The organism is uncultured Roseobacter sp. (assembly GCF_947501835.1).
Classification (GTDB): domain Bacteria; phylum Pseudomonadota; class Alphaproteobacteria; order Rhodobacterales; family Rhodobacteraceae; genus Roseobacter.
Genome location: NZ_CANMXR010000002.1, coordinates 540,001 through 596,496, shown reverse-complemented (window position 1 = coordinate 596,496; position 56,496 = coordinate 540,001). Strand labels below are relative to the sequence as shown.

Here is a 56,496-nt window from a genome sequence, read left to right as displayed (position 1 = left end):
TTGCAGCCTTAATCCACCTTCACCACAACTTTACCAAAGCTGCGACCCAATAGAACATCATTCAGCGCTTTGGGTGCTATGCGGCAGCGCAAAAGAGCAAGTTGAAATGGGTGAGAGCCCCAGCAACCATTTCGACTTACGAAGCAAGTTCGTGAAGATCGGCCCCGCCGATAGGGCGGCCGTCTTGCGTTTGCAAGTTGAGGACAGAGAGCCCTCCCGCAACCAACAAGAACGTACCACCGCCCTCTGGGAAGGTGTTCTTATTTTTACCTAGCTCTATCCAGCGGTGCATAGGCCTCACCACGCTTGGTGTTGAGGCTAACCTTGATCCATTCCGGAACATAGTAATCTTTAACCCCCAGAATTCGCGGCGACCGGTGTCCCAGAATGAAGCCACCTGTGCGTCGCCAGCTTCGCCCTCTTGGGTTTCAGACCACGCTCAAATCGGCTCCTTTGATGTCTGCGTCCGCGACCAACTGACCCACGAAACTCTGAGCCTGTCGCGCCCATGCGGTTTTTTCCAACGCGTCGGAAATCTTTTCGCGCACCGCACCAAAAGGCAAAACCTGACCTTCGGCCACCGCGTCCATGCGGATCACATGATACCCATGGCGGGTCAGAACGGGGGTTTCAGTGACCTCACCCTCGTCGAGGTTACGCAAGACGGCTTCGAACTCGGGAACGGTATCGCCCGGCCCCAGCTGACCCAAAGACCCACGGGAGGTTTTGGAGCTACAATCGCTCTCACGCGCGGCCAGCGCCGCAAAACCGTTACGCTCATCGCGGGCAAGGCTGGTCAGCTTGGTTGCGCGCGCCAGCGCCTGCTTGCGGGCCGTGTCACTGCGCGGATCGCAGGCGATCAGGATATGCGAAACCTCCCACAGGGGCGGGCTGCGGAAGCGTTCAGGCCCGCGCTCCCATTCAGCGCGAATTTCGGCCTCGCTGGGGTGCGGGGTATCAATGGCGGTCCTGAGAAGGCCCCGGATCAGGGCCTCCTCCTCCGTTTCGATCTGACCGGGGGCGACTTCCTCCGGATGCGCTTCGATCTTTTGTGCTCTTGCCTGCTGCAGCAAAAGCGTCCGGATCGCGACGGCCTTGGCGGCCTTGCGCCAGGCGATGCCGGGCTTGCCCCTGGGGCCAATGTGGTGTTGCGCCTCAGCGGCGACCAGCTTGTGGGGGATGATCTCGCCATTGACGATCACATCCGGAAAAAGCGGTGATGTCATGGCTCTCACTCCGCCGGTGTGTTGGTTGGAACATCGGCCTTGGCCGAAGAAAACGGCACCTGACGGCGCGAGCGCACGACCTGATACCCCGGCCGCCACAGATAGCGGATCGGGGCCGAGATCATGTGCACCAACCGCGTGAACGGAAAGAGCAGCGTGATCAGAAGCCCAAGGAAGATGTGCAGTTTGTAGAGCCAGTGCACGTCCACCACCATCGCCCAGGCGTTCAGGTTCCATGTCACCACGCTTTGTGACCAGGTCATGAAACGCACCATTTCGGCCCCATCCATATGCTGCAGCGTCTGGGTGATCGTGAGCAAACCGATCAAAAGCTGCAGCCAGATCAGGCTCAGAATACCGATGTCGGCAAAGCTCGATGTGGCCCGGATGCGCGGGTCGGTGAGCCGGCGGTGCAGCAGCATCGTCGCCCCGATGAGAGCGAAAATCCCCGCCGTACCGCCCACCAGAACCGCCAGCCATTGTTTCAGCGCATAGGGAATGCCTAGCGCATCCAGCACCCAAACCGGCGTGAACAGGCCCGCCAGATGCCCAAAGAACACGGTCAGAATACCGACATGAAAGAGCACCGATCCCATGATCAGCTGTTTGCGTCGCAAGAGCTGAGAGGAGCTGGATTTCCACGTGTAGGGGTCGCGTTCATAGCGCGCGATGGTGCCGACCACCAACACGGTGAGCGCGACATAGGGCATGATGCCAAAGATGATGAAGTCGAGGCTGAAGTCCGAAAACATGTCTCTTTCTCCTTATTCGGCCGCAGGATGCGGAGTTTGGGGGGTGGTGGCCTCGATGCGCGACAGCATATCGCGCACCTGCGGGCAGCCTGCGTTCGGGTCGGGGCCAAAGACGACCTCGCTCTCCTCCCAGACTGCATCCAGCGCATCCAGATCATTGGGGTCGGTCTCGGGCTCTTCCAGTAAATCCGCCACGGCCTCTGCATTTGCGGTTGCACCCGAAAGCTGCGAGAGCGCGGCGAAAACCGGCGCATAGTGGCTCTCCCGACGCTCAAGTCGCGCGGCCAATGCCTGAAAAATATGCGCTGCATCCGCGAGCGTCTCTCGTGCCTCCCCAGCTGGACGGGTGGACAGGAATTCCAACAGCACCGGCAAGTGATCCGGCAGTTCCGAAGTCATGGGCTCAAAACCCGCCTCCCGGTAGGTTTCCATCAGGCTGACCATCGCGCCACCGCGGTCCCGACTTTCACCGTGCACATGCTCAAAGAGGTTGAGCGAGATCGTACGGGAGCGGTCGAAAAGCATCACGAACCGTTCTTCCAGATCGTAGATGTCGCTTTGCGCGATCTCCTCGGTCAGCGGGCGCAGCGCCCGCCGCGTGACTGCGGTCAGCCTACGGTCGGCGGCAAGCACACCGCCGATCTCAGGCATTGCGGCCTGCAAGTCCCGCGTAGGGTAGCTCAGTATCAGCGAAAACGCTTTCAAACTGCGGTCCATTACATCGCCTCCGGCATTTTAAGGGGTTTCTTCTTGCCACCAAACAGTGAGCCTTTGCTGATGCCCGGTGAGCAGCCATTGGTATCGGTGAAGCCACAGCCGCCGCGCAGATCATACGCTTCTTCGAACTGTTCGCGGTGGGTAGTGGGGATCACAAACCGATCCTCGTAGTCGGCAAGCGCCATGATCTTGTACATGTCCTCGATCATGGCGCCGGACAGGCCGACCCGTTCTGCGATGCCCGCGTCAAGCACGCCCTCGACCGTTTTGGCGCGCATATAGGCGCGCATCGCCAGCATCCGCTCCAGCGCGGTGACCACCGGCGCTTCGTCACCGGCTGTCAGCATGTTGGCCAGATATTTCACCGGAATCCGCAGCGATTGCACATCCGGCATATCGCCATCCGTGCCGATCTTGCCTGCCTCGGCAGCGTTCTGGATCGGTGACAGGGGTGGAATGTACCAAACCATCGGCAACGTCCGGTATTCCGGATGCAGCGGGAAGGCGACCTTCCAGTCCATCGCCATTTTCCAAATCGGACTTTCCTGCGCGCCTTTGATCCAGTCTTCAGGGATGCCATCGGCACGGGCCGCCCTGATCACATCCGGATCGCTTGGGTCTAGGAACACGCCCAGTTGCGCATCATACAGATCGGTTGTTTCCGGCGCATTTGCCGCCGCTTCGATCTTATCCGCATCATAGAGCATCACGCCCAGATAGCGGATACGCCCCACGCAGGTTTCCGAACAGACTGTCGGGTTGCCGCTTTCAATCCGCGGATAGCACAACGTGCATTTCTCAGACTTACCGGATTCCCAATTGTAATAGACCTTCTTGTAGGGGCAGCCCGAAACACACATCCGCCAACCCCGGCATTTCTCCTGATCGATCAGGACAATGCCGTCTTCCTCGCGCTTGTAGATCGCGCCTGATGGACAGGAAGCCGCACAGGTCGGATTGAGACAATGCTCACAGAGCCGCGGCAGATACATCATGAAGGTATTTTCGTATTCCCCGTAAATCTCCTTCTGGATGCCTTCGAAGTTGTAATCCTCCGCGCGTTTCGAAAATTCACCGCCTAGGATTTCCTCCCAGTTCGGACCCTTCTCGATCTTCTCGATCCGCTCGCCGGTGATTTTCGAAAATGGCCGCGCCGTTGGGAAGGCCTTCATCTCTGGCGCGGATTTCAGGTGATCGTAGTCGAAATCAAACGGCTCATAATAGTCGTCAATCTCGGGCAGATCAGGGTTGCCAAAGATGTTGGACAATATCCGCCATTTCGCCCCCTGCTTGGGCTCCAGCCGCCCCGCCTTTGTCCGGATCCAGCCCCCGTTCCAACGGTCCTGATTTTCCCAATCCGTGGGGTAGCCAAGGCCCGGTTTGGTCTCGACGTTATTGAACCAGGCGTATTCAACACCGTCGCGGCTGGTCCAGACGTTTTTGCAGGTCACCGAGCAGGTGTGACAGCCGATGCATTTGTCCAGGTTCAGGACCATGCCGATTTGTGCGCGAACTCTCATTCTGCTGCCTCCATTTTGGCGGGCGTGTCGAGCCAATCGACCTTCCGCATTTTTCTGACAATCACGAATTCATCCCGGTTCGACCCGACGGTGCCGTAGTAGTTGAAGCCATAGGATTGCTGCGCATAGGCACCGATCATATGGGTTGGTTTCAACGTGGTCCGGGTGACCGAATTGTGGATACCGCCCCGGTTACCGGTCTTTTCCGACCCCGGCGTATTCACGATCTTTTCCTGCGCGTGATACATGAAGATTGTGCCGTCCTTCATGCGTTGCGACACCACCGCCCGGGCCGTGAGCGCCCCGTTGGCATTATAAGCTTCGACCCAGTCGTTATCGGCGATCCCGGCGCTTTTGGCGTCATTCTCGCTGATCCAGACCACAGGGCCGCCCCGGTTCAGCGTCAGCATCAACAGGTTGTCGGAATAGGTGGAGTGGATGCCCCATTTCTGGTGCGGGGTGATGAAGTTCAGCACCAGATGCGGCGCGTCCTTGTCGGTGTGCACGTCGTCGGTGATGGTCTTCAGATCGACAGGCGGGCGGTAAGACATCAGCCCCTCGCCAAAGGCCAGCATCCACAGGTGATCCTGATAGAGCTGCTGACGTCCGGTCAGCGTGCGCCAGGGGATCAGCTCATGCACGTTGGTATAGCCCGCATTATAGCAGACCTTTTCCGACTCCAGCCCCGACCAGGTGGGTGAGGAGATGATCTTGCGCGGTTGTGCGGCGATATCGCGGAAGCGGATTTTCTCGTCTTCCTTGGGCAGTGCCAGATGGGCATGGGGACGACCCGTCGCCTTGCCCAGCGCGTCCCAGGCTTTCACCGCCACTTCGCCATTGGTCTCGGGCGCCAGCATCAGAACGACTTCGCTGGCGTCGATATCTGTCACGATCTTGGCGCACCCTTTTGCGGGGCCGTCCGGCCATTCACCGTTCAGATCGCGCAGGTGCTGAACCTCGGTCTCGGTGTTCCAGGTGATGCCTTTCCCGCCATTCCCGATCTTGTCCATCAGCGGACCAAGTGCCACAAACCGATCATAGAGCGCGGGGTAATCCCGTTCGACGGGCACATAGTTCGGTGCCGTCTTGCCGGGGATCAGATCACACTCGCCTTTCTTCCAGTCCTTCACTTGATCCTGGGCAATTTCACCGGGTGTGTCGTGCAGGATCGGCAGCGCAACGATATCGGTTTCCTTGCCCAATATCTCTGGCGCAACCTCCTGGAATTTCTTAGCAATCGCCTTGAAAATCTCCCAATCCGACTTGCTTTCATAGGCCGGGTCAACCGCTGCCTGCAGCGGATGGATGAACGGGTGCATGTCAGAGGTATTGAGGTCGTTCTTCTCGTACCAGCTGGCGGTGGGCAGCACGATGTCGGAATAGACTGCGGTGGTGCTCATCCGGAAATCGATGGTCACCAGCAGATCGAGTTTGCCGCGTGGCGCCTCCGCATGCCACTTAGCCTCCTTGGGCAGTTGCCCACCTTCTTCCCCCAGATCTTTGCCCAGAACGCCATGGTCGGTGCCCAGCAGGTGCTTGAGGAAATACTCATGCCCCTTGCCCGACGATCCCAGCAGGTTCGAGCGCCAGACAAAGAGGTTGCGAGGCCAGTTTTCCGGGGCATCCGGGTCCTCGCAGGACATCTCCAAATCCCCCGATGTCAACTGTTCCGCTACATAGACCGAGATCTCCTGGCCCGCCGCCTTTGCCGCTTTCGCAACCTCCAGGGGGTTGGTTTTCAACTGTGGTGCCGACGGCAGCCAGCCCATGCGTTCGGCGCGGATGTTATAGTCGATCATCGTCGCGTCCCAATCGCCCTCGGGCGCCGTGGGCGAAATGATCTCCTCCGATGTCAGCTGCTCATAGCGCCACTGATCGGTATGCGCGTACCAGGCCGAGGTGGAATTCATATGCCGCGGCGGACGCCCCCAATCGAGCGAGAAGGCCAGCGGCAGCCAACCGGTTTGCGGGCGCAGCTTTTCCTGCCCCACGTAATGGGCCCAACCGCCGCCCGATTGCCCGACGCAGCCACACATCACCAGCATGTTGATGACGCCGCGGTAGTTCATGTCCATATGATACCAGTGGTTCATCGCGGCCCCGATGATGATCATCGATTTGCCCTTGGTCTTTTCCGCGTTCTGCGCAAATTCACGCGCGACGTGGATGATCTTGTCAGCGGACACGCCGGTGATCTTCTCCGCCCAGGCCGGGGTGCCCGGCACGTCATCGGCATAGTCAGCGGCCACCCAATCGCCGCCCAGCCCCCGATCCAGACCGTAGTTGGCGCAGAAGAGATCAAATACCGTGGCGACGATGATCTCCCCTTCACCGGTGTCGATCTTGCGCACCGGAACCTGACGGGTCAGGACGTTCGGATGATCCGCATCGGTGGCGAATTCCGCCGTGGCGTCACCGCCGAAATAGGGGAAATCAACGCCGCGCACATCGTCATGGTCCTCCTCCAGGATCAGCGACATTTTTAGCTCAGTCTCAGCCAATCCGGCGCGCTCTTCGAGGTTCCATTCGCCGTCTTCACCCCAGCGGTAACCAATGGAGCCATTGGGGGCGACATAGCTGCCGGATTTGCCGTCCAGCGCGACCGTTTTCCATTCCGGGTTGTTTTCCTCGCCCAGCTTGCCATCCAGGTCATCAGCCCGCAGAAAGCGGCCCGGGATCAGACGATCGTCTTTCTCTTCCAGCCTTACCAGCATGGGTAAGTCGCTGTATTTGCGGGTATATTCCTCGAAATACGCGGTCTGACGGTCCAGGTGGAATTCGCGCAGGATCACGTGGCCAAAGGCCATCGCCAAGGCCGCATCGGTGCCCTGTTTCACATTCAGCCAGACATCGCCAAATTTCGCGGCCTCGGAATAATCCGGGCAGATCACGGCGGATTTGGTGCCACGGTAGCGCGCTTCGGTGTAGAAATGCGCGTCCGGCGTCCGGGTCTGCGGCACGTTTGACCCCCAGACCAGCAGGTAGCCCGCATTATACCAATCCGCACTTTCGGGCACATCGGTTTGCTCACCCCAGGTCATCGGCGAGGCGGGCGGCAGGTCGCAATACCAATCGTAAAAGCTCATGCAGACACCGCCCAGCAGCGACAGGTATCGCGAGCCTGCGGCGTAGGAAATCATCGACATTGCCGGGATCGGTGAGAAGCCAAACACCCGGTCGGGACCGTGGGTTTTCACCGTATAGGCATTCGCGGCAGCGGTGATCTCGGTCGCTTCATCCCAACTGGCGCGTACGAAACCGCCCTTGCCACGGGTCTCGACATAAGACGCCCGCAGGATCGGGTCGTTCTGCAGTTTGGTCCAGGCCTCGATCGGGCTCATGGTCTCGCGCATCTTGCGCCAGACCTTCATCAACCGCCCGCGCACCAACGGGTTTTTCACCCGGTTCGCGGAATAGAGATACCAGCTGTAGCTGGCCCCCCGGGCACAGCCGCGCGGCTCATGATTAGGCAGACCGGGCCGCGTGCGCGGATAATCGGTTTGCTGGGTTTCCCAGGTCACGATCCCGGATTTCACGTAGATTTTCCACGAACAGGATCCGGTGCAATTCACCCCATGGGTCGAGCGGACAACTTTGTCATGCCGCCAACGGTTGCGATAGGTGTCCTCCCAATCGCGGTTTTCACAGGTAACCTGGCCGTGGCCATCGGAGAACTGTTCCAGTTCTTTTGACTGGAGGAAGTTCAGTCTGTCGAGCAGGTGGCTCATATCTTTAGCTCCCTAGAGTGTGAGGTGGCGCCTGCGCGGAGGGGATCTCCGCACAGGTGGAGATCGAGTTCAGGGGTTCTTGATGTAGGCGCCGGGGCGCAGGTAGAACCACCAGTTGATGACGATGCAGAGCACATAGAAGGCGGCAAATCCGTAGAGCGCATATTCCGGGGAGCCCGCCCGCATCTGCTCACCGAAGATCTGCGGAATGAGGAAGGCGCCGTAAGCCGCTACCGCACTTGTCCATCCCAAAACCGGCCCGGCCTGTTCTTTGTTGAAGGCCACGGCGATGGTGCGAAAGGTCGAACCGTTGCCGATGCCTGTCGCCGCGAAAAGCAGCAGGAAGATCAGCAGGAAGGGCAGGAAGTAAGTCTCTGGCGTGGCCGAGGCATAGGCCTGTTGCAGGATGTAGGCGAGCGCCAGCGCGCAGGCGACCATCACGATGGAGATGATCTGGGTCACTTTTGCGCCCCCGGCCCGGTCCGCCCAGACCCCGCCCAGAGGACGGATCAGCGCGCCGATGAAAGGCCCCATCCAGGCGAACATCAAGGCAGATGGCCCGTTCGGGTTGGCCACATCATGGGTCATGACACCGTCAACCACGATGTGCTGGAAGCCAAAAACCACCTTGATGGTCAGACCCATCGCCGCCGAATAGCCGATGAAAGAGCCAAACGTCATCACATAGATGATGGTCATCGCCCAGGTGTGTTTGTTGCCAAAGATCTTGTACTGGCGCGACAGGTTCTGACCGACCTGACCGGGGATCATCCGCAGTGCCGCGACGGTCAGCACAATGACGATGGGCAAGACAACCCATTTGGAGAGGCCAAAGCCCGAGCCCCCCACCGCGGCGGGCAGCATCAGCCAGAGGCCGAAGCCCGCGCAGGCGAGCCCGATGCCATACATGAAACCAATGATGCCAAAGGAACCGATGGGGCCGGGGATGTTCGGGCTGACATGTTCATCGCGGATGTTGTTCATGCCGAACCAGCCAAGGAACGCCAGTGGCACCAGTGCCAGCAGCCAGACAAAGCCCGCGTTCTGGATAAAGGTTTCGGTACCTGCGGGGATCTTGCCGATCAGGGTGCCGGAGGTATTCACAAGTTCCCGACCCTCGCCGCCAAAGAGACCAAAGGTCATGACCAGCGGGATCAGGATCTGCATGGTGGTCACGCCAAAGTTGCCAAGACCCGCGTTCATGCCCAGCGAGTAACCCTGCACCTTCTTGGGAAAGAAGAAGGAGATGTTGGACATGGAGGCGGCAAAGTTCCCGCCCCCGATCCCCGACAGCAGCGCCAGGATCTGATACTGCCAGAGCGGTGTATCCGGGTTCTGCAGCGCGATGCCGGTTCCCAATGCGGGGATCATCAGAAGCGCCGTGGTGAAGAAGATGGTATTACGCCCACCCGCGATGCGGATGAAGAAGGTCGCCGGGATGCGCAGGGTAGCTCCCGACAGGCCCGCAATGGCGGTCAGCGTGAAAAGCTGCGAGGTTTCAAAGGGGTAACCCAGATTGATCATCTGAACGGTGATGATCCCCCAGTAGAGCCAGACCGCAAAACCGCAGAGCAGCGATGGAATGGAAATCCAGAGGTTGCGGTTGGCAATCCCCTTGCCGGTGGCGGCCCAGAAGGCCTCGTCATCCGGTGTGTAGTTTCTGAGATCTTGTCCCACGGTAGTCTCCTTGGAGTGGTGTGTCGGTGTGGGGTCCCGATTGTGGCTCGGGTCCCCGACTTTTGATTATTCGGCTGGTGTGCGGCCTTTGGGCGGGCTGAGACGGTCCAGCGTGCTGCGCAGATCGTCCATGTCCTTGAACCTCGCGGTCACGGTCAGGCCCGCCCCGCGATCAGCCAGCCCCACCCGTTCGCTGCCCACAAAGAGGGTGGCGAGATCGGCTTCGGTTTCCTTGCGGATGCGGGCCTCGTTGGCGATGGCCTCGTCCACTGAGGAGATCACGTATTCGTCGCCAAATCCGCCTTCGGGCTCTTTCAGCAGGAAGTAGCAGACCACCCAGCTGATGAAGGCACCGGTCGCAATGATGAAGAAGAACTGCGACGGGGTGACATACATGAAGATGAAGAGGTAAAAGACAGCCCCAACGTTGCCGTAGGCCCCGGCCATCCCGGCAATCTGACCGGTCACCCGGCGTTTGATCGATGGGATGATCCCAAATGTCGCGCCCTCGGCGCCCTGCACGAAGAACGAGCAGCCGATGGTGATGGCAATGGCAACGATCAGCGGCCAGCTGCTGTCGAGCAGACCCATGAGAGCAAAGCCGATGGCGATCCCGATCATATAGGACAGCATCACAAAGCGGCGGTTGCCCATCCGGTCGGAGACAAGCCCGCCCATCGGTCGGGCGAACAGGTTCACAAAGGCGAAGGACGACGCGATGATGCCCGCGGTGACCGGTGTCAGCCCCCAGGTTTCCTGAAAGAACAGGGGCAGCATCGACACCACGGCCAGTTCCGCCCCGAAGTTGGCAAAATAGGTGGTGTTGAGGGCCGCGACTGAACTGAATGGATAGCGGTCATCCTCCGGCACGCCTTTGCGCAGGATCGGCAGGTTGACCCGCAGCACCTGCCAGACCTGATAGACCACCACCACGGCGACCGCGGCATAACAGAAGGTCGCAGTCATGGTATCGATGTAGCCGGTGTTCTGCACGCGCCAGACGAGGATCGACAGGATCCCGATCAGCGGCACAGTAAAGGCGATCAGCAGCCCAAGGTCGCGATAGGTGGAGACCTCCAGCGCGGCAGCTTTGCGAGGTTTTTTATGGGTGTCGCGGGTCGGTCCATCGGTGATGGCAAACCAGTAGAATACGCCATAGGCCGCCATGATGACGCCCGATGTGGCAATGGCATAACGCCAGCCATCATCACCGCCATAGACCGACAGGGCGACGGTGGGGATGGTCAAGGCCGCTGCTGCCGAGCCAAAGTTACCCCAGCCCGCATAGAACCCTTCGGCAAAACCGATGTCGCGCGGTCTGAACCAGAGCGCGGTCATGTGAATGCCCACCACGAAGGACGCCCCCACCGAGGACATGATCAACCGCGCAAAAAACAGCTGCTCACGCGTGTCACCCAGCGCAAATGCGAGGGTCGGCACAGCCATGGAGACCATCAGCACCGAAAACACCCGGCGCGGCCCCCATTTGTCCAGCGCCATGCCGACCACGATGCGCGCCGGGATCGTCAGCGCGACGTTAGCAATGGCAAAGAGCCGCAGATCGTCTTTGGTCAGCCAGTCTGCGGATTTGAGGATGGACGACGCCAGCGGCGCCATGTTGAACCATACGTAAAAGGTGATGAAAAAGGCGATCCAGGTGAGATGGAGCGCGCGGATTTCTCGGTTTTTGAACCGGAATACGTCTGAAACTTGCATATCGAACCTCGGTCAGGCTTGAAAACGGCAGGGCAGTGAGTGGTCACTCGGCCCCGGTTGGAATGATCAGCAGCGGGCATTGCGCCCGGCGGGCCAGAAAGGCCGAGACTGACCCGAAGGTCATGTGATCGAACTCTTCCACCAGCGCGTCGAGCCTGCGGGTGATGAAATTCCCGTCCGGCTTGTGGCTGTGGCGCGCCATGACCAGCAGGTCAGGCTTGCGCTCATCGGTGGCGCGCAGGATCATCTTGCGGGCGTCGCCTTCGGCCATCAGCACCTGCGTCGGAAAGCCCGCCGCTGACAGCTCCGCCGCCGCACTTTCGGCACCGGCTTTCTGGTCGGCGAACTGTTCTTTGAACATCTCGTCAGCACCTGCCGTGGTGCTGCCAACCTCCTCGATCACTGAAATCAGGGTGAGGTTGGGGTGGGCGGCGGCAAACATCTCCTTGATCACTTCAAGCGTGATCCTTGCATTCCGCGAATGGTCATATGCGATCATCACGTCCATATCAGTCCTCCTTGGTCCTTTGCCGCATCGCGTGCGGACGGTTGGCTTACAGAGGCCCGTTTTTGGGGTGCCGACGACTTGATTCAGATCAACTGAATCAAATTCTTGTTTGAAATAAATGTGTTACCCAAATTCTTCATGGGTGCCGGAAGCGAAGGTCAAATTCAGGCACCCAATCTTCAGGAGCTGCGTTTGACATTTATCAAATTTATCGACCACAATTGTTGCCTGATGCACGAGAGGGACTCCGATGCGCAAAAATGACCTGCCGGAGATTCGCTCACTCCCCCTGTTTGCGGAGATCAAGGACAATAGCTTCGAGGCGCTGATCCGGGGCGCTTATGTCCAGAATTTCCCGCCACGGGTCGAGTTGATCACCGAAGGTGATCATTCGGATTTTCTGCATGTCGTGATTGCCGGGAGCGTTGAGCTTTTTGGCACCTGGAACGGTCGCCAGACGACGATGGCGATTGTGCGTCCGATTTCGACCTTCATTCTGGCTGCAACGGTCAAAGATGCACCCTATCTGATGTCGGCGCGCACAATGGAAAAAAGCCGGTTGGTTCTGATCCCGTCGATGGACGTGCGCGACGTGTTTGAGACAGACAGCGAATTCGCGCGCGCCGTCGTCACCGAATTGGCGCAATGCTACCGGGCCGTCATCAAAAATACCAAGGACCTGAAGCTGCGCACGTCGCTGGAGCGGCTGGCCAACTACCTTTTACGCCAGCAAATCCGGACCGGGTCGAACGAATTTGAGCTGAAAATGGAAAAGCGCCGACTGGCATCGTTTCTCGGCATGACATCGGAAAACCTCAGCCGCGCATTCAAAGGGCTGGAACCCTACGGGGTTGAAGTGTCAGGCAATCAGATTGCGATCAAGGATCTCGACGATCTCACCGGGTTCGCCAAGCCGGACAGGCTGATCGACAATTACGCGACATAGGGCCCAGGATCGCCCGCGCGAGGCCAATCGGTCGCCGCTGCGCCTTCAGAATAGTGTCTCGCAGACCGTGCCCAATCAACTCAACGCGGCGATCACGGCATCCACACGGGTCACGGTTGCCACATTTTGCATGGCGTAGTTGATCGATGCCCGATGCCAGTCCGCGTTCATCGTTGAACAGGCGTCTTCGGGCACGATCATGCGGTATCCCTTGTCCGCTCCGGTGCGGGCGGTGTGCTCCACACTCATGTTTGTCCAACTGCCGGTGTTGATGATCGTGTCCCGCCCGCCGTGAGCAAGATAGGCATCCAGCCGCGAGGTTTCCCAGGCGCTCATGCTCATCTTTTCGACCACCAGATCACCCGCCTGCGGCTCAAGCCCCGATGCGGGTTCAACCCCCCAGGTGCCCCTGACAAGCGCATTGTTGTCTTTCAGACCACGTTGCAGCGCGGCATGCTGGCACAGATAGGGCGCGCCGGGTTCCAGCACCATCCAGACATGGATGATCATACCGCCCCGCGCGCGCAATGCATCCGCAAGACGCCGCGCATTTGTCACCACGTTTTGGGCGCGCGCATGTTCAGGCGAGCCGGTATCGGCAAATGCGCCGCCATCGATCATCACATCATTCTGCAGATCCTGCAGGATCATGGCGGTGCGCGCGGGATCGATCCGAAAATCCAGACGGTCGTTCAGAAGGAGGTCATTGGTCATGGTAGCGTTTCCTTGAGAGGGCACAGCCGGGGCCTGCAGGCCGGGCGCGCGCGCCTGCATGAAAGGCTCTTCACGCCCGCGGGTTTTGGTATTGAGCGCATAAAGCGACGTCGTGGCGCAAATATAGAGGGTGGACCAGTCCGGCCCGCCCCAATGGAAATTGGCCACCAGCTCGGAGCAGAGGATTTTACCGATCAGCAGACCCTGAAAGGAATAGACCCAAATGCCGCCCGGCGCGGTCACATAGAGATTGCCATCCTTGTCGGATTTCATTCCATCGGGCACCCCCGCCAGCGCGTCATCGACAATGCCGCCAGCGAAGACCCGGCCATTCACCAGACGGCCATCACCAGCGACATCGAACATCCGGACATTGGCCTGTTCGGTGTCATTGACCCACATCCACTTGCCACAGGGCGAAAAGCACAGCCCGTTGGGCTGACCAAAAAGGCTGCGCTCAACCACCAACTGCGGCTCATCTCCTGGCGGGTGGTCCGGTGCAAGGCGGTACACCCCCTGAAATCCCTGCTGCAGCGGGCGGGGCACCCCAAAATGCTCCATCCGCCCGTAAGTGGGGTCGGTAAAATAGATGCTGCCATCGGCGCCCACGACGATGTCATTGGGGCTGTTAAGTTCCTTGCCTTCGAAATGGCTGCACAGCACCTCGCGTGTGCCATCGGGCCTGATGCGCACCACGGAGGAGGTTGCATGTTCGCAGATCAGCAGATTGAGATCAGCATCATAGGTCATGCCGTTGCCCTTGTTGGAGGGCCGCGCAATCTCGGTAATGCCCTGCCCAGGCACGTAGCGACGGCGCACATCCCCGGGCATGTCGGAGAAAATCAGCGATTGCTTAACCGGGTGCCAGAGCGGCCCTTCGGTAAAGACAAACCCGGTGCCCAGCGCCTGAAGCGGTTCGGCGACATCCAGGATCTCGTGGAAGCTGTCTGAAATGGCTTGATGCGTCATATCCGCCTCATTCCTCCGAGCAAGAGACCGCGGTTGGGGCCGGCAGGAACCACCCCACAGAAAACCAGGCAACCACAGTCATCAGACCGGGAACCAGGGCCGGTCCGGCAGGGTTTCTGTCGCCGGCCCTGGCACCTGCATCCCCAAGCGGCCCACCACATGCTGACGCTCGATCTTGGCAGGTTTGTCGTGGATCGGCAGCAGGAAGGTATAGTTGTTCAGCAGCTTCTTGATCGCCGCCTTTTCTTCGCGCTTTGACTGCGAATGGTTGCCGGTCACGCGCGGCTCCATCCAGTTATTGGTGTAGACGTGGTTCACGATCTGATCGTTGAAATCATAGATCACGTCGCCACAAATACAGGCCAGCCCTTCAGCGGTTTCCACCACCACGTTCATCGACCCTTCGGTATGAGCGCCTGCGTGCTCGCACCAGACCCCGGGGATGATCTCCTCCGCCGTGGTGATGTCCAGATCGAGGAAACGGATCGCCTCGGGCTCATAAATCCGGTCCACCAGATGTTTGATATCAGGCTTGGGATACTGCGGAAACATGATGCCCGAGACGCTGAATTCCATCTCGCGCCGGTTCAGTACAACGGTCGTGTTCATCGGGAATTTATCGTCCTGGCCCGCGTGGTCGATGTGCAGATGGGTGTGCAGGATATAGCGGATATCGCCGAGCTTGAGCCCATGTTTGGCCAGCTGCTGCTCCATCATGTTGTCATGAAATTGCAGCCCCCGCATACCCAGGCTCTCCATGATCGCATTGTCGCGGTAACCGGTATCGACCAGCACCGGATATTCGCCCCCCGTGATCAGAAACCCATAAACCGGCACCCGCCGGGTGCGGCCACATTCATGCCCCAGCACCAGAAAGCTGGTTTCCAGCTCAATGTCCCCATAGTCGAGAACGTGAATTTGCAAAGCCATGGTCTTACTCCCTTTTATCCGTCACAGCCGGTACACGCGGGCTGCGGTGTCGTTGAAAATCGCCGATCTCTTTTTCTTGGAGAGACCCTTGGTGGCATCCTGAAAGGCGTTGAAAAGCTCCAGATAACTGGTCCAAAGTTTCTCGATCGGGAAGTTGGAGCCATAAAGGCAACGCTCCGCGCCAAAAATGGCTTCAGTATCGGTGATCATCTGGGTGATGAACTGACGGTCATTGCGGTGAATGAACGTCCCGAAGGCCGAGAGTTTGCTCACCACATTCGGACAATCCGCGAGCCGTTTCATGCCATCGGACCAGAGCCTGTGCCCGGTCTCTGTCACGTCTTCCTTCATGCCTGCATGCTGCAGAATGAAGGTGACCTCCGGGCAGGCGCGCGCCAACTCTGCCGCACCCTCCATCTGGCTGGCAAAGACCTGCAGATCGAAGCTCCAGCCATAATCCGCAAGACGCGCCACATTCGACTGCACAGTCGCGTTTCGACACAGATCCGGGTCCTCCGCAAAACGATAAAGTGGGTTTTCATGCCAATGAAACTGCTGCCGGATGCCCCGCATCAGCGGATATTTCTTCAGTCGGTCCAATTGGTCGCGCACGTCCTCGCCGGTGAAATCCGCATACCCCACGATGCCGGAAATGGTGCCATGGGCGTCTGCCTGATCCTGCACCCAGGCGACCTCGTCTTCGTACCAGTTTGGCGCCCAATTGGCCTGAACATAGACGGTTTTGGTGATCCCGGTGCCCGCAAGATCGGCCAGAAATTCACGGGTGGTATAGTCACGCATGATGGCCTTGTAGGGGCCAAAGATGCGCGGCTGTTCCGGTCCCAAGAGCCAGGGCAGATCCTTCTGCAGCCAGATGTGATGGTGTGCGTCAATCATCAGAGCCTCGCCATGGTCAGGATGTGATCGGTTACCGCTGCGATGCTGTCGCCATCGCCCAGACGGTCGAGCACCGGCAGAATGGCAGACAGCCCTTCGGTCTGCGGTGAATAGGCCGGGTCAGCGGCCAGCGGTGTCAGCCAGTCGAGCCGCCAGGCACTGCGCGCCAGGCGCCGGACGGCCTCAATCATCGCGGCGGGATCGCCCCGCTCCAACCCGTCGGACAACACAACCACCGCTGCGCCCCGGGCAAACCCGGCGTATCGCGGCACCGACAGGAATGCCGACAACGCATCGCCAATCCGCGTGCCGCCGTCAAAATCGGCGATGGCTTCACCTGCCCGTGCCAGCGCCTGTGCCGGATCGCCGGGTTTCAGCGCCTGCGTGATCCGGGTCAGCCGGGTGCCCAGCGTGAACACCTCAGCGCTGTCTGCCGCCTGAACCACCGCGTGGGCCAACCGCATCATGTCTTCGGAGCGCGCCTTCATCGACCCCGAGACGTCGATCAACACCACCACCCGCCGCTGCCGTGTCTTGCGCCGGGTTTGCAAAAGCTGGATCACCTCACCGTCGCGCTTGGCCGCCTCCCGCAGGGTGCGGCGCATGTCGATCCGGTCACCACGTTTGGCACGTCGCCGCCGATAGCTTAGGCGGCGCGGCAAAGCCCCCGCAGCCTCGCGCATCAGGCGCTGCACGGCGGCGGCATTGCCCTGGGTCAGGTCCCGCTGGCTTAGTCGCTCCGCTGTCGTGGGCTCCGCCCCGATGGGGCTGTCATCACTGTCCGCCTCAACCTCTGTGCGTGCGGATGTGGGCTCATAGGCTTCAAGCGCATCGTCCTCATCGCCTTCCGCCGGCGCCTGGATGATCTGATCCAGAAAAACCGCACGGAAAAGCGCGTCATATTCAGCGACGCGCTCTGGCGGGATCGCGAAAATCGCGCGGCCCGAGCGGTAGATATCCATCATATCGCGTGGCCCCAACAGCCCCACAGAAGCAATGAAATCGATGCTCTGATCGGGCGACACCGGATGGCCAGCGCCGCGCAACACCTGCGAAAACCGCAGGAACGGATCAAGGGCGCGCGGCGCACTCACGCGGCCTCGCCCGGCAAGACCGACGACAGCCGGTCCGCCATATAGGTCAGATCATCATGGTCCTTCAGCGCCACCCCGATGGACCGCTTGAACGCTTCGGGCCACCGCACGCCTTGCGCATTCAGCAAGGTCGCAGCTTCCGCCCATTCCACCGTCTCCGCCACGCCGGGTGGTTTGACCAGGGGTTCCGCGCGCAGATGGCCGACACTGGCCACAACCGCGCGCGCTGTGGCCTCCGCCACGGTGCTGGCACGGGTCATGACAATCTGCGCTTCCAGAGCTGCATCGGGATAGTCGATCCAGTGGTAGACACAGCGCCGCCGCAGAGCTTCATGCAGGTCGCGGGTCCGGTTCGAGGTCAGGACAACCACCGGCGCTTGCACGGCCCGCACGGTCCCGGTCTCCGGTATGGAAATCGTGAAATCCGACAGGAATTCCAGCAAGAAGGCCTCAAATTCATGATCCGAACGGTCAATCTCATCGATCAGCAGCAGCGATCTTGCCGGGTTGCGCAGCACCTCCAGCAGGGGCCGTTCCAGCAGAAAATCCTCTGCGTAGAGGTTGACGAAATCGTCGCGCGCCTGACGGATCGCCAGCATCTGGCGCGGGTAGTTCCACTCATAAAGCGCCGCCGCCGCATCGATCCCTTCGAAGCACTGCAGACGCACCACATTGCGCCCCAGCACACCGCCAAGCGCCTTGGCCGCCTCGGTCTTCCCCACACCTGGCGCGCCTTCGAGCAGCAGGGGTTTGCCAAGCGCCAGCGACAGGTAGGCCGCAGTCGCCAAGGCGTCATCCGCCAGATATTGCGCGTCCACCAGCGCCTTTTGCAGCGCTGCGGGATCACCGATCCCGGCAATATTTGGCGTGACCGCCATCCTTAGCGGACCCCCTGCGGGCGAGCGCCGCCATTGGCCCGGATGCCTTTGAGCACCTTTTCCGGCGTGATCGGCAGTTGATCGCAACGCACGCCCACAGCGTTATAGACCGCATTGGCTACTGCGGGCAGCACCGGATTCGCACACATCTCGCCCGGCCCCTTGCCGCCAAAGGGGGCATCCTCCGCAGGGCGCTCCAGCACGGCGATATGATGCGGCGTGATCTGCCCGGGACCGGGTTGCAGGTAGGTGTTGAAATCCTCCGGCCCGTGGTCGCGCTGCGGATAATAGGGTTCGGTCGTTTCATAAAGCGCGTGGGATACCCCCATCCACGCCCCACCGATCAATTGTTGCTCCACCAATTTCGGGTTGAGCGCACGACCAACCTCATAAGCGGAATTGATTTCCGTGACTTCCACCTCCCCGGTTTCATCATCGACCTCCAGATCGATCACCAGGGCCGCGTGGGCAAAACAGGTCACCGGGGTCATGTCGCCCGTCTCTGGATCCGCTTCACTCGGCGGCACGAGGAAAATACCCCGTCCCGACAAGGTGCGGCCCTGTTTGAATTGCGCGGCAATGGCGGTTTCAGCCACGGTGATGGACCGTCCCGGCGCACCCTTGACGTGGATATTGCCCGCGCCATCGGTGTCGAGATCACTGGCGTTGACCTCCAGTTCTTCGGCGGCGGCCTCCATCATCTGTTTGCGCGCCTCGGCAGCGGCGCGGATCACCGCATTGCCGACCCGGTGCGTGCCGCGGGAGGCAAATGACCCCATGCAATGGGGGCCGGTGTCACTGTCCGCAGTGTCGACATAAACATCCCCTACCGGTACCCCAAGCGTCTCGGATGCGATCTGGCGGGTCACGGATTTCATCCCCTGACCCAGATCGATCGAGCTGAGTGCTACCATGAATTTCCCGTCCGGCGTGGAATGCACAAGCGCCTGCGACGGGTCCCCTCCGAGGTTCATCCCGATGGGGTAGTTAATGCAGGCAAAGCCACGCCCTTTGTGAATGGTCATCTCAGCGTCTCCTGAAGCCGGAGGTGAAGGGGGAGGACCCGGGCCGCCGCACCCCGCGCGAGAATTTCTCCGCCGGGGCATAGGGGGCCGGGCTGGCGGGCGGTGTTGGCGCGGCGGGCGGAACCGGTTGCGGTGGCGCAGGTTGCGCGGATGGGCCCGCCGCCGGTGGGGCGGCTTGCGGCGCTGCGGGGGCCGCTGCCGGGACAGCTGCCGATGTGGTCGCCCCCATCTTGTGTCCGATCCGGTCGGCATCGATCTGCATGTCGGGGTTTTGAACAGGTGCCCCGGCGACCGCCTCCCGGTGGGTGCCCGCCGCGACACGGCCCGTAGGTGTCTTGCTGGGCGATGTATCCGCGACACGACCCTGAAGTCGCTCTCCGATGCGCCCTTCCTCATCAATGCTGGTTTCCGGAATGGCCACGCGCTCCGGCGTACCACCACCGACCCGCGACGACTGTGCCGCGGCATCCGCCGATATGGGCCAGTTCGCCTTGCCAGCCGCCACCTGACAGCACTCGATCAACGCTGTGTTCTTGGCTTTGCGCCGGTGCGCTTTCATATCCCCATCGCGGTAGGCATTGAGAATGCGCAGCTCCACCGGGTTCATGCCAACCGCCTCCGCGACGCGGTCCATATGACACTCGATGGAGAAATCCACAGCCGTGATCCCAAAACCGCGCATCGCCGTCGCAGGTGTCCGATTGGTGATGCAGCAATAGACGTTCGAAGCCACATTTGGGATCGCATAAGGGCCCGGCAGGTGCCCCGTGGCCTTGATGATCGCATAGGGGGACAGCCGCATGTAGGCACCGCTGTCAAAGAAACCGGTGAACTCCCGCGCGACGATGCGCCCGTCGGCCATCACCCCGTCCTTGATCCGCCAGCGTTCACCCCCCCGCGGGGCGCCCACCTGCATTTCCTCATAGCGGTCCCAGGCGAATTTCACCGGTTTGCCGGTGACCATCGCCCCCAGAACCGCCGTTGGCTCCACAATTGAATCGACCTTGCCGCCAAAACCACCTCCTGCGGTGCCGCCGATGAAATGCAGCCGCGATGAGGCGATGCCCAGCAGCTTTGCCGTTGTCCCCAGCGAAAAGAACAACGCCTGCGTATTCGTGTGGCAAACAAACCGGTCATTGGTCTCCGGCGCTGCAATTGCGCCGCAGGTTTCAATCGGTGCCTGCTCAATGGGGGACATCTGATATTCCGCCTCGATGATGTGATCGGCTTGGGCAAAGCCCGCATTCACATCGCCAAAGCGCAGCTTTTGGTGATCGTACTTCTGGTGATAGTCGAAGGTGTTGTTGGGATAGATGTCGTTGATCACGGGCGCGCCGGAGGCAATCGCCTCTTCCACATCCAGCACATGCGGCAGCACGCTATAGTCAACGCGCACCTTGGCCACTGCGTCGCGCGCCTGACGTTCGGTATCGGCGATGACCCAGGCCACCGTCTCACCCAGATAACGCACCTTGTCATGGGCGCAGAGCGGTTCGTCATCCCGGCCGAAGTTGATCAGTGACAGCAGCGTGTTGAGATTGTGCGGCACATCCTTGGCAGTCAGCACCCTGCACACGCCGGGCATCATTTCCGCCGCCGAGGTGTCGATGGATCGGATTTCCGCATGGTGATGCGGCGACCGGACGGCACGCATGTGCAGCAGCCCGTCAAAGAGATGGTCGTCGTAATAGGGCGTGCGCCCGGTGACATGGCCCAGAATATCCTGTCGGATCGTCGGCTTGCCAATCTCTTTCAGATTGTCGTCACGCTCGTCGGCGAAGAGGTCTTTGCGAAACTCGATGGAGGACATCAGAGCGCCCCCTGTTGCAGCGCAGGCTGTCCGCGCATCTGAGCAGCGGCGCTCAGAATGGCGTCCACGATGGGCTCGTAGCCCGTGCAGCGACACAGATTGCCGGAGATGGCCTCGATCACCTCGTCACGGGTCGGGTTTGCATTGTGATCCAGCAGGGCCTTGGCCGCCATCAGCATCCCGCTGGTACAGAAGCCGCATTGCGCCGCAAACCCGGCGATGAAGGCGCGTTGCAAGGGGTGCAGCGCGGGGCCATCCGCCAGGCCACCGGTTGTCTCCACCCGTCTGCCCTGCACGGTTTCGGCCAATGTCAGGCAAGACAGATGCGGCACCCCGTCGATCAAAACGGTGCAGGCGCCACAGGTCCCCTGGGCGCAGCCTTGTTTTGGGGTCAGATCCCCTGCCCCGCGCCGCAGCACGTCCACCAGCGACGCCCCCGGGTCAACAAAAAGAGCCGCTTCCGTATCATTCAGCGTGAACGTCACAGGTGTCTTGGCCATCAGGAATGCCCTCCGCTTTCCAGCATCCGGCGCAGGTGGACCGGTGCCACCTCCGCCCGGTACCAGGCTGACGCCAGCGCGTCGTCCGTCGGAGACAACCCTTCGGTACACACAGCGCAGGCCGCCGCAATCGATGCCTCCGAGACACCGCCCCCCAACGCCCGTTCCGCCGCACGCGCCCGCATCGGTGCCGCGGCCATATTGCCAAAGACCACGCGAGGCTCGCCGCCACGTATCAAGGCCGCGAGGGTGATGACAGCAACGCCCTTTGGCTTCACCCGCGACACTTTGCGATAGTAAAACGCCCCCGGTTGCGGGCGCTGCAGGCTCACCGCTTCGACTAGGCCACGCATGTGCGTTCGGTCGGCCAGAAAGCGCTCCATAGGATGTGTCTGCCCACCTGCCATGATCACCTGCGCATCCAGCGCCAGCAAGGCCGCCGCCATGTCGCCATAGGGGTTTTCCGCAAAGAGATTGCCGCCCACGGTCGCCATGTTGCGGATCGCCGGGCCGCCAATCTGCCCCGCGACTGGATGCAGAAAACTCAACTCCGCATGCGCGAGAATATCCGCCATGGTGGTGCCTGCTCCGATCCGCAGACCCTGCACATCATTGCCGATCCCTCGTTCCGGGCGTGCCGCGCGCACGATGCGGTGAAAGCTCTGATCGCCATAATTCACCTGCCGCATCACGATGGTGCCGCCGCCCAGATACCGCGCGCCTTCGCCCAGCCCAGCGGCGGCCTCGGCCACTGTCTGATAGGTCTCAACAGCTACCATCTATGCCTCCAATCCCATCTGGGCGCGGATCGCATCAAACCCCGCCTGATAAATTCCAGACCCGACCAATTCGGTCATCTCATCGCGCTCTTCGGGGCGGGTATCGAACTGCCCTTCCCACTGCCAATAGGTGTGATCCGCATCGGTGACCGGGATCAGCCGCACGTGGCTAACGTAGTTGAAAAGCGGCACCGGCGTGTCGAGCAGACAGTAGGAATAGGCCGCATCCGCATCCGACAAGGTCAGCAACTGCTCACGCAGTTCCGCGCCATCCTCGAGTTTGAACTTCCGGATACAACCGACCCTGTCGGAGGGCTGGCTACGCTCGATCTGGCTTGTGGCGATCGCCGGGTGCCACTGATCATGCCCGTTGAAATCGCGCAGAATCTCCCACACCGCCTCAAGCGGGGCTGGCAATATCGTGCTGCGCAGAACGCGAACCATCACTCAACCTCCGAAATGCCGTTTGAGCGCGTCAAACCCGCCCTGAAACACGTTTGTGGCAATGCCGTTCTGCAAATCCGTCGCGTTGCCGGGATCGCAGTCAAACTCCGCAGACCATTCGGCAAAACATCTGTCACCATCCGTGACCGGTGTCAGCCGCAGCGTCGCCATATAGTCCCAGAGCGGCATCGGCCCTTCGAGCATCGTGTAGCTGTAGAACAGGTCGTAGTCCGACAGGCCCACCAGCTGCTCGCGGATATTGTCACCGTTCTGCAGATTGAAATTGCGGATACAGCCGACCTTGTCACCGGGCAGCGCGTCCTCGATCCGGCTGTCGCGGATCCTGGGATGCCATTTTGGCAGCCCGTTGAAGTCACGGACCCGCTCCCAAACCGCGCCAGCCTCTGCATTGATCACCGAGGAGACAAATACCCGCGCCATCATTTGCTCCCTTTGGGTGTGCTGTTTTTGGCGGCCTCGGCCCGCGCGATTTCCGATTGGGCGCGGGTCATGTCACTGGCGTTGCGGAAGATGTCGGATTTGGAAATATTCGCGCCATCAATCCCGATGTCGTTGAGCAGGCTGTCCACAAATGGCGCCTGTACCCGGTAGCGCAGGGCCGAATTCATCACCTCATCCGTCGGGCTGCCGCCATTGCCACCGGGGCCTCCTGCGCCGCCCGTACCGCCGCCGCCCGCCCAATCGAGCCCCTGCGTGCCAGATCCGCCAAGCTGCATAATCTTGATATCGTTGATCTTCTCAAGCGGCTTGGCCGAGGCGGTGACGATACCTTCGACATGCTCCAGCATCTTGCGCTTGAACAGGGAATGGCGTGCTTCGTCGGTCAGCACGTTCTCTGCCTCGTTGATAAGCTTCGCCGCTTCAGCTTCGACAGCTGCGCGGATTTTGTCGGCCTCGGCTGTGATGCGTTTGCGTTCGGCGTCGAGTTCGGCCGCCGTGACGCCCACGGTCTTGGCGCGATGTGCGATCTCCATCTCTTCGGTCGTTTTGGCTTTCTCAGCGGCCTCCACCGCACGTGCCCGGGCGTTTTCGGCCTCCACTGCCGCCGCACTTTCATCCAGCGATTTCTGATAGAGCGCGATGGCCTTTTCCATGCTGGCAACCTCGACCGTTTTCTCGCGTTCGATCTCCAGCTTGCGGCGCTCGGTCTGATGCCCGATGCGCGCGTCATCCAGCCCCCGCTCAGAAGCAATCTGCGCCCGCTCGACTTCCTCGCGGCTCGCGATCTCCGCTTCGCGCAGGACCTGCACCCGTGCGATTTCGAGCTGCTCCACCACTTTCTTGCGCTCCAGCTTCTTGGCATCCAGCTCCTGCTCGGCAAGGATCTTCTCGGCATCCACCGTCTTCTCCTTGGCCACACGGGCCGCATCGATGGCCTCGTCCGCGGCGATCTGTGCAACGTCCAGCGCCTTGTTCCGCGCGATCTCCAGATTGCGAATCCGCTCATCCCGCGCGATCTTCTCGGTGGTGGTTTCTGCTTCTTTCTCGATCCGTTGCTGCTCGACCAATCGGCGGCTGGAAATTTCGGCAGCCTCGATGGCTTCCTGCTTCTCGATCTCGCGCGCCCGGATTTCGGCATCCCGTGCGATCTCTGCGGCACGGGTTTTGGAATCCTCGGCGATCTTCGCGGCCTTGACCGTCTCGGATGCCTTGGCATTTGCGAGATCAACGGCCTTGTTGCGCGATATCTCGCGTTCCCGCATGTCCTGCTCGTAGGCAATGCGTTCCGCGGCGAGCTTCTTCTCCATGGCGATGCGCTTGGCCTCGACGGCCTCGGCCTTGGCAGTTTCAGCAAAGGCAACGGCTTCTTCGCGCGCCAGATCACGTTCCTTGGTGCGCTCCTCGGTCTCGATCCGCTCCACCGCCGTGCGGGCCTCGGTCGCAATGCGGGCTTTGTCCACGGCCTCGCGGGAGGCAATCGCGGCCTGATCCAGCGCCTCGTTACGGGCAATCTCCAGCGCCCGCACACGCTCTTCCTGTGCGATACGCTCCTTTTCCGTCTCCTCGGAGGCCGCGATCTCCAACACGCGCACCGCCTTGTCCGACGCGATGCGCTCTGCTGACAAAACCTTTTCCCGCGCGATCCGCGCCGCCTCAATGGCCTGATCCGCGGCAATCTGTGCTGCATCCAGCACCTCGCGCCGCTTGATTTCCAACTCCTTGGTTTCCCTGTCAGAGCTGATGCGCTCCGCACTCACGGTTTTTTCCTGCGCGATCCGCAACTTATCCGCAGCCTCACGCGCTGCGATCTCTGCCTCTTCGACCGCCAGATTGCGCGCAATCTCACGCTCCCGCGTTTCCCGTTCCAGGCCGATCCGGGCCTCGGTCACCGCATTTTCCTGCGCAATCCTGGCCTTCTCGATCACCTCACGCGCCGCGATCTCCGCTGCGTCAACGGTGCGCTTGCGTTCAATCTCCTGCGACTGGGTTTCGCGATCCTTGGCGATGCGCGCCTCGGTCAGCGCCTTTTCCTGTGCAATACGCGCCTTCTCCACGGCTTCCTTGGCCGCGATATCCGCGCTTTCAGTATCCTTGGTGGTTTTGATCCGCGTCTCGGTCAGCACCTTCTCCTGCGAGATCCGGGCCTTTTCAATCGTCTCGCGCGTGGCAATCTCTGCCGCGTCGATCACCTGCTGGCGTTCGATTTCCTGCTGCCGTATGGTGCGTTCCGAAGCGATGCGCGCCTGTGCAATCTGTTCATCATTGGCGATGCGTGCGGTTTCAATCGCTTCCCGGCTCAGCAGGGTCGCCTGCTCCGCTTCCTTCTCCCGCTCTGATCGCTCCCGCGCCAGCTCGGCACGCTGCTGCGCGCGGCGAAATTCGATTTCGCGTTCTTGTTCCAGCCGCGCGGTTTCGCTTTCGCGCTCGATGTTCAGACTTTCCTTCTCCGCCTCCAGGTTCCGCGTGCGGATTTTCAGCATCGTGTCCTGTTCTATGTCATTGCGCAGCTTGCGGCGCTCCTCGACCGCAGCAATGACACTGGTCAGACCTTCAGCATCGAACCGGTTCGATGGGTTGAAATACTCGATTTCCGTTTGATCGATGTCGAGGATCGCAACGCTTTCCAGCTCCAGCCCGTTCTTGTCGAGCCCCTCCTGCGCCGTCTCGATCACCAGCGCCACGTAATCACCGCGCATCTCATGCAGCTCTTCCATGGTCATTTTTGACGCCGCCGTGCGCAGCGCGGAGACGAATTTGCCATTCAGCAATTGGTGGATGCGTTCCGGCTCCAGCGTGCGCCGACCCAGCGTTGCCGCGGCCAGGGTGACCGCCTGTTTGGAATGGCCCACACGGACATAAAAGGACGCCTCGACATCGATCCGCATCCGGTCCTTGGTGATCAGCGCTTCCGCCTTTTGCCGCGCAACATGCAGGTCCATCGAGTTCATATTGACCGGTGTGATGTCATGGATGATGGGCCAGACAAATGCGCCACCGTCGATCACGACCTTCTCTCCCAGAAACCCGGTGCGTACGAAGGAAATCTCCTTGGTTGACCGTCGGTAGAGCCAGTTCATCACCCAGTAGAGGATGAACACCACGATCACGGCGGCAATCAGCCACAGGATCAATTGTCCAATCAGTTCACCGGTCATATCGGTTCCTCCTCTCAGGCCGTTTCAACGCCCGATCTCCTTGAATTTTCTGGTCTGTTCGGTCAGCGCCACCTCGGTCGGCAGACGCTCCATGGACGACGCGCCATAAAAGCCGTGGCAATACCGTGTGTTTTTCAGGACAAAATCCGCATCTTCCGGCATGGCCACCGGGCCGCCGTGCACCAGCACAATGGCCTCCGGGTTCACCTCAAGCGCGGCCTTGGCCCAGGCATCGGTCAACGCCGGGGCCTGTTCAAGGGTGCAGCCTGTCTCCGCGCCGATGGCGCCACCAGTTGTCAGCCCCAGGTGCACCACGATGATGTCCGCCCCGGCCCCCGCCATGGCCCGGGCGTCCTCCTCGCTGAAAACATATGGCGTTGTCAGCAGGCCCTTTTCATGTGCCGCCGCGATCATGTCGACCTCCAGCTGATAAGACATGCCCGTTTCTTCCAGATTGGCGCGGAAATTACCGTCGATCAGGCCCACGGTCGGGAAGTTCTGCACCCCGCTGAAGCCCGCGTCTTTCACCTGGTCGAGAAATTTATCCATCAGCCGGAAAGGATCCGACGCACAAACGCCAGCCAGCACCGGTGTGTCCCTGACCACGGGCAACACTTCACCCGCCATCTCCATCACCACGCCATTGGCATCCCCATAGGGCATCAGCCCGGCGAGCGAACCGCGCCCGGCCATACGGTAGCGTCCGGAATTGTAGATCACGATCAGATCAATCCCACCGGCCTCCTCGCATTTGGCCGAAAGACCGGTACCGGCCCCCCCGCCGATGATCGGTTCTCCCGCATCACGCATGGCGCGGAATTTCTGCATCAGGTCATCACGGTCAAACATATGCGTCAGGCTCTCTTCTGGCTGGTCGGGCGGGCGTGAAAAGACCGAAAGGTCTTGATCACCAGCTCCGCAAATTCCGGGTCATTGATGTTGTGGGGCACGCGCACCAATTGGCGGTTCGCGGTGGCGCGCACCGTAGCTTCGAGCGTGTCAAACAGCGCCTTGTTCGCGGCCGGATCCCAAAACGGCATGCCCGGCGCATCAAGCGCTGAAACACCGCCCTCCGGCAGGAAAAAGCGCACAACCCCGCTCATCTCATTCAGTTTTTCGCCGATGAAGCGGCCCATCTCGGCATTCTCTTCCGGCGTTGTGCGCATCAGGGTGATCTGCGGATTGTGCTCGTAGAAAAGCCGTCCGCTGTACTGTTCCGGCACGGTATCCGGCGCGTTGAAATTGACCATATCGAGCGCGCCACAGGCGCCGATGTAGGGGCGTCTGTCAGCAATCATCGCATTGAAACGCGTCTCATCCGCGGCAAAGACCCCACCCGCCACCATGTCGCAAATCTCGGTGGTTGTCAGATCGATCACCGCTTCAAGCTTGCCGGAGGAGAGGAGTTTTTCCATCGCCCGCCCACCGGTGCCGGTCGCATGGAACACAAGGCAATCGTAGTCGCCCTCCAACCGCGCCGTGACCTGCTGCACGCAAGGCGTCGTCACCCCGAACATGCTGAGGCCGATCGCAGGTTTGTCGGCGACCGGCTTTGCGATCTGGCGTGCCTTGGCCATCGCCGCCACAGCATGGGCGGCGTTGCCAAGCACGTCGCGGGTGATCGAATTAATCCCCTGAACATCCGCCACCGAATGCATCATCGTGATGTCGGACGGGCCGACATATTGCGATGTGTTGCCACTGGCCACGGTGGAGACGATCATCTTGGGCACCCCCACGGGCGGCACCCGAAACCCCGGGGCAACCAGCGCTGTCGCGCCCGAGCCCCCGGCGGCGATGAGACCGGCGATGTCACTGCGCTGACGTACCCAGCGCTCAAACGCGAGGGTCATGCCCGCCACGGCGGTGCCACGATCCCCGGTGAAAACACCGGCTGTGCCCCGCGGATGCAAACCTGCCACAGCGTTTGGCGGCACCTCGGCACCAGACGGTTTGCCGGAGGTCGACAGGTCCACCAACGCCACGCGCACGCCCTGCTCTTTGATGATGTCCCGCAGGAAGCGGAGCTCATCACCTTTGGTATCGAGGGTACCGCAGACGTAGACAATGCCGGAACGGCCCAGATCGGCGCGAGGCACCGTGACGTGCTGAGGGGGAGATGCATCAGCTGTCACGGTGCGCGCCGATTGTGCGATGACATGCACCGGCACAGGCGCTGTCCAGCGCGTCGGAACACGCGGATTGGACAGGTAAACTTTGGCAGCGAATGGACGCTCCGGCGCTTGTTGCGGCGGCGCCTCCACATCGTCGGGCGTTTCATCATGGGCATGCCGTCCGACCCCCAGCAATGCCTGTTGCAGATCCCGGTCAGCGGCCAGCACACCGGCATCCATCACCCGGTTGACCTTGCCGTTGACCACGATGGCCACATCCTCGGCCACGGTGGTGGCCACGCCGATGTTCTGTTCGATCACCAGCACGTCGATGTCGCCCTCGCGGCCCAGCTGCACCAGCATCTCGGCCACCTGGTTCACGATCACCGGGGCGAGCCCTTCGGTGGGTTCATCCATCACCAGCAGCTTGGGGTTCAGCAAGAGCGCCCGGCTGATCGCAAGCATTTGCTGTTCGCCCCCCGACAGTTGCGCGCCGCCGTTGTCTTTGCGTTCCGCCAACCGCGGGAATACCGAATAAATCCGGTCCGGTGTCCAGGGCCCGTTCTTTGTGGCCACCAGCCGCAAATGTTCGTCCACGGTCAGGGATTTCCAGAGCCGTCGCCCCTGGGGCACATATCCGATGCCTGCCCGCGCAATTTCAGAAGGCCCCATGCCCGCGAGGCTTTGGCCGTTGAAACTAATCGTGCCGGACTTCACCGGCACCAGCCCCATGATCGCCTTGCACAGGGTTGTTTTCCCCATGCCATTGCGGCCCACCACCGAAAGCACCCCGTGATCAAGCGTCAGGTTCACCCCCTGCAGCGCATGGGACTGGCCGTAAAAGACGTTCAGGTCGCGGACATCGAGCGTGTTACTCATCCTCCGCACCTCCCAGATACAGGGCCTGCACTTCTGCGTCGTCTTCGATCTCGGCTGGTTTGCCTTCCTTGAAGATGCGCCCGTTGTGCATCATCGTGACCATGTCCGAGACACGCAGGGCGACATCCATGTCATGTTCGATGATGATGTAGCCGACATGGCCCGGCAGCCCGGTCAGAATGCGGATCAGTTCAGCCCGCTCGGTCGGGGACAGGCCTGCGGCAGGCTCGTCAAACAGAATGAACCGCGGCGCGCCAGAGAGCGCCATGGCAATCTCCAGCTGGCGCTGCTGACCGTAGCTGAGATCACTCACGGAGGTCGCGCGCACGTCCGCAAGGTTTACGGTTTCAACCAACTCTTCGGCCGTCTGCATGAGCGCGTCGGATTTGCGGGGTCGTTTGAAGGAAAACCGCCCGCGCGACACACCCCGGCAGGCCAGATACACATTGTCCAGCACGCTGAGACCATTGAACAAAAGCGAAATCTGATAGGTGCGGCGCAACCCCCGGCGAATGCGTTCCTGCGCGGGAAAGACGGTGACGTCCTCCCCGAAAAACCGGATCGCGCCGGTGGTTGGCGCAAAGTCCCCGGTGATGCAGTTAAAGAGCGTTGTCTTGCCCGCCCCGTTTGATCCCAGAACGGCCCGCCGTTCGCCCGGGCGCACCATCATGTTGATCCCGCCCAAAGCTTCCAGCGCGCCAAATTTCTTGGAGACGTCACGCAGCTCCAGCGCATAGCCTGCACCACCCTGCGTGGCGGTCGATCCGGTCAGTGTCGCGGCGTCGCTCATAGCGGATCCTGCCCCCGGCTCTCTCCGGTCAGCGGGTCGCGGTTGCGCGCCGCCTTGAACTTCTCCCAGAGACCCAGAACCCCATCCGGGGAGAAGAAGACGATGATCAGAAAGCCCAGGCCGATCACCAGCTGAAACCGTTCACCCGCCAGCCCGAGATTGACCAGAAAATCCACTGCAAAGGTCTTGAGGATCACGTAGATAAACGCCCCGATGAAGGGGCCTATGGGATGACGCAGCCCGCCGATCACCGCGATGATCAGGATGTCGATGGCGGGGCCGATGCCCACGGTACCGGGTGAAATCTGGCTGGACTGCCAGGTGAGTAGGATACCACCGATCCCCGCCAGACAGCCCGCAAACGCATAGGCGGCAACCCGGTGTGCGGTAACATTGTAGCCAAGCGCCGCCATCCGGCGTGGGTTGTCCCGCACCCCCTGCAAGGCCAATCCGAAAGGCGCCCGGCTGATGTAGAGCACAAGCGCGTAGGCGCCTACGGCGAAGAACAGAGTGAGGTAGTAAAAGGCGTAGGGCCCGCGCCAGTCGACGCCAAAAAGCTGCGGCGGCAACACCGAATTGAACCCCTGAAAGCCGTTGAAGAGGTCATAATTCTGCCGGGTGAAATAGAAAAACGCCGCCGCAATCGCCAGCGTGATCATGATGGTGTAGATGCCTTCGGTGCGCACGGCGAGCCAGCCCACCAGCGTCGCGAAGAGCGTCGCCAGAAACAACGCCAGCGGGATCGCAATCCACCACGGCCAGCCTTGAGAGATCGTTTCAATCGCGCTGTTTCCGAAAATGGCCATCATGTAGCCGGCAAAACCCGCAAAGGCCATCTGCGCCAGGCTCACCATGCCGCCATACCCTGCCAGGAACATCAGACTGAGCGATATGATCCCCAGGATGAACGTCCAGCCCATGATCTGGAACATCACGAAGGGGCTGACGAAGGCCGGGATCACCAGCAGGACGACCCCCATCACCCAGTAGCCGGGCGGCACACGCTCGACCCAAGCCCGGTCTTGACGCAGGCGGCCTTGGGCCAGATCCGGGGTCAGGTCCACCACCCTCTCAGCCCTCCGATCCCATGAGACCCTGAGGCCGGAAGGCCAGCACCACGACCATGATCAGGAAGGTCAGCACCACCGCGTAGGTTGGGAAGTAGACCGAGCCAAACTGCTCTGCCAGCCCGATCAGCAGCGCCCCAAGGGCTGCCCCCGGAATGGAGCCCATCCCCCCCACGATCACCACCACAAGGGACGCCAGCAGGAACCGGATATCCTCCCCCGGTGCGACCGACTGGAAGGTGCCGCCCACCACACCGGCAATGCCCGCAAGCCCTGCGCCAAAGGCAAAAACCCCGACAAAGACGATCTGAATGCGGGCGCCGGTGGCCTGTAACATGTCGCGGTCATCAACGCCTGCGCGGATCATCATACCAATCCGCGTGCGGTTCAGCGCCAGCCACATCGCAATGCCCAAAATCACCGCCGCGATGAAAATCACGATCCGCACCATGGGGTATTTCATATACACCAGATCTCCGGAACGTTTTACGGTGGTGACAAAGAAGGTCTCCACCGGGCCGCTGAGCCAGGGTGGCGGGGAGATGTTGAAGAAGTCGCCGCCAAAGCCCCAGAGCATCAGATCGGCCACCACAATCGAAATGCCGATGGTCACGAGGGTCTGGCGCAGATCCTCCCCCTCCATCCGCCGGAACACCAGCACCTGCAGCAGCACCCCGCAGAACCCCACGACGACGAAGGCCACCGGGAAGGCCAGCAGCCAGTATCCGGTGATGTCTGCCGTATGAAATCCGATGTAGCCGCCCAGCAGGTACAGCGTGCCGTGGGCCAGATTGACATTGCGCATCAGTCCGAAAATCAGGGTGAACCCGCTGGCCACCAGAAAATAGAGCCCGCCGAGGGTGATGCCGTTAAAGAGCGCCGCCAGAAACACTTTTTTCTTGCCGATGACATCGACCAGACCCTGTGGCCAGATCGCGAAAATCAGCCACAACAGGATCACAACCGCCAGCGCGATGAGCGCGGTCCAGACCGGGTGCGCATTGGCAAAACGCCTCATGGCCCGGCCTCTATGGTCGGCGGCTGTTTCAAATCTGACCTCCCTGGTTCCCCTGTTCGGGAACTCCTTGTGAGATCAGCTTAGGACAAGGTCGCAGATGCGGGCGTACCCAATAGTCTGCTCCGTTTTCACATCATCGGAAAAGCGCCACTGGTCACATGCGCCACGCGCCGATATTCCGAGGGCGCAATGCCAACATTGCTGGAAAAGAAGCGGGTAAAGCTGGCCTGGCTGGAAAATCCCAGATCAAAGGCGATATCGGTCACTGACTTTTCGGTCTGTAGCAGCTCTTCGATCGCCCGTTCCGACCGCAGGGTGTTCATGTACACATTTGGCGTCACGCCCATGTACTGTTTGAACAGTTTGAAGAAATGCGGGCGCGACAGCCCAACCGAGCGCGCCATGCGCTCCATGTCCATGTCCTGACCCATCTTTTCCTGGATCAACCGCAACGACCGGCGGACCCGGAAATCGCTGAAGCGATCACAAGCGTGGCGCCGCAGCGATGCCACGTCATTGCGCCAGGACAGATCAAAGCTCGCGCGGGTCAGGCCAAACAGCAATTGGTCGAACCCGGTCTGATCCTCGTCATCCAGCAACAGCGCCGTCAAACGGTTCACCAGACCGCTCATTTCATCGGTCAGTTTCAGATCGCTGCGCCCGAACTTCAGCGCAAACTCGGCTGAGGTGCTGTTTTCCAGAAACCACATCGGCTTGATATAAAGTACAAGGCAGATGTTGGGGCCTGCGTCCGTCACCTCAAAACCATGCGGCTCCCAGGGGCTGATCGCAGCGGCGGTGCCGGGTACGATTTTCACCACATCGCCGCCCGTCGGCACATAGGCCGGACTGCCATCCACGTGAAAGATCAGATGTCCTTCGCGGTGGGCATGGGTGATGATCGCTTTGTTCAAACTGTATAGTGCGGCCCGGCCGAACTCGCCGTGGCACACCGCAATGGCCTGACTCATCGCCTTGATCCTCCCAGTCAAAGCATCACGGTGGCGTCTGAAGCAGAAGTCCCGTGATCTGACCCATCGGGGCACAGATGCCAATGCCCTGACAAGTCTTCGGGATCAAAAATCAGACTTGACGTTATCCCGCGCGATTTCTGGACAAACCGGGTTTTTGGCGGAAATTGGCGGTCAGGGCCGCGTATAAGCGGTTTTCACAACCGTGAAAAACTCCGCTGCATAGCTGCCCTGTTCACGCGGGCCAAAGCTCGAAGATTTTCGCCCGCCGAAGGGCACATGATAATCCACGCCCGCAGTCGGCAGATTGACCATTACCATGCCAACTTCGGCTTTACGCTTGAAATCGCTGGCATATTTCAGGCTGGTGGTACAGATACCGCCGCTCAACCCGAAGTCGGTTGCATTCGCAACCGCAAGGGCTTCCTCATAGCTTTCCACCGCGATCACCGAGGCAACGGGCCCAAAAACTTCCTCGCGGTTGATGCGCATATCGGGGTGCGTGTCGGTGATCAAAGAAGGCTGCAGGAAATACCCATTTGTCTGCAACTGGAGCGCATCGCCACCCGCGCGCAAAACGCCCCCCTGATTGCGGGCAATCGCGATATAGTCGAGATCCTGTGCCAATTGGGTCGAATCAACCACTGGCCCGATCTGGGTGGCCTCCTCCAGCGCCGGACCAACCTTGAGCCGCGCCATACGGTCCGCAAGCGCCGAAACAAAACGGTCGTGAATGCCGCGCGTTACGATCAGACGGGACGAGGCGGTGCAGCGCTGCCCGGTCGAGAAGAACGCGCCATCAAGCGCGCATTCCACCGCGGTATCCAGATCCGCATCATCGAGCACGACAAGCGGGTTTTTACCCCCCATTTCCAGCTGCACCCGGCGCATATGAGGCAGGCTCGCCTGGGCCACCCGCGTGCCGGTGGCCTGCGATCCGGTGAAGGTGATCGCATCGACCCGCGCGTCATCCAGCATGGATTGGCCGACCACAGCACCCGGCCCCATGACCAGATTGAGAACGCCGGGGGGCACACCTGCGCGGTGCAAGATATCCACCAGCGCCCAGGCACAACCGGGCACCAGCTCGGCCGGTTTAAAGACAACCGTGTTGCCATGACAGAGTGCCGGGGCGATTTTCCAGGCGGGGATGGCGATGGGGAAATTCCACGGCGTGATGATCCCGACCACGCCCACCGGCTCACGCGTGACCTCGACCTGCACCCCGGCCCGAACGGAATCCCGCAGCTCCCCGCGCTGGCGCAATGCTTCTCCCGCGAAGAACAGGAAGATGTGCCCGGCTCTTGTCACCTCCCCCCGTGCTTCTTTCAGGATCTTGCCTTCTTCGCGGGCCAGCAGGGTCGCCAGCTCTTCGGTCCGCGCCAAAATCTCGTCGCCCGCAGTGTGCAGAATATCATGACGCTGTTGCGGCGTGCTGTGTGACCATGCCGGAAAAGCCTCGGCTGCGGCTGAAATCGCGGTCTCCGTCTCCGCACGACCTGCCTGGGCATAGACCCCGATCACATCTGACGTATCCGAGGGGTTGATATTTTCCGCCCCATGCCCGGTTGTTTCCCAAAGGCCGTTGATCAGGTTTGGTTTCATCTCATGCCTCAATATACCGAGGAGAGGACATCGCGCGCGGTATCGAGGGTCAGGCCCGCTTTGCCCTGCGCCTGGCTGGCCGCCTGATCCAGCGTCGATTGCGCGACGCCCATGTCGGAAAGCCGGGCCGCCATCGGTGCCCGGGCCAATACTTCTGTCATCGCCTCATCCAACCGCTGCGCGTCACGCCCCAGGACCTTGAGCAGCATCTCGGCCCGTTCACTGTTCACGCTGCTGCGGCGGATGATTTCCGGCAAAAGCAGCCGCGCCATATCCGGCACCTGCAGCCCGGCCTGTTCGTGTGCCAATGCATCCGCCAGCGTCAGTGCAGGCCCCACGCCCTTCTCCTGCGACAGCGAGGCGTTGAGGCTGGCGGCCATCATGTCGCGGCGCAGATCGAGATCTTGCGCGCGTTGGCCCGCATCACCGATCCGCGGCAAGGTGCCCAATGATCGGCCAAGCCCGTCCAGCGCCATCCCATCCGCAGGCGGATTGAAGGATTGCGCCAGGTAGGATTCGACACAGCGCACCAGGCTCAGCACGGAACTGCGCCAGGACTGTCCGCAATCCGCATTCAACGTCAGGGTGGGGTCGCAGATCAGCACAGATGGCAAGCCCGCCCGCCAGCTTTCCAGATTACGTGTGCAGGGGCCGGGCAAACCATCCACGCCAGGGATCGCATACATCGGCGTTCGGTGCCCCGTGGCCTGCGAAAGACCATATCGGCACTTGCGCGCCAGTTCGATCGCGCGGGCGGATCCGAACGCAATCAGCACATCAGGTGGCGTGCCTGTATCGATGGCGGTGCGTGACAGATGTCTGAGGTCACTGGCTGCATCGAAAACCATGCTCTGTACGGCAGTTTTATGCGGTAACCCCTCCTGCACGCGGTAGGCGAAATCGCTCTCCAGCAGGTCATCGCCATAGATCAGCAGGGGCGCTTTGCAGCCCGCACGTTCCAGTTCGGAGTGCAAAGCTTCCTGCATCACGTCGTCCGCAAAATGCACGCGTGTCGGATAGGTGATGAGCGTCATAGCTCCCGCCCGTGTCGAAGTGAAAGAAGGGGAGTGTCCGGGCAGAAACCCCTGCCCGGACGTGCCAGTTGTGCGTCAGTAGGACGACTGACAGACCGGCGTTTCACGGCCCGGCAGACCGATCGCGGTAAAGGCCGCCTTGTCGATGCCCAGCGTCTGGTTCACACCATCCACCTTTTTCACCAGCTGCGTGGCCAGCGTGCCATCTTCCAGCTCCACCACTTCGGAGACGAAGTTGGCCCCGATGGCCTGGCGGTTTTCATCCAGCGTGATCTTGCCGTTGGGCGCATCCAGTTCCAGCGTGCTCAGACATCCGCGGAACGCCGCATGCCCGTCACTCAGATCGCCACCCACGGTCTCCATGCACTGCGCCATCGCGGTGGTGGCATTGTAGTAGCCGGTGGCCAGCAGAGAGGGCGATGGGAACCGTTGATCCGGCGGGAAGGTGTCCTGATAGGCCTTTACATAGGCCTGCCATTTCGGGTCATCCCATGTATCCGCCTGCGGACCGGCAGACGGCACACCGATCAGCGCCTGTTTCGCCGACCCTTCCGACGACAGAACCGTGCCATCGACCATGATGGAGCCTCCGATCAGGTTCGCGTCACCGCCGGCCTGTTGGTATTGGTTGAGGAAGTTCACAGCATCCCCGCCCCCCAAGCCGAGATAGATTGCGTCCACATCGTCGGGCAGCGCCGCGATGATGGAGCCGAAATCTTTCGTGCCCAGCGGGACCCAAAGACGTTCGGTGATTTCGCCCCCCGCAGCGCAGAATTCCGTCGTGAACCCGAAGACCTGTGTGTAGATAAAGGAATAATCCTCCCCCACGGTCGCGACGGTCTCATAGCCCTTTTCATTATAGGCGTAGTCGCCAAGGCCCACCGACCACTGCGCCCCGTCCGTGTTGAACCGGAAAAAGTTCTCGGACGGCGTCACGAAGGTGGTCTCCATCGCGCCCGAAATGCCGTTGATGAAGGTCACGCCCGGCTGGGTTTTGGAATAATCCCGGATCGCGATCCCCTCGGAGCCCGAGAGCGGGCCAAGGATGATATCCACTCCGTCCTGCTCCACCAGTTTGCGCGCGCCGCGCAAGGCGGAATCCGGTGAGGCATCGGTCGATTGAATAATGAGCTCGATCTCGCGCCCGCCCACGGTATCACCGATCTGCGCCAAGGCGGTTTTCATGCCGCGCACGCCATCTTCGCCCAGGGCGGTATAGGTGCCTTCCAGCGTGGCGAGCACACCAATTTTCACGGCCTCAGCCTGCACCGCTGACGCACCGGCGCTGATCAGCGCCATGGTGGACAACGTGCCAAGTAATGTCTTCTTCATGAAGTCTTCCTCCCAATTCTGTTGGCACCCCTTATGCGGCCTCTGACAGGCGCTTCGGGTGTGACAGGATGGTGGCCTATCGCGCTGCGATCCCGGATCACGACAAGTGCGCCTGCGTAACCAGAGGTCTCTTTTTTAGGTGGGTTGTCGTGGCAGCAGACGCGCGAAACCACCCCATCCGGGGCGGTCTGAACGGGATCGATGGCTTTACTTTTCCGAAGGGCCTGACCGGCCACGCAGATAGACCTGTGCGGCAAAAATTGCGGAAATCCCTAGCATCAGAGTCACGATTGTCGCGGCCCCGGCCCATGTTGCGGTGCCGTGACGCAGGTCGGACAGGACGAGCAGAAGCGTGCCGCCGAACGCCACCATCAAGGGCCCCAAGAGCGCGCGCGGTCTGTCTGCGAACATGAAAGCGGCAAAGCGGAACCCGGCGACCGCGATCACGAAATGCGCCACGAGGGTCAATGTCGGCGTGCAGCGGATCAGGTTTCCGAGCGTATCCGTGTCGACAACACATCCGCTCGCGCCGACCACGAGCATGTAATATTTGACGATCAGCGTGCCCCCCAACGCGAGCCCCAACAGCATCTGCGCCACCATCATCACGATCCACGCAGGCCGCACGAAAGCCGAGAGAAAACGGCTGTCGTCGTGGCTGAACTGATCTTGCATAGGGCGCACTCTTGGTCCGGGTTGCCCGCAGGATCGTGACCGGAAACCGGCGATCAGGCAATGTCGCCCAGAGTTGCCACATATCCCAGCGTCTGATCTCTGAGACCCGAAAACACGCGCGGCGCGATCTGCTTGGCGCGGCTTTCTGTCCGGTCACCGGCGCGCAAAGCGGTCGTCGATGTATTCACTTTCTGGTCAAGCGGAAGCGCCACGATCAAGTACCACACCAGGCGAGGTGCCATGGTGGCTGTGGGCCGGGTTAATATTTGTGATTGTAATTAATTTCGCTTACTGTAATATTTTTCACTTGAGGGGAAGATCGGATTCCAATGGGTCAATCATTCAAGCATGATGACGAGCTAAGCCTGGCGACGCGGGCCGCCTGGCTGCACTTCGGGGGCGGGCTGTCACAAACCGACGTCGCCAAGCGGCTCGGTGTGACCAAAGTCAAAGCACATCGGTTGATCAACCGGGCCAACCAGGAAGGCATCATCAAGATCAGCTTTGATGGTGAGATCGCCGAATGCGCGGCGCTCGAAATGAAGCTGAGCGAAACCTACAACCTGTCCTATTGCGAGGTCGTGCCCGATCTGGATGAACCCGGCCTGCCGCTGCGCGCGCTGGGGCTGGCGGGGTCGAATTTCCTGAGCCGCGAAATCCTCAGTCGCACCAATGACGTCATCGGTGTCGGCAACGGGCGAACGCTGGCGTCCTGTGTGCGGCTGATGGCGACCACCGCCTCAAAAGACATCAAATTTGTCTCGCTGATGGGCGGGCTGACGCGGAATTTTGCCGCAAACCCTCATGACGTCATGCACAGGCTCGCCGAGAAAACCGGCGCGGAGGCCTATTTCATGCCCGTCCCCTTCTTTGCCAATACCGCCGATGACCGCCGGGTCATGCTGGAGCAGCGCGGCGTCCCGGAGGTCACAGACATGGCGGCTTCGGCAGGGTTGAAGATTGTCGGGATCGGCACCGCAGACATGACCTCACAGACCGTCACCGCAGGTTTCATCGAAAAACAAGCGATGCAGGAAGTGCGCGACCGCGGCGGTGTGGGCGAGCTTGTGGGGCACTTTTTCGACGCGCAGGGCAAATACGTGAACACGGAACTGTCGGACAGAACCTTGTCCGTGCGCATGGAAGCGCTGGAGAAAAGCAGAATTGTCGCCGTCGCAGGCGGCGAGGAGAAGACCCGTGCCATCGGGTCCGTATTGATGAGCGGTCTGCTGGACGGCCTCATCACCGACGAGCGCTCTGCAAGAGCGCTCCTTCACTCGATATCCAAGGGAGGATAAGAATGTACGAGAGAGAGAAGAGACTAGCCAAGTCCTATATAGAGGGCAAAATAAGCCGCCGCGGCATGCTGCGCGGCATGGCGTCCATGGGGGTCACGGCGGCCACTGCCGGGGTACTGGTCAACGCCGCCGCCACCCAAGCGCTCGCTCAGAACGGCTTTGACTGGAAGAAGCATGCGGGTACGACCGTAAAGCTTCTGTTGAACCAGCACCCCTATGCCGACGCAATGATTGCAAACATTGAGAACTTCAAAGAGCTCACGGGCATGGAAGTGGAGTACGACATTTTCCCTGAGGATGTCTATTTCGATAAGGTCACAGCGGCGCTTTCCTCTGGGTCAAGCGAATATGATGCCTTTATGACCGGCGCCTATATGACCTGGACCTACGGGCCCGCCGGTTGGATTGACGATCTGAACGAATACATCGGCGACGCGGAGAAAACGAACCCCGACTACAATTGGGACGACATGTTGCAGGGTGTGCGCGATTCCTGCGCTTGGAACGGGCAACCCGGCGGCGCGCTGGGGTCTGCGGATGCCAAACAGTGGTGCATTCCGTGGGGCTATGAGCAAAACAACCTGACCTACAACAGCAGAATGTTCCAAGAGGCCGGTCTGTCCATTCCGACAAACCTCGACGAATTGGTCGCAACGGCGGGTGAGGCGAATTCGAAACTGGACGGTGTCTATGGCATCGGGGTACGGGGCTCGCGGTCCTGGGCGACAATCCATCCCGGGTTCCTCTCTGCCTATGCCAACTTTGGCCAGAAAGACCTGAACGTGGGTGATGACGGCAAACTGTCGGCGGCGATGAACACGGATGTTTCCCGCGCCATGCACGAGAAATGGGTCCAGATGATCCAGGAAAGTGGCGCGCCGGATTGGGCGACGCACACCTGGTATCAGGCGGGCACTGATCTGGGCGCAGGCAAATCCGCGATGATCTTCGACGCGGACATTCTGGGCTATTTCATGAATGGCGGCGAAAATGCCGAAGCGGGCAACCTGTCCTTCGCACCCTTTGCAGCCAACCCAGACGCCGATGCGCCGACACCAAACATCTGGATCTGGTCGCTGGCGATGGCCAGTGCGTCCAAGCAAAAGGATGCAGCCTGGTATTTCATGCAATGGGCGTCGGGTCCGGAACATGGCCTGTTCGGCGCCACGGAGATGGATTTCGTCAACCCGGTCCGCAAATCGGTCTGGGCGGATGCGGGCTTCACCTCGCGCCTGGACAGCAGCTACCCCGGCTATGTTGAAATGCATGACCTTTCCGCACCGGGCGCAAAAATCCACTTCACCGCGCAACCGTTGTTTTTCGACCTGACCACAGAATGGGCGGCGACGCTGCAGAAGATGGTCGCGAATGAAGTGCCCGTTGATGAAGGTCTGGACCAACTGGCCCAGAGCGTAGACCGCCAGTTGAAAGAGGCGGGTCTGGGCTAAACATCCCATCTCCCCAGGCCCGCTGCCGCGCATGCTACAGCGGTGGCGGGCCACCTTTGGACTTTCGAACACAGCATGCAACACGGCGCGCCAGCGTCGGGTGAGAGAGATTTGCAATGACAACCGCAACCGCAGGCGATCCGCCAAAGCGCAAATTCAAGATCAGCAAGAGATATCTGCCCTACTTGCTGAGCCTGCCCGCGCTGCTGACGTGTATCGGTATACTCATTCCGTTCTTCACCGCGGCTGCCTATTCACTGCAACGGTATCGCCTGTCTCAGCCTTGGGCGCGGGAATACAATTGGGGTGCCAACTACCTGAACTTCCTGTCCGATCCGTCGTTCTGGAACACGCTGAAGGTCTCGCTGACCTACGCCTTTCTGACCGTCGGCATCGAACTTCTCCTGGGGCTCGGGATCGCCCTGCTGTTGCAAAAACGGACCCGGTTCAACAATTTCGTGTCGATCATGCTGCTGATGCCGCTGATGACGGCCCCCGCGCTCGCCTCGCTGATGTGGAAACTGATGACCAACCCCGGCTTTGGCATCCTCAGCTACTTCGCCGAGCTGGTGGGGATCGAGGACATGCGGTGGGCCTCCGATCCATCCACGGCGATGCTGACCGTGGTGATCGTCGATGTCTGGGTCTACACGCCTTTCATCATGATCCTGCTGCTCGCGGGGCTGCGCTCCCTGCCGCGACAACCGTTTGAAGCGGCAGAGCTGGACGGCGTGCCGCGTCTCTTCGTGTTCTGGCGCATCACGCTGCCGATGCTGACGCCGTTCCTGCTGACCGCGACGCTTTTCCGGGTGATCGAGTCGATCCAGCAATTCGACATCATATACGCAATGACCCAGGGCGGCCCCGGCGACACGCTGACCGTGTTCCAGGTCGAGGCCTATCTGAACTTCTTCCAATCCACCAATGTCGGTCGCTCTGCCGCGCTGTTGATGATCCTCTGGGCCATCACCTATTTCCTGTCGAGCGTCTTCATCAAGAACTGGCTGCGCTTGCGTGAACGCGCACGCGGCGAAGCATAGGAGGCCCGCAGAATGCAATCAGTCAGCACATTGGAACGGGTTCTGCGCGGGATCGCCATCACCGTGATCATCCTGTTTTTCATGTTCCCGATCCTATGGATTTTCCTGATGTCGTTTCAGACGAATGAGACGATCCTCAGGGTGCCGCCGTCGATCTTTTTCGAACCTACTTTGGTCAACTACAAAGCGCTGATTTCGGGACGTCTGGAAGGCAGCACCGCGACGCTGGAGATCGCCTTCATGAGCAATCTCTACAACTCGCTGTTTCTGTCCGTGACCTCTGTCACGGTCGGGCTGCTGCTGGGCGTTCCCGCGGCTTATGCCTTTGCCCGGTTGAGGTTCCGCGGATCCGAAGACATCGCCTTCACTCTGCTGTCGTTTCGGTTTGCCCCGCCCCTTTTGGTCTTGTTGCCCCTGACCATCTACTTCCAGCAGATCGGGTTGGCGGATACCTACGTGGGTCTGATCTGGGTCTACCAATTGATCGTGCTGCCGCTGATCCTGTGGATCGTGCGTGGCTATTTCGAGGACATCCCGGCGGACATCGAATATGCTTACCGGATTGCCGGGCATGGGTTTTGGGCAACCTTCCGCAGGATCGCCCTGCCGCTGGCAGGGCCGGGCATTGCCGCCGCAGGTCTGTTGGCCTTCATCTTTGCCTGGAACAACTTCATCTTTGCGCTGGTGCTGGCCTCTGCCGATAAACAGCCCGTCACAGTTGGCGCGCTGGCCTTCATCACCGCGTCCGGCATCAACTACGGACAGATCGCCGCGGGGATCATCCTGTCCATCGCACCGACATTCGCCCTCGCTCTCTATGCCCAGCGCTACCTTGTCGAAGGTCTGTCGCTTGGCGCGGTGAAAGGCTAGCCCATGTCCCTTGAGTTGCACGACATCAGCAAAAGCTTCAAAGACGACAAGGTGCTGGATGGTGTTTCGTTGTCGGTGCCCGAGGGCAAAACACTTGTGCTTTTCGGACCGTCGGGCGCGGGAAAAACGGTCCTGTTGCGCCTGATCGCCGGCGTCATCGAACCGGACGCGGGCCATGTCGAAATAGCGGGCCGCAATGTCGACGGGGTGGAGCCCGAAGATCGCAACATCGGCATGGCCTTTCAGAATTTCGCGCTCTTTCCGCATATGGATGCCCACGCCAATATCGCCAGCCCGCTGACCGCGCAGAAACAGGGGAAATCGGCGATCGAGGCCGGTGTGCAAAGCCTGGCGCGGCTGCTCAAGATCGAACATGTGCTGGGTCACAAACCCAAGGAGCTGTCCAACGGGCAAAAGCAAAGGACCGCTTTGGCGCGTGCGCTGGCGGGCAAACCCAAGGTTCTGCTGCTGGATGACCCGCTGCGGAATGTGGACGCGAAATTGCGCTTTGAGATGCGGCTGGAGCTGCCGCGATTGCTCTCCGATCAGAATGCGACGGTGGTTTACGTCACGCAGGACTATAAGGAGGCGATGGCCTTTGGCGATGAGATCGCCGTGATCAACGGTGGCGTCATTCAGCAAATCGGAACGCCGGAACAGATCTACCTGTCCCCCGCCAATGTAGAGATTGCGCGCCTTTTCGGGGACCCGGTGATCAATTTCCTGGATGTGACACCGCAGGAAGACCGCGACGGTGTCTTCGCCATGATTTCAGACAAGCGGGTCAATCTGGATGCCGGTCACAAACATGCTGTGGGCCAGGACTGTGTCCTCGGCATCCGGCCGGAATCCGTGCTGTTCGTCGCTGAAGATCACATCCGCGCGGTGCCTGTCACGGTGGAGGCGGAAACACCGCTCAATGAAAAGACGGTCAACCTCTGCCTGACAGCACGTGGACGAGAGATCATGGCCTCGCGCCCCTCCGGGACACCCGGGCCCGCGACGGGACCGGCATTCGTGACCATCGATGCCTCCCATGCCGTTTTATTCGACAAGCAATCAGGCGCATTGATCCCGCAGGACGAGAGCGCCGCCCTACCAAAGGGAGAAGTTGCATGAGTGAGGTGATGTTGAAACTGGATCGTGTCGACAAATTCTACGGTCTGATCGATCACGGCGTACATGCGGTGCGCGACATCTCCATGGAGGTGAAGAAGGGTGATATCGTCGCGCTTCTGGGGTCATCAGGCTGTGGCAAAACATCGACTCTGCGCATGGTTGCTGGGTTTGAACCCGTGAGCCGGGGCAGCATCAGCATCAATGGCCGGGAAATCCATCATCTTCCCCCGGTGAAACGCAATGTCGCGATGGCCTTTGAAGGCTACTCGCTCTACCCGACCGTGACCGTGCGCGACAACATCGCCTTTGCCCTGAAAAGCGGCAATCTGCCTGCCACCGAAGTGGCCAGGAAGGTCGAAAATGTTGCGGAGATGCTTGAGATTTCCAACATCCTCGATCGCTACGCAACCTCCATTTCCGGCGGCCAGCAACAGCGCGCCTCCCTCGCCCGCGCGCTGATCCGCGATGCCGATCTGCATTTGCTGGATGAGCCTATGGGTCAGTTGGAACCGCAGTTGCGCACGTTGCTGCGCGGGCGCATCAAATCCTACATCAAGGAGCGTGGTCTGACCGCAATCCTTGTCACCCACGATCAGACAGAGGCAAACGCCCTCGCCGACAGGATCGCGGTCATGGAGGACGGCGAGCTGCAGCAATATGCCAGCCCGGATGAGATCAAGGAGGCCCCCGCCAATCTCTTCACCGGCACCTTTGTTGGCGAACCCCCGATGAACGTTTTCCCCGCAACCGTCACCGTAGCGGATGCAATGGTCACGCTGGAAATGGCGGACGGGCTGGTATTGACCTATCCCGCCAATGCCTTCCCCGACGACCTGCTGGCCCGATTGGTTGAACTGCAACAAATCACGCTCGGCGTGCGCCCCTATTCGGTGAAGCGCAGCGAGAAAGGGGCCCCAGCGGTCATCGTCGCCAATCAATGGCTGGGCGATCAGACCCATATCGCCGCCAGTTTCGCAGGCGGTGCACTGGTTCTGGTCGAACACGACCGCACGCATCTGTCTGTGGGCGATCAGATTGCCGTCAATCTGGAACCCTCGGACCTGCATGTCTTTAATCCGGCCACCGGAATGGCCGTCAGCCATGGGACAGAATTGGTCGGATGAGCGGGGATCTGATCATAGGCATCGACGCGGGCACTTCGGTGATCAAATCCGTCGCCTTCGATCTGGCGGGGCGTCAGCTGGCCGTGGCCTCCGTGCCCAACCGTTACACCACAGATACCAACGGCGCGGTGACACAATCGCTGGCGCAGACGTGGCAGGACTGCGTGACATCTATGGCGCAGCTGGCCGGCATGCTCCCCGATCTAGCCGGTCGCACCGCTGCGATTGCTGTTACCGGCCAGGGCGATGGCACGTGGCTGGTGGGATCGAACAACCAACCGGTCGGCGATGGCTGGCTTTGGCTGGACGCGCGCGCGGGCAGCGTCGCGCAGGCCATGCGTGACACCGACGCGGACAAAGCTCGTTTTCTCTCCACCGGGACCGGGCTGAACGCCTGCCAACAGGGTGTGCAGCTGACCCATATGATGGACATCGCGCCGGATCAGCTGGCACAGGCCGAGGTTGCGTTTCATTGCAAGGATTGGCTGTACCTCAATCTGACCGGCGTGCGGGCAACCGATCCGTCGGAGGCGTGTTTTACATTCGGGGATTTCAGAACCCGCAGCTATAGCGACGAGGTCATCGGGTTTTATGGCCTGGGCGATCATGCCCAGCTGCTGCCCCCGATTTGCGATGGGTCCAAAACGACCCATGCGCTGACCGATGAGGCCGCCGCCCGCACGGGGTTGCGCGCCGGCACCCCGGTTGTCTTGGGATACGTCGATGTCGTCTGCAGCGCTTTGGGCGCCGGGGCCTATCAGGCGCATCACCCCGTGGGGTGCACCATTGTCGGCACCACCGGCGTGCATATCCGGGCAACCGCGCCAGAGGACATCGTGCTCAACGCCGAGCAACGCACCGGCTACGTGATGATCATGCCGGTCGAAGATGTCGCGGCGCACTTGCAGACCAACATGGCAAGCACCCTGAACCTCGATTGGGTGCGCGGTCTGGTGGGGGAGGTCGCCGGGACCCTTGGCGCTGAGGTCACTGAGGATCAGTTGCTAACGCTGATGAACGACTGGATTGCTACGGCAAAACCTGCATCCCTCCTCTATCACCCCTATATCTCCGATGCTGGCGAGCGCGGACCCTTCATCGACCACACGGCCCGGTCCAGCTTCATCGGGCTCACGTCTGCGCATGGGTTCGGCGATCTGATGCGCGCCACGGCGGAGGGTCTCGGGCTGGCGGCGCGGGATTGCTATGCCGCGATGGGCCAGACCCCGAATGAGGTGCGCCTGACGGGTGGTGCCGCGCGGTCTCGGACGCTGCGCGACATCTTTTCCGCCGCTCTTGGGGTTCCGGTTCGGCAATCCCTGCGCGAAGAAGCCGGTGCCGCGGGCGCCGCGATGATGGCCGCCGTGACCATCGGAGCCTATGAGGATATGGCCCACTGTCTGGCCGATTGGGTCACGCCACTGCTGGGGGAAAGCGAGACGCCCGATCACGAACTTACCGCCCTCTATGACCGTCTCTTTCCGAATTACACCGCCGCACGAAAGGCACTTCAGCCCGTTTGGCATGGGCTTGCTCACCGAGAGGACCTTTAATCATGGCAACACACGTAGCAATCATCGGCGATCATTTCATCCTGCCGCAGGTCTTTGAAGACGAATTGCGCAAAGCCTGTCCCGATCACGAACTGACCTGCAGATTGCGGCAGGAAGATTGGCCCGACAGCCCGGTCGTGCACGGCTATGGCGGCGACGTCGATGTCCCGATCAAGGAATTCATCGGTGATTTCGAGGAGGTTGCAGCGTTCATTGGAGAGGCCGAAATCCTCGTCACACACCTGTCACCGATCACGGATGGCATGTTGGACAGCCTGCCAAATCTGAAGCTGATCGGGTGCTCGCGGGGCGGGCCGGTCAATATCGACATCCCGGCGGCAAAAGCCCGGGGGGTCAAGGTTGTCCGCGTGCCCGGGCGCAATGCCTCTGCGGTGGCGGAGTTCACCATCGGGGCCATTCTGGCGGAGACGCGCAAAATACGCGTGGGGCACGAAGCCCTGCGGGCCGGAAACTGGCGCGGCGATCTTTACCGTGCCGACACCACCGGGCGGGAGCTGAACGAGATGACGGTTGGGGTCATCGGCTACGGCAAAATCGGCACGAGACTGGTGAAGATCCTGCAGGCCTTCGGCTGCCGCACCCTGGTCTGCGATCCCTATGTGCAGCTCGATCCATCGGACGTCGCCGCCGGGGTCGAGCAGGTTTCGCTGGATACGCTGCTGTCACAAAGCGATGTCGTCACATTGCACCCACGCGTCAGCGCAGAGACGACGCATATGATCAACAAGGACACGCTGGCAAAAATGAAGCCCGATGCCCTGCTGGTCAACACCGCCCGCGGGCCGTTGTGCAATTACGACGATCTCTATGAGGCGCTGACCCAGGGCACAATCGGCAGCGCGATGCTTGAGACCTTTTCCGTCGAGCCGACACCACCGGACTGGCCGCTGTTGCAATTGGAAAACGTCACCCTGACGCCGCACATCGCGGGGGCCTCGGTCCGCACAGCGCAATTTGCCGCACAACAACTTGCCGAAGAGGTGCGCAGATACCTCAGCGGCGATCCCCTAATGAACCTTTGTGGAGAGTGAGACAGTGAACGAACAAAAAATCAGAGAAGAAGTTGTTGCCGCCTACCAGGAGCTTGGCCGTGAAGGGATGAACAAGGGGGCCTCCGGCAATGTATCCGCCCGCTGTGGCGACCACATGCTCATCACCCCTTCGGGCATTCCGGGTGCTCAGATGGTGCCGGAACAGGTTGCGAAGATCGCGATGGATGACGCGTCCGGTGCCTGGGAAGGGCCTTGCAAACCGTCAACCGAATGGCGGTTTCACCGCGGTATTCTGGCCACGCGCCAGGACGCAGGGGCGGTTGTGCATGCACATGCGCCTTTTGCCACGATCCTGTCGATCCTGCGCAAACCGATCCCGGCGGTGCATTACATGATGGCCGCTTTTGGCACGACGGAGATCAAGTGTTCTGATTACACCTGCTTTGGCACGGACGGGCTGGCGAAGATGGTGCTGGAGGCGATGGAAGGCAGCGCGGGATGCCTGATGGCCAACCACGGGATGGTCGTTGCAGGTCCCAACATGACCCGTGCCATGTGGCTGGCTGGTGAGCTGGAGCTGCTGGCAAGCCAGTATTATCACAGCCTGCTTGTGGGGGATCCGCATATTCTGAGCGCTGCAGAGATCGAGGAAACCGCCAAGTCCTTCTCCAGCTACGGTCCGCAGGCCGCCGAGGATTAAGAATGACGGAGGAGGTCGATCTTTTTGTCATAGGGGGCGGCATCAACGGTGCGGGCATCGCGCGCGATGCTGCGGGCCGCGGCCTGTCGGTCGTCCTGTGCGAAAAAGATGACCTCGCCGAGGGGACCTCCTCTCGTTCCGGCAAACTGGTCCATGGCGGGCTCCGTTATCTTGAATACTACGAATTTCGCCTTGTGCGCGAAGCACTCATAGAGCGCGAGGTCCTCCTGAACGCGGCGCCTCACATCATCTGGCCGATGCGATTTGTCTTGCCGCATAGCCCCACCGACCGTCCGGCGTGGTTGGTACGGCTGGGGCTTTTTCTCTACGATAATCTGGGCGGGCGTAAACGTCTGCCGGGGACCCGCATGCTGGATTTGCGGCGCGATCCCGAAGGCGCCCCGATCAAGGCACAATACACCAAGGGGTTTGAATACTCCGATTGCTGGGTGGATGACGCGCGCCTCGTCGTATTGAACGCGGTCGGCGCGCAGCAGGATGGCGCACAGATCCTGACCCGCACCGCCTGTACATCATTGCGCGATCAGAGCGGTCGCTGGCTGGCGACCGTGAAAGACACGATGTCCGGGGCGCAACGGGAGATTTCCGCCAAGGTTGTCGTGAATGCTGCTGGCCCCTGGGTCAACGACATCATCGGGCGCGTTGCGGGCTCGAACTCAAGCAGATCGGTGAAACTGGTGAAGGGCAGCCACATCATTGTGCCCAAATTCTGGGAGGGTCAACAGGCCTACCTCATTCAAAACACTGACAAACGCGTCATTTTCATCAACCCCTACGAAGGGGACAAGGCGCTTATCGGGACAACGGACATCGCCTATGAGGGGGACCCGAACGATGTCCGCCCTGATCAAGACGAAGTTGCCTACCTGATTGCGGCGGTGAACCGCTACTTCAAACAACCCTTGCAACCGCAGGATGTGATAGAGGCATTTTCCGGCGTGCGCCCGCTGTTTGACGACGGGCAAGGCAATCCCAGTGCAGTGACCCGGGACTATGTGCTCGACCTCGACCAGTCGCGCGGAGCGCCTTTGTTGAACATCTTTGGCGGCAAGATCACGACATTTCGTAAACTGGCTGAACACGCGGTACAGGAACTCAAACCCTTCTTCCCGAATATGGGTGCCGATTGGACGGCGCAGTCCCCCTTGCCGGGTGGAGACATTCCGGACGCGGATTTCGAGACCTTTCTGGGTCAGATCCGCACGGATTACCCTTGGCTACCAGGCGCGTTAGCCAAGCATTACGCGCGCCTCTACGGGACGCGCCTGCGGCAGATCATAGGAGATGCAACAGAGTTAACAGCTTTAGGCAGACAGTTTGGGCCAATGCTTTATGAGGCCGAAGTGACCTACCTCGTCACCCAGGAGTGGGCCACTTGCGCTGACGATATCCTGAAACGCCGAACAAAACATGGCCTCACGCTGAGCGCCGCCGAAGCCGCGCGCCTGCAGGATTGGTTTGGAAATGCCGTTGCAAAAATCTCCTGATACCCTTCCGGGCGATTTCCCCGCGTTATGCCAGATGTCAGCAGTGTTTGGGCAGGATTCCCTTCATATTCAAGGGGCTGGTGGTAACGTGTCGGTCAAAGACGGCGATATTATGTGGATCAAGGCGTCAGGAACGATGCTTGCGGATGCGATGAAATCCGACATTTTCGTGCCTGTGGATCTACCGCAGATCAAGGCGGCAATCACGGCACAAATGCCAACCGCCGACACCCCTTCCACCTTTATCGTACCGGGCGCCTCCAAGCTCCGGCCCTCGATCGAGACAAGCGTACACTCGGTTTTCTCGCACCGCATCGTGCTGCATACCCATTGCATCCATACGCTGGCGCATGCCGTTCGGAAAGATGCTGTCGACCTGCTGACCCAGAAACTGAAAGCGTTTGACTGGGCATATGTGCACTACACAAAACCCGGGGCCAATCTCGCGCGATCCATTCTTGAGGTTTTGACCCCGACAACGAATGTCGTAGTGCTTGGCAATCATGGCCTGATCGTGGCCGCAGAGAGCGTGGAGGCTATCCGCGACCTGCAAAATCAGGTCCATGCGGCGCTGGCAGTGACGCCAGACATCAAGGATGGCCTCAACCAAGAGCGGCTCGCGGCAATCTGTGATGGCTCAGACTATGCCCTGCCCGACGATCCCTTTGTGCATCAACTGGCCCTGACGCCTGCGCGTATAAAACAGGTGACTGCTGGCAGTCTCTATCCTGATCACGTTATTTTTTGTGGTATCGCGATCACCACACTTCCCCCGAATGAAACGCCGGAGGAGGTCGAAGCGCGCGCGCTGGATCTTGGGCGGCCTCCACCTGTTTGCCTGCTCGTCCCCGGCCACGGCATGATCCTGCGCAAGGACGCCAGCCAAGGTGCGCGTGTCATGATACGCTGCCTCGCCGACGTGATGACGCGCGTACCCGAAACGCCCGAGTTGACCTATTTGTCCGAGGCGCAGAATTTCGAATTGCTTGACTGGGACGCCGAGAAATACAGACAGGCCTTGAATGCCAAGTGACATTTTCATCGGGATAGATCTCGGCACCACCGGTGCGCGCGTCATTGCCATAGACGAAGATGCGGTCGTTGTGGGCGAAGCCAAATCTGCCCTATCTGATCACGGCAGCAATCATCGTGATCCCATGTGCTGGTGGGCGGCCATCCAGACAGCCCTATCGACAGTTACAAAGAATATCGATGCCGGTCGGGTGCAGGCGCTTTGTGTGGATGGCACATCGGGAACCATATTGCCCATCGACGCGGCGGGTCGGCCACTTGCCGATGCGCGCATGTACAATGATGCTTGTGAGGATAGCGCGATTCTCGCGACGATTTCAAAACACGCCGTCGCTGAAAGCGCCGCACATGGCGCGACCAGTGGCGCCGCCAAAGCGCTTACGTTTCAAAATTCGAACCCGGAAATGGCGATGGTTGTGCATCAGGCCGATTGGATCGCCGGGCAATTATCCGGGCTCTATGGCTCAGACGACAACAACGCGCTCAAGACCGGCTACGATTCCGTTCAAAGATGCTGGCCGGAGTGGATGGCGCAAGCCGGGATTAACCGGACCTTGCTGCCATTTGTTCGAGAACCCGGCACGGTGCTGGGTCATGTTCTACCGGATATTGCAGCTGAATTCGGTCTGCTGACGCGCACGAAAGTCGTTGCAGGAACCACCGATGGCTGTGCCGCCTTTCTGGCCACAGGGGCGCTCAAACCCGGCGATGGTATGACATCAATTGGCACCACGCTGGTGCTCAAGGTCATCTCCGACAGGCCCATCTTCGACCCGGAAAGCGGTATTTACAGTCATAGATTATTGGGAAATTGGCTGGCGGGCGGCGCTTCCAACACCGGTGGTGGCGTTTTGCTGGAACACTTCACACCGTCGGAGATTGAACACCTTTCGACACAAATCAATCCCGAAACACCTCTTGGGCTCGACTACTATCCGCTGCGCGCGCCCGGCGAACGGTTTCCGATTTCTGACCCGCAGCTCCCGCCTAAGCTGTCGCCGCGCCCGGACGATCCTGCGGATTTCCTCAAGGCAATGCTTGAAGGGGTCGCCGGGACCGAGGCCCTCGGCTATGCGAAACTCAGGGAACTGGGTGGCCCCCGTTTGACCAGCGTGCGCACGGTTGGGGGCGCGGCACAGAATGAACCGCTCACAGCCATCCGGGCGCGGCTGCTGGGCGTACCCATCAATCCGCCGGTTCACCTGGAGGCGGCGTACGGGTCTGCATTGCTTGCAAAATCAGGGATGGCGGGACAATGATTCCGGAAATTGTGCATCTGCATCCCCTGATCGATCAATATGATGCCTTCCTGATTGATCAGTTTGGTGTGCTCTTGGACGGCAGCCAAGCCTATCCTGGTGCCACGGAAGCGCTTGGCTTGATTGCGACACAAAAAAAACCGGCGATCATCCTGTCCAATTCGGCCAAACGCAGTAAGAACAACTGCGATCGATTGGTTTCACTTGGTTTTGACCGCCGTCATTTCATTACCGTCGTTACCTCCGGTGAAATCGCCTGCCAGAGCATCGCGCAAGAAATTGGAGCGTCCATCGACACGCGCGCGCGCGTCATGCTGCTGGCCCGCGAAGGAGATCCATCTCCAATCGCTGATCTGGGGCTGATTGAAACTAAAAACGCCGCTGAGGCGGATATCCTTCTCATCGCAAGCCGTGATCTCTCTTGGTCACGCGATGACTATCTTGCCGTCTTTAAAGAATTTCGACGCGACGGTGGCCGATGCATCTGCCTCAACCCGGATCTGAAAATGCTGACGCCACAAGGGCTGAGGTTCAGCGCCGGGGCGATTGCGCAAATCTTTGAGGGTTTGGGCGGCACCATCGAATGGTACGGAAAACCACATTCCAGGATCTATAAGCGCGCTCTTGAATTAATGCCGGAGGTCCGCGCGGAACGCGTGCTTTGTATCGGCGACAGCATCCATCATGATATCCTTGGAGGTGCAACTGCAGGTCTATCAACCGCATTGGTTCGAAGCGGCGTTCATGCAGATATGTTAGACAAAGAGCTTTTAGCAACCTGCTCGGAATTGGGCGTCACCCCCAACCATGTCCTTGAGCGTTTCTCCACGGACATTTAATTGCCGCAGGTTTCGATCAAGGCGGCGTTACAACAGGTAAATCAAAAGCAAGAAGATAGCGAAGGCATATGCTGAACTAGCCGATAAACGCAGTTAAAGCGCCTAAGCGGTAGCGTGTTATGCGTATGGAGGGAAATCGAAAGAGAGATACGTAAACAGAGGTTTTACTAGGTTTGGCGGTGACCTACTCTCCCACGTCTTAAGACGCAGTACCATCGGCGCGACGGCACTTAACTGCCGAGTTCGGGATGGGATCGGGTGTTTTGCTCGCGCTATGACCACCAAACCATGAAAAACCTCTGTCGTCCAAGTCACGCACTCTAATGTGCTGTGTATGCTTTTGATTATCCTAGAAAATCTCTCTTCTACTGGATCAAATCAAGCCTATCGGGCAATTAGTACCAGTCAACTGAACACATTGCTGTGCTTACATCTCTGGCCTATCGACGAGGTGGTCTACCTCGGCCCTCAGGGATACCTTGTTTTGAGGGGGGCTTCCCGCTTAGATGCCTTCAGCGGTTATCCTTTCCGATCATAGCTACCCTGCACTGCTGCTGGCGCAACAACAGGTCCACCAGTGGATCGTTCACCCCGGTCCTCTCGTACTAGGGGCAACTCCTCTCAAGTATCCTACACCCACGGAAGATAGGGACCGAACTGTCTCACGACGTTCTAAACCCAGCTCACGTACCTCTTTAAACGGCGAACAGCCGTACCCTTGGGACCTGCTCCAGCCCCAGGATGAGATGAGCCGACATCGAGGTGCCAAACACTGCCGTCGATATGGACTCTTGGGCAGTATCAGCCTGTTATCCCCGGCGTACCTTTTATCCGTTGAGCGATGGCCCTTCCACTCGGGACCACCGGATCACTATGGCCGTCTTTCGACTCTGCTCGACTTGTCAGTCTCGCAGTCAGGCTGGCTTCTGCCATTGCACTCAACGAGCGATTTCCGACCGCTCTGAGCCAACCTTCGCGCGCCTCCGTTACGCTTTAGGAGGCGACCGCCCCAGTCAAACTACCCACCACACAGGGTCCCGGATCCGGATAACGGACCGCGGTTAGACATCAAGCAGAACAAGGGTGGTATCTCAAGGGAGGCTCCACGCAAACTGGCGTTCACGCTTCAAAGCCCACCACCTATCCTGCACATGTTCGGCCTAATGCCAGTGTGAAGTTGTAGTAAAGGTGCACGGGGTCTTTCCGTCTAACCGCGGGAAACCTGCATCTTGACAGGTAATTCAATTTCGCTGAGTCTATGTTGGAGACAGCGGGGAAGTCGTTACGCCATTCGTGCAGGTCGGAACTTACCCGACAAGGAATTTCGCTACCTTAGGACCGTTATAGTTACGGCCGCCGTTTACCTGGGCTTCAATTCAGAGCTCTCACCCCTCCTTTTAACCTTCAGGCACCGGGCAGGCGTCAGACCCTATACGTCGTCTTGCGACTTCGCAGAGCCCTGTGTTTTTAATAAACAGTCGCCACCCCCTGGTTTGTGCCCCCAGCCAATACTTGCGTAGAAACTGGGCCTCCTTCTCGCGAACTTACGGAGGTATTTTGCCGAGTTCCTTCAACATAGTTCTCTCAAGCGCCTTGGTATTCTCTACCAGTCCACCTGTGTCGGTTTAGGGTACGATCTAGCGATGGAGCTATTTCCAGGAACCCCTTAGCCGCCCATTCAATCCAATAAGGATGAACGACCTTCGGGATCCGTCACTTCCATCTGGCCCAGGAATATTAACCTGGTTCCCATCGACTACGCCTTTCGGCCTCGCCTTAGGGGTCGGCTTACCCTGCTCAGATTAGCTTTAAGCAGGAACCCTTGGACTTTCGGCGACAGTGTCTCTCACACTGTTTGTCGCTACTCATGTCATCATTCTCACTAGTGATCTCTCCACCGGATCGCTCACGCGCCGGCTTCACAGAAAACTCCGCGTGTCCAATCCGGGCGAACCCGGTAAGGACACATGGAATTATGTCACACTACGCTCTGCTACCATGCAATAAATGCATCCTAAGCTTCGGCTCATGGCTTGAGCCCCGTTACATCTTCGCCGCAAGACAACTTATTTAGACCAGTGAGCTGTTACGCTATCTTTAAAGGATGGCTGCTTCTAAGCCAACCTCCTGGTTGTTTTGGTCGTCTCACCTGCTTTCCCACTTAGCCATGAATTAGGGGCCTTAGCTGTAGGTCAGGGTTGTTTCCCTCTCCACGACGGACGTTAGCATTCGCCGTGTGTCTGCCATCTAGTACTCCTCGGTATTCGGAGTTTGGTTAGGATCAGTAAGCCTGTGGGGCCCCATTACCCATCCAGTGCTCTACCCCCGAGGGTATTCGGATGACGCTCTACCTAAATAGATTTCGCAGAGAACCAGCTATCTCCGAGTTTGATTGGCCTTTCACCCCTAGGCACAACTCATCCCGATCTTTTTCAACAGATGTGGGTTCGGTCCTCCAGTACGTGTTACCGTACCTTCAACCTGGTCATGCCTAGATCACTCGGTTTCGGGTCTGATCCCACGAACTCGACGCCCTATTAAGACTCGCTTTCGCTGCGCCTACACCTAACGGCTTAAGCTTGCTCGTGAGACCAAGTCGATGACCCATTATACAAAAGGTACGCCGTCACAAGACTGGAGATCAATTTGGATCGTGTTCAGAAATTGAAAGTGTAGCGCACCGCCAGCGTTTCACCGCCAGGGTTTACATCTTCAATATCCGCGTTTGATTTGTGGTCGATTGCAACCGATATCCGGCTGCTGTCCGTCAGCTTGTAGCCAACGCCGAGCAACGTTCTGAATTGCAAGTTTCCACCTAATGGGCTGCCACCCGTGCCCTCGTCGTAGTAGCCAGGCATGAAGCTGCCTTCTACGAACCAAGGTCCTTCGCTGATCGACCAAATGGCATAGACACCGACACCGACGAAAACGTCTCCGTCTGCGTCGATCTGCCCGGCACCCGCCAAAGAATAAGACGCCGTGCGACCCGAAAAGAACGGGTCAGCGTGATATTCAAGAATGAAGGCACCGGATTGTGTATCCGTTTGGTCCAACACATCGTCCACACCCAGACCGACGACAAACTCGTCGGCAAAAGCAGTGGTTGATGCAAGTGCGAAGGTCAGTATGGAAGCGATATTTTTCATAACTTCCAATGACATCCAAATTGAACTCCAGTCAAGCTCCGACTGATTGTAGGCGTTCGGTTTCAGGTACTGTTTCACTCCCCTCGTCGGGGTGCTTTTCACCTTTCCCTCACGGTACTGGTTCACTATCGGTCAGTAAGGAGTACTTAGCCTTCGAAGGTGGTCCTCCGATCTTCAGACAGAATTTCACGTGTTCCGCCCTACTTAATACGTCCAATCATGCTTCTTATACGGGACTATCACCCACTCTGGTTGCGCATTCCAACGCATTCTAACCACACTCATGGCTCGGCTGGTCCCCGTTCGCTCGCCGCTACTAGGGGAGTATCAATTGATTTCCTTTCCTCCGGGTACTTAGATGTTTCAGTTCCCCGGGTTTGCTTTTATAACCCTATGTATTCAGGTTATAAATACCTGTTTTACCGCATTATTAGCCGCTCCGAGGAGCAATAATAACACAGTATCAGGTGGGTTGCCCCATTCAGAAATCCATGGATCAAAGGTTATTCTCACCTCCCCATGGCTTATCGCAGAGTATCACGTCTTTCATCGCCTCTTACTGCCAAGGCATTCACCAAACGCCCTTTTCGCGCTTGATTTGATCCAGAAAAAGAA

The 56,496-nt window shown here is 59.8% G+C and carries 46 protein-coding genes and 2 rRNA genes; 15 read left to right on the top strand and 33 right to left on the bottom strand.

Features of this window, described 5'->3' with window-relative positions; all coding sequences use genetic code 11:
- On the top strand, positions 1-274 hold a 274-nt coding region (locus Q1A20_RS06780), incomplete at its 5' end, for a hypothetical protein (RefSeq protein WP_299916499.1).
- Positions 275-428: 154 nt separating this feature from the next.
- On the opposite strand, the gene Q1A20_RS06775 is transcribed toward Q1A20_RS06780, so the two are convergent.
- The 8 genes from Q1A20_RS06775 to Q1A20_RS06740 all read right to left on the bottom strand — a co-directional run bounded on the left by Q1A20_RS06775 (position 429) and on the right by Q1A20_RS06740 (position 11,844).
- Positions 429-1,226, bottom strand: coding sequence for a peptidylprolyl isomerase (locus Q1A20_RS06775; protein ID WP_299400654.1), 798 nt, complete (start codon positions 1,224-1,226; stop codon positions 429-431).
- Positions 1,227-1,231: 5 nt separating this feature from the next.
- A complete protein-coding gene (gene narI / locus Q1A20_RS06770; protein ID WP_299400655.1) occupies positions 1,232-1,978 on the bottom strand; it encodes a respiratory nitrate reductase subunit gamma in 747 nt (248 codons plus the stop codon).
- A 12-nt stretch (positions 1,979-1,990) separates the two neighbouring features.
- Positions 1,991-2,695 (bottom strand): nitrate reductase molybdenum cofactor assembly chaperone, encoded by a 705-nt coding sequence (narJ, locus tag Q1A20_RS06765; protein ID WP_299400657.1) that lies wholly within the window; start codon positions 2,693-2,695, stop codon positions 1,991-1,993.
- Positions 2,695-4,215 (bottom strand): nitrate reductase subunit beta, encoded by a 1,521-nt coding sequence (gene narH / locus Q1A20_RS06760; RefSeq protein WP_299400660.1) that lies wholly within the window; start codon positions 4,213-4,215, stop codon positions 2,695-2,697. The genes narJ and narH overlap by 1 nt, the downstream gene beginning before the upstream one ends.
- Entirely contained in the window at positions 4,212-7,943 is a 3,732-nt protein-coding gene (locus Q1A20_RS06755; RefSeq protein WP_299916496.1) for a nitrate reductase subunit alpha, read from the bottom strand. Before Q1A20_RS06755 ends, narH begins: the two co-directional genes overlap by 4 nt.
- Positions 7,944-8,012: 69 nt before the next feature.
- The gene (locus Q1A20_RS06750; RefSeq protein ID WP_299400666.1) at positions 8,013-9,620 is read right to left on the bottom strand and encodes an antiporter; all 1,608 of its coding nucleotides are present in this window, start codon (positions 9,618-9,620) and stop codon (positions 8,013-8,015) included.
- A 66-nt stretch (positions 9,621-9,686) separates the two neighbouring features.
- Positions 9,687-11,336, bottom strand: a complete 1,650-nt coding sequence (locus Q1A20_RS06745; RefSeq protein ID WP_299916493.1) for an MFS transporter — start codon at positions 11,334-11,336, stop codon at positions 9,687-9,689.
- A gap of 43 nt (positions 11,337-11,379) precedes the next feature.
- On the bottom strand, positions 11,380-11,844 hold the full coding sequence (locus Q1A20_RS06740) for a universal stress protein (RefSeq protein WP_299400671.1): 465 nt from the start codon (positions 11,842-11,844) through the stop codon (positions 11,380-11,382).
- 250 nt (positions 11,845-12,094) lie between these two features.
- On the opposite strand from Q1A20_RS06740, the gene Q1A20_RS06735 reads away from it, so the two are divergent.
- Entirely contained in the window at positions 12,095-12,790 is a 696-nt protein-coding gene (locus tag Q1A20_RS06735; protein WP_299400673.1) for a helix-turn-helix domain-containing protein, read from the top strand.
- A 75-nt stretch (positions 12,791-12,865) separates the two neighbouring features.
- Here the strand turns inward: Q1A20_RS06735 and Q1A20_RS06730 are convergent, their stop codons facing one another.
- The 23 genes from Q1A20_RS06730 to Q1A20_RS06620 form a co-directional block, all read right to left on the bottom strand.
- Positions 12,866-14,473: an isochorismatase family protein gene (locus Q1A20_RS06730; RefSeq protein ID WP_299400676.1), complete on the bottom strand. Its 1,608-nt coding sequence runs from the start codon at positions 14,471-14,473 to the stop codon at positions 12,866-12,868.
- Between the two features lie 81 nt (positions 14,474-14,554).
- Entirely contained in the window at positions 14,555-15,403 is an 849-nt protein-coding gene (locus tag Q1A20_RS06725; RefSeq protein WP_299916490.1) for an N-acyl homoserine lactonase family protein, read from the bottom strand.
- A gap of 21 nt (positions 15,404-15,424) precedes the next feature.
- The gene (locus tag Q1A20_RS06720) at positions 15,425-16,300 is read right to left on the bottom strand and encodes an amidohydrolase (protein WP_299916489.1); all 876 of its coding nucleotides are present in this window, start codon (positions 16,298-16,300) and stop codon (positions 15,425-15,427) included.
- On the bottom strand, positions 16,300-17,394 hold the full coding sequence (locus Q1A20_RS06715) for a VWA domain-containing protein (protein ID WP_299916487.1): 1,095 nt from the start codon (positions 17,392-17,394) through the stop codon (positions 16,300-16,302). Before Q1A20_RS06715 ends, Q1A20_RS06720 begins: the two co-directional genes overlap by 1 nt.
- Positions 17,391-18,272, bottom strand: a complete 882-nt coding sequence (locus tag Q1A20_RS06710) for a MoxR family ATPase (RefSeq protein WP_299916485.1) — start codon at positions 18,270-18,272, stop codon at positions 17,391-17,393. The genes Q1A20_RS06715 and Q1A20_RS06710 overlap by 4 nt, the downstream gene beginning before the upstream one ends.
- A gap of 2 nt (positions 18,273-18,274) precedes the next feature.
- Positions 18,275-19,297 (bottom strand): molybdopterin cofactor-binding domain-containing protein, encoded by a 1,023-nt coding sequence (locus Q1A20_RS06705; protein WP_299916483.1) that lies wholly within the window; start codon positions 19,295-19,297, stop codon positions 18,275-18,277.
- Between the two features lies 1 nt (position 19,298).
- Positions 19,299-21,107: a molybdopterin cofactor-binding domain-containing protein gene (locus tag Q1A20_RS06700; protein WP_299400690.1), complete on the bottom strand. Its 1,809-nt coding sequence runs from the start codon at positions 21,105-21,107 to the stop codon at positions 19,299-19,301.
- Positions 21,107-21,607 (bottom strand): (2Fe-2S)-binding protein, encoded by a 501-nt coding sequence (locus tag Q1A20_RS06695; protein WP_299400692.1) that lies wholly within the window; start codon positions 21,605-21,607, stop codon positions 21,107-21,109. Before Q1A20_RS06695 ends, Q1A20_RS06700 begins: the two co-directional genes overlap by 1 nt.
- Positions 21,607-22,386 carry an FAD binding domain-containing protein gene (locus tag Q1A20_RS06690; RefSeq protein ID WP_299916480.1) on the bottom strand — a complete coding sequence of 260 codons (780 nt, stop codon included), beginning with the start codon at positions 22,384-22,386 and terminating at the stop codon, positions 21,607-21,609. Before Q1A20_RS06690 ends, Q1A20_RS06695 begins: the two co-directional genes overlap by 1 nt.
- Positions 22,387-22,830 (bottom strand): SRPBCC family protein, encoded by a 444-nt coding sequence (locus Q1A20_RS06685; RefSeq protein ID WP_299916478.1) that lies wholly within the window; start codon positions 22,828-22,830, stop codon positions 22,387-22,389. It lies immediately after the preceding gene.
- 3 nt (positions 22,831-22,833) lie between these two features.
- The gene (locus tag Q1A20_RS06680; protein WP_299916476.1) at positions 22,834-23,271 is read right to left on the bottom strand and encodes an SRPBCC family protein; all 438 of its coding nucleotides are present in this window, start codon (positions 23,269-23,271) and stop codon (positions 22,834-22,836) included.
- Complete coding sequence (locus tag Q1A20_RS06675) at positions 23,271-26,447, bottom strand: flotillin family protein (protein WP_299916474.1); 3,177 nt, start codon at positions 26,445-26,447, stop codon at positions 23,271-23,273. Before Q1A20_RS06675 ends, Q1A20_RS06680 begins: the two co-directional genes overlap by 1 nt.
- 24 nt (positions 26,448-26,471) lie before the next feature.
- Positions 26,472-27,296, bottom strand: a complete 825-nt coding sequence (locus tag Q1A20_RS06670; RefSeq protein WP_299916472.1) for a phosphoenolpyruvate hydrolase family protein — start codon at positions 27,294-27,296, stop codon at positions 26,472-26,474.
- A gap of 5 nt (positions 27,297-27,301) precedes the next feature.
- On the bottom strand, positions 27,302-29,440 hold the full coding sequence (locus Q1A20_RS06665; RefSeq protein WP_299916470.1) for an ABC transporter permease: 2,139 nt from the start codon (positions 29,438-29,440) through the stop codon (positions 27,302-27,304).
- A complete protein-coding gene (locus Q1A20_RS06660; RefSeq protein WP_298968283.1) occupies positions 29,433-30,230 on the bottom strand; it encodes an ABC transporter ATP-binding protein in 798 nt (265 codons plus the stop codon). Before Q1A20_RS06660 ends, Q1A20_RS06665 begins: the two co-directional genes overlap by 8 nt.
- Entirely contained in the window at positions 30,227-31,294 is a 1,068-nt protein-coding gene (locus Q1A20_RS06655; RefSeq protein WP_299916467.1) for a branched-chain amino acid ABC transporter permease, read from the bottom strand. The genes Q1A20_RS06660 and Q1A20_RS06655 overlap by 4 nt, the downstream gene beginning before the upstream one ends.
- Before the next feature lie 7 nt (positions 31,295-31,301).
- Positions 31,302-32,315 (bottom strand): branched-chain amino acid ABC transporter permease, encoded by a 1,014-nt coding sequence (locus Q1A20_RS06650; RefSeq protein WP_299400715.1) that lies wholly within the window; start codon positions 32,313-32,315, stop codon positions 31,302-31,304.
- A gap of 128 nt (positions 32,316-32,443) precedes the next feature.
- Positions 32,444-33,286 carry an AraC family transcriptional regulator gene (locus Q1A20_RS06645; protein WP_299400717.1) on the bottom strand — a complete coding sequence of 281 codons (843 nt, stop codon included), beginning with the start codon at positions 33,284-33,286 and terminating at the stop codon, positions 32,444-32,446.
- A gap of 174 nt (positions 33,287-33,460) precedes the next feature.
- Positions 33,461-34,891 (bottom strand): aldehyde dehydrogenase family protein, encoded by a 1,431-nt coding sequence (locus tag Q1A20_RS06640; protein WP_299916465.1) that lies wholly within the window; start codon positions 34,889-34,891, stop codon positions 33,461-33,463.
- Between the two features lie 8 nt (positions 34,892-34,899).
- Positions 34,900-35,925, bottom strand: coding sequence for an iron-containing alcohol dehydrogenase (locus Q1A20_RS06635; protein ID WP_299916463.1), 1,026 nt, complete (start codon positions 35,923-35,925; stop codon positions 34,900-34,902).
- A 75-nt stretch (positions 35,926-36,000) separates the two neighbouring features.
- The gene (locus Q1A20_RS06630; protein WP_299916461.1) at positions 36,001-37,257 is read right to left on the bottom strand and encodes an ABC transporter substrate-binding protein; all 1,257 of its coding nucleotides are present in this window, start codon (positions 37,255-37,257) and stop codon (positions 36,001-36,003) included.
- A gap of 207 nt (positions 37,258-37,464) precedes the next feature.
- Positions 37,465-37,932 (bottom strand): hypothetical protein, encoded by a 468-nt coding sequence (locus Q1A20_RS06625; protein ID WP_299916459.1) that lies wholly within the window; start codon positions 37,930-37,932, stop codon positions 37,465-37,467.
- Positions 37,933-37,985: 53 nt separating this feature from the next.
- Complete coding sequence (locus Q1A20_RS06620; protein ID WP_299916457.1) at positions 37,986-38,174, bottom strand: hypothetical protein; 189 nt, start codon at positions 38,172-38,174, stop codon at positions 37,986-37,988.
- An 87-nt stretch (positions 38,175-38,261) separates the two neighbouring features.
- On the opposite strand from Q1A20_RS06620, the gene Q1A20_RS06615 reads away from it, so the two are divergent.
- The 13 genes from Q1A20_RS06615 (at position 38,262) to Q1A20_RS06555 (ending at position 52,735) form a co-directional block, all read left to right on the top strand.
- Positions 38,262-39,230, top strand: a complete 969-nt coding sequence (locus Q1A20_RS06615; protein ID WP_299400730.1) for a sugar-binding transcriptional regulator — start codon at positions 38,262-38,264, stop codon at positions 39,228-39,230.
- A gap of 2 nt (positions 39,231-39,232) precedes the next feature.
- Positions 39,233-40,678 (top strand): extracellular solute-binding protein, encoded by a 1,446-nt coding sequence (locus tag Q1A20_RS06610; protein ID WP_299400732.1) that lies wholly within the window; start codon positions 39,233-39,235, stop codon positions 40,676-40,678.
- A 116-nt stretch (positions 40,679-40,794) separates the two neighbouring features.
- The gene (locus Q1A20_RS06605; protein ID WP_299400733.1) at positions 40,795-41,718 is read left to right on the top strand and encodes a carbohydrate ABC transporter permease; all 924 of its coding nucleotides are present in this window, start codon (positions 40,795-40,797) and stop codon (positions 41,716-41,718) included.
- 12 nt (positions 41,719-41,730) lie between these two features.
- On the top strand, positions 41,731-42,588 hold the full coding sequence (locus tag Q1A20_RS06600) for a carbohydrate ABC transporter permease (RefSeq protein WP_299916454.1): 858 nt from the start codon (positions 41,731-41,733) through the stop codon (positions 42,586-42,588).
- 3 nt (positions 42,589-42,591) lie between these two features.
- Complete coding sequence (locus Q1A20_RS06595; RefSeq protein ID WP_298968297.1) at positions 42,592-43,707, top strand: ABC transporter ATP-binding protein; 1,116 nt, start codon at positions 42,592-42,594, stop codon at positions 43,705-43,707.
- A complete protein-coding gene (locus tag Q1A20_RS06590) occupies positions 43,704-44,831 on the top strand; it encodes an ABC transporter ATP-binding protein (protein ID WP_299916452.1) in 1,128 nt (375 codons plus the stop codon). Before Q1A20_RS06595 ends, Q1A20_RS06590 begins: the two co-directional genes overlap by 4 nt.
- Positions 44,828-46,384, top strand: coding sequence for an FGGY-family carbohydrate kinase (locus Q1A20_RS06585; protein ID WP_299916450.1), 1,557 nt, complete (start codon positions 44,828-44,830; stop codon positions 46,382-46,384). The genes Q1A20_RS06590 and Q1A20_RS06585 overlap by 4 nt, the downstream gene beginning before the upstream one ends.
- 2 nt (positions 46,385-46,386) lie before the next feature.
- A complete protein-coding gene (locus Q1A20_RS06580) occupies positions 46,387-47,436 on the top strand; it encodes a 2-hydroxyacid dehydrogenase (protein WP_299400743.1) in 1,050 nt (349 codons plus the stop codon).
- A 4-nt stretch (positions 47,437-47,440) separates the two neighbouring features.
- Positions 47,441-48,097 carry a class II aldolase/adducin family protein gene (locus tag Q1A20_RS06575; protein ID WP_299400745.1) on the top strand — a complete coding sequence of 219 codons (657 nt, stop codon included), beginning with the start codon at positions 47,441-47,443 and terminating at the stop codon, positions 48,095-48,097.
- A gap of 2 nt (positions 48,098-48,099) precedes the next feature.
- Complete coding sequence (locus Q1A20_RS06570) at positions 48,100-49,605, top strand: glycerol-3-phosphate dehydrogenase (RefSeq protein ID WP_299400747.1); 1,506 nt, start codon at positions 48,100-48,102, stop codon at positions 49,603-49,605.
- Positions 49,583-50,638, top strand: coding sequence for a class II aldolase/adducin family protein (locus Q1A20_RS06565; protein ID WP_367180874.1), 1,056 nt, complete (start codon positions 49,583-49,585; stop codon positions 50,636-50,638). The genes Q1A20_RS06570 and Q1A20_RS06565 overlap by 23 nt, the downstream gene beginning before the upstream one ends.
- Positions 50,628-51,896 (top strand): FGGY-family carbohydrate kinase, encoded by a 1,269-nt coding sequence (locus Q1A20_RS06560; RefSeq protein WP_299916447.1) that lies wholly within the window; start codon positions 50,628-50,630, stop codon positions 51,894-51,896. The genes Q1A20_RS06565 and Q1A20_RS06560 overlap by 11 nt, the downstream gene beginning before the upstream one ends.
- Positions 51,893-52,735, top strand: coding sequence for a TIGR01459 family HAD-type hydrolase (locus Q1A20_RS06555; RefSeq protein ID WP_299400753.1), 843 nt, complete (start codon positions 51,893-51,895; stop codon positions 52,733-52,735). The genes Q1A20_RS06560 and Q1A20_RS06555 overlap by 4 nt, the downstream gene beginning before the upstream one ends.
- A 171-nt stretch (positions 52,736-52,906) precedes the next feature.
- Here Q1A20_RS06555 and rrf read toward each other — a convergent pair.
- Positions 52,907-53,021 (bottom strand): 5S ribosomal RNA (rrf, locus tag Q1A20_RS06550).
- An 88-nt stretch (positions 53,022-53,109) separates the two neighbouring features.
- Positions 53,110-56,480 (bottom strand): 23S ribosomal RNA (locus Q1A20_RS06545).
- Positions 56,481-56,496 lie beyond the last annotated feature (16 nt).

Bases quoted from the DNA above. Each gene is read 5' to 3' on its own strand.
- Q1A20_RS06775 (WP_299400654.1), bottom strand. From the start codon at position 1,226: ATGACATCACCGCTTTTTCCGGATGTGATCGTCAATGGCGAGATCATC.
- narI (WP_299400655.1), bottom strand. From the start codon at position 1,978: ATGTTTTCGGACTTCAGCCTCGACTTCATCATCTTTGGCATCATGCCC.
- narJ (WP_299400657.1), bottom strand. From the start codon at position 2,695: ATGGACCGCAGTTTGAAAGCGTTTTCGCTGATACTGAGCTACCCTACG.
- narH (WP_299400660.1), bottom strand. From the start codon at position 4,215: ATGAGAGTTCGCGCACAAATCGGCATGGTCCTGAACCTGGACAAATGC.
- Q1A20_RS06755 (WP_299916496.1), bottom strand. From the start codon at position 7,943: ATGAGCCACCTGCTCGACAGACTGAACTTCCTCCAGTCAAAAGAACTG.
- Q1A20_RS06745 (WP_299916493.1), bottom strand. From the start codon at position 11,336: ATGCAAGTTTCAGACGTATTCCGGTTCAAAAACCGAGAAATCCGCGCG.
- Q1A20_RS06740 (WP_299400671.1), bottom strand. From the start codon at position 11,844: ATGGACGTGATGATCGCATATGACCATTCGCGGAATGCAAGGATCACG.
- Q1A20_RS06735 (WP_299400673.1), top strand. From the start codon at position 12,095: ATGCGCAAAAATGACCTGCCGGAGATTCGCTCACTCCCCCTGTTTGCG.
- Q1A20_RS06730 (WP_299400676.1), bottom strand. From the start codon at position 14,473: ATGACGCATCAAGCCATTTCAGACAGCTTCCACGAGATCCTGGATGTC.
- Q1A20_RS06725 (WP_299916490.1), bottom strand. From the start codon at position 15,403: ATGGCTTTGCAAATTCACGTTCTCGACTATGGGGACATTGAGCTGGAA.
- Q1A20_RS06720 (WP_299916489.1), bottom strand. From the start codon at position 16,300: ATGATTGACGCACACCATCACATCTGGCTGCAGAAGGATCTGCCCTGG.
- Q1A20_RS06710 (WP_299916485.1), bottom strand. From the start codon at position 18,272: ATGGCGGTCACGCCAAATATTGCCGGGATCGGTGATCCCGCAGCGCTG.
- Q1A20_RS06705 (WP_299916483.1), bottom strand. From the start codon at position 19,297: ATGACCATTCACAAAGGGCGTGGCTTTGCCTGCATTAACTACCCCATC.
- Q1A20_RS06700 (WP_299400690.1), bottom strand. From the start codon at position 21,107: ATGTCCTCCATCGAGTTTCGCAAAGACCTCTTCGCCGACGAGCGTGAC.
- Q1A20_RS06695 (WP_299400692.1), bottom strand. From the start codon at position 21,607: ATGGCCAAGACACCTGTGACGTTCACGCTGAATGATACGGAAGCGGCT.
- Q1A20_RS06690 (WP_299916480.1), bottom strand. From the start codon at position 22,386: ATGGTAGCTGTTGAGACCTATCAGACAGTGGCCGAGGCCGCCGCTGGG.
- Q1A20_RS06685 (WP_299916478.1), bottom strand. From the start codon at position 22,830: ATGGTTCGCGTTCTGCGCAGCACGATATTGCCAGCCCCGCTTGAGGCG.
- Q1A20_RS06680 (WP_299916476.1), bottom strand. From the start codon at position 23,271: ATGGCGCGGGTATTTGTCTCCTCGGTGATCAATGCAGAGGCTGGCGCG.
- Q1A20_RS06675 (WP_299916474.1), bottom strand. From the start codon at position 26,447: ATGACCGGTGAACTGATTGGACAATTGATCCTGTGGCTGATTGCCGCC.
- Q1A20_RS06670 (WP_299916472.1), bottom strand. From the start codon at position 27,296: ATGTTTGACCGTGATGACCTGATGCAGAAATTCCGCGCCATGCGTGAT.
- Q1A20_RS06665 (WP_299916470.1), bottom strand. From the start codon at position 29,440: ATGAGTAACACGCTCGATGTCCGCGACCTGAACGTCTTTTACGGCCAG.
- Q1A20_RS06660 (WP_298968283.1), bottom strand. From the start codon at position 30,230: ATGAGCGACGCCGCGACACTGACCGGATCGACCGCCACGCAGGGTGGT.
- Q1A20_RS06650 (WP_299400715.1), bottom strand. From the start codon at position 32,315: ATGAGGCGTTTTGCCAATGCGCACCCGGTCTGGACCGCGCTCATCGCG.
- Q1A20_RS06645 (WP_299400717.1), bottom strand. From the start codon at position 33,286: ATGAGTCAGGCCATTGCGGTGTGCCACGGCGAGTTCGGCCGGGCCGCA.
- Q1A20_RS06640 (WP_299916465.1), bottom strand. From the start codon at position 34,891: ATGAAACCAAACCTGATCAACGGCCTTTGGGAAACAACCGGGCATGGG.
- Q1A20_RS06635 (WP_299916463.1), bottom strand. From the start codon at position 35,925: ATGACGCTCATCACCTATCCGACACGCGTGCATTTTGCGGACGACGTG.
- Q1A20_RS06630 (WP_299916461.1), bottom strand. From the start codon at position 37,257: ATGAAGAAGACATTACTTGGCACGTTGTCCACCATGGCGCTGATCAGC.
- Q1A20_RS06625 (WP_299916459.1), bottom strand. From the start codon at position 37,932: ATGCAAGATCAGTTCAGCCACGACGACAGCCGTTTTCTCTCGGCTTTC.
- Q1A20_RS06620 (WP_299916457.1), bottom strand. From the start codon at position 38,174: ATGGCACCTCGCCTGGTGTGGTACTTGATCGTGGCGCTTCCGCTTGAC.
- Q1A20_RS06615 (WP_299400730.1), top strand. From the start codon at position 38,262: ATGGGTCAATCATTCAAGCATGATGACGAGCTAAGCCTGGCGACGCGG.
- Q1A20_RS06610 (WP_299400732.1), top strand. From the start codon at position 39,233: ATGTACGAGAGAGAGAAGAGACTAGCCAAGTCCTATATAGAGGGCAAA.
- Q1A20_RS06605 (WP_299400733.1), top strand. From the start codon at position 40,795: ATGACAACCGCAACCGCAGGCGATCCGCCAAAGCGCAAATTCAAGATC.
- Q1A20_RS06600 (WP_299916454.1), top strand. From the start codon at position 41,731: ATGCAATCAGTCAGCACATTGGAACGGGTTCTGCGCGGGATCGCCATC.
- Q1A20_RS06595 (WP_298968297.1), top strand. From the start codon at position 42,592: ATGTCCCTTGAGTTGCACGACATCAGCAAAAGCTTCAAAGACGACAAG.
- Q1A20_RS06590 (WP_299916452.1), top strand. From the start codon at position 43,704: ATGAGTGAGGTGATGTTGAAACTGGATCGTGTCGACAAATTCTACGGT.
- Q1A20_RS06585 (WP_299916450.1), top strand. From the start codon at position 44,828: ATGAGCGGGGATCTGATCATAGGCATCGACGCGGGCACTTCGGTGATC.
- Q1A20_RS06580 (WP_299400743.1), top strand. From the start codon at position 46,387: ATGGCAACACACGTAGCAATCATCGGCGATCATTTCATCCTGCCGCAG.
- Q1A20_RS06570 (WP_299400747.1), top strand. From the start codon at position 48,100: ATGACGGAGGAGGTCGATCTTTTTGTCATAGGGGGCGGCATCAACGGT.
- Q1A20_RS06565 (WP_367180874.1), top strand. From the start codon at position 49,583: ATGCCGTTGCAAAAATCTCCTGATACCCTTCCGGGCGATTTCCCCGCG.
- Q1A20_RS06560 (WP_299916447.1), top strand. From the start codon at position 50,628: ATGCCAAGTGACATTTTCATCGGGATAGATCTCGGCACCACCGGTGCG.
- Q1A20_RS06555 (WP_299400753.1), top strand. From the start codon at position 51,893: ATGATTCCGGAAATTGTGCATCTGCATCCCCTGATCGATCAATATGAT.